Below are 57,671 nucleotides of genomic sequence, written 5' to 3'. Positions count from 1 at the left end.
AGGCGGGTCAGATCGGGATCATAGGGCGCGCAGATGACCTCAGACGCGCCAAGGGCGGCGCCGGTGTCCAGAAAGGCGCACAGCTGGGCGGGGTCGGTGTCCGGCTCCAGCTTGACGAATTCGATGTCGTGGACGCGCAGGCCGGTGGCGCGCAGCGCGTCCTGCGTGGCGCGCAGCAGGGCAGGGTCGTGCATCAGCGGATAGCCGGGGCTGGTGGGCGTGACGCGCAACAGCCGCAGGCCGACCGCGTCGAACCCGGCGGTTGCGGCGGCATGGATCAGCGCGGGCGGGGGCAGGTCGATGGCGGTCAGATGGGCCAGCGACAGCAGGCGATTTTCGGGAGTGCGGGTCATGGGTGCTCCTGTGCCGCGTGGCGGCCCGCGACATAGCCAAAGGTCAGCGCCGGACCTAGATTGATGCCGCCCGCCGGATACTGCCCGCCCATGACGCTGGCCATGTCGGTGCCAGCGGCATACAGCCCCCGGATCGGCGCGCCTGTGCCGTCCAGCACGCGGGCATGGCCGTCAGTTTGCAGCCCGGCAAAGGTGCCAAAGCTGCCCGGGACGACCCTCACCGCGTAATAGGGCGCACGGTCGATCGGGGCGAGGCAGGGGTTGGGGCTGATATCCGGGTCGCCTTGCAGCCGCATGTAGGCGGTTGTGCCGCGATGAAATTCCGGGTCCACGCCCTGACGGGCGTGATCGTTGAAACGGGTCAGGGTTGCGGTCAGCGCGTCCGGGTCGATGCCGCAGGCGCGGGCGAGGGCCGCGGGCGTTTTGCCGGTGCGCAGATAGCCCGCCCGGCTCCAGCCGCCAATGGGCAAGGGGGCCGGACGCACGATGCCCAGCCCGTAACGGCGCAGAAAGCGATGATCGCAAACCAGCCATGAGGCGGGCTCTGGCTGGTCGGCGGTGGCGGCCAGCATCTCACGGACGTAATCGTGATAGCCCAGCCCCTCATTGCAGAACCGGCGGCCATTGGTGAGCACGCCGATCACGCCGGGTTTGCCCCGGTCGATGATATGCGGGAACACCCCTGTATCACCCCCCGGCCAAACCACTTTTGAGACCGGGCACCACGCCCCCGCCGCCGCAAGGTCCAACGCCTGTTGGCCGCCTGCGGACTCGCCCAGCCGCAGCCCGTCGCCGGTGGCACTGTCCACGGCCAGCGGCAAGTGCGTATCAGGACGGGGAAAGCTGGCGGCGCGGCGGGCGAGATCATGCGGAAAGCCGCCACAGGCCAGCACCACGCCGCGCGCCGCGTGGATGCGGATGTCCCCCTGCGGGCCGCTCAGCACCGCGCCAATGACTGCACCGTCGCGCGTCACCAGCCGCGCCGCCGCATGGGATGGCCGGATATCGACCCCCAGATCGCGTGCCGAGCGCAGCAGACGCGCCACCAGCGCGTTGCCGTTGCGCAGTTGCATCCCCCGGCCATGGCGCGCCAGATCCCACAGGTGCCGCCCCAGCCGCTGCGCCACATGAACCGCCGACCGCAAGGACCGCGTCGCGGTCAGAAAGGCGCGCAGGTCCGGTCCGGCCTGTATGGTCATGCCCCAGAACGTCGTCTCGCGCAGCGGCGCGCGCAGCAGGGCGATGTCCGGCCCCAGCGCGCGGGCATCATAGGGTTGCGCGATGACCGACCGTCCGCCCTGACCCGCGCCGGGCAGATGGCCATAGGTGTCGGGTATCCGCGCGCCGCAGTCAAAGCAGAGCGCGGTCTGACGCTCCATGAACGCCACCATCTCTGGCGCAGCGGCCAGAAAGGCGTCGACCAGTCCGGCGTTGAAGCTGTTGCCCAGCACCCCGGCCAGATAGCGGCGCGGTTCTGCCGGGTCTTCCTCAATGCCGTGGCGGCGCGCCACATCCGAGCAGGGCGCCCAGATCCAGCCGCCCGACCACGCGGTGGTGCCGCCCAGAACGGCCGCCTTTTCCGCAAGGATCACCCGCAAACCGCCCTGCGCCGCCGTGACCGCCGCCGCCAGCCCCGCCGCGCCAGAGCCGACAACCAGCAGATCGCAGTTCTCTGCCTTTCTCACGTCGTTCATGACCCCCCCTGATCCAGACAGGGGACAGGGTTCGGCGAAACACGCCTAACGTCAAATGCTTGTTTTTGCCTCCTCGTAACGTCAGGTTAATCCGCGGGGAGGCCGCGCAATGGCAGAGATGACACTGAGACAGATCGAGGTGATCCGCGCCGTCATGATGACCGGCACGATCAGCGGGGCGGCCAAGATGCTGAACGTCTCGGCCCCCGGCATCAGCCGCCTTGTGAAACACACCGAGGACTCGCTGGGCATCCGGCTGTTCGAACGCAAGGCCGGGCTGTTTGTGCCGTCGATCGAGGCCAGCACCGTGTTCGATCAGGTGCGTGAGGTCTACAAGGGCGTCGAGAACCTGCAACAGGCGGTCGGCGCGCTGCAACAGGGCGAGGACGTGCGGCTGGCCTTTGCCTCTGCGCCCTCGGTGGCGCAGTTCATCGCCGCGCGGGTGTTGCAGCGGGTGCGGGCGCGGTACGGCGATCTGTTCATCGATCTCAACATCCTCAAGATCGAGGAGACGGTGGATTACCTGCTGCTGGAGCGCGGCGAATTTGTGATCATGAGCTCGCGGGTCGACAACGCCGCCGTGGAGAATGAGCAGATCGCCGAGGGGCAGCTGGTGGTGATCCTGCCCGACGGCCACAGGCTGGCGGCGCGGGACAGTGTGTCGGTGCACGATCTGGCAACCGAGCCGCTGGTGGGCATCGACCCCGCCGACCCCTATGGCAAGCTGCTGGCGCAACCGTTCATTGAGGCGGGCCTGCCGCCGCGCCACGCCCTGCGCGGGCGCTTTGCCCAGACGCTGGTCAGTCTGGTGCGGCACGGGTTGGGGGTGGCGGTGATCGACGCGTTTTCGGTGGCCGAGGTCTATATGCCCGGCGTTGTCCGCCGCCCGCTGACCGAAGAGGCCAAGATTCCCACCTATGTGGTGCGCAAGAAGGGCCGGGTGTTGTCGGGCTTTGCCGAATACACCATCCAGCAATTCCGCCGCGAACTGGCCAAGGCCGTCGAGGACGGGCCGTGGCTGCAGCGGTGAAATAACGTTATGTTAATGTCCGGTTAGATTGGGTATTTGACGTTACGAGCCGCCGCTGCGATTATTTCCCGGTTACGCGCCGGAGTACACCGGCGGCGACAAGAGATGACGTTTAGGGAGGATACCATGAAACGCATGTTTTACGGCGCCGTTGCGGCGCTGGCGCTGTCGGCCGGTTTTGCCGCTGCCGAGTACCCGGAAAAGGAAATCCAGGGCATCATTCAGTGGGGGGCCGGTGGCTCGACCGATACGGTGATGCGGGCTGTCACGCCCCACGCCGAAAAAGTGCTGGGCGGCAACGTGGTCATGCAGAACATGACCGGCGCGGTCGGTGCCATTGCGCTGAACCATGTGGCCGATGCGGATGCCGACGGCTACACCGTGCTGATGGGCGCGGAAAACCCGATGCTGTACAAGATCATGGGCCTTGGCGACAAGGATTACGGCGAATTCATCCCGGTCAACATCCTGGCCCGTGGCACGCCCATTCTGGTGGCCAACAACGATGCGCCCTTTGATACCTACGCCGAGATGATGGCCCATATCGCGGCCAATCCGGGTGAGGTCCGCTTTGGCTCGACCGGGCCGGGGGGGTTGCCGTCGGTGATCAACGCCATGATCGGTGCCGTCGAGGGCGGGCTGGACGTGATCGAGGTGCCCTATGATGGCGACGGTCCTGCGCTGACCGGCCTGCAGGGCGGCGCGATTGACGTGATGCCGGTTGTGCTGGGTCTGGCGGTTGATGGCATCCGCGCCGGCAACATGAAGCCGCTGGCCATCATGGACACCGCGCCCAGCGACCGGCTGCCCGATGTGCCCGCCGTGACAGAGGTCAATGACGGCTATAACACCTATCTGCCCTGGGGGCCGTTCTTTGGCGTTTTCGCCAAGAAAGGCACGCCCGATGACGTGGTGGCGAAACTATCCGCCGCCTATGCCGAAGGGGCGCAGAACGCCGAATTTGTCGAGCTGATGGAGGGCCGTGGATACACCCTGATGGGGATTTCCGGCGCCGAGGCCGAGGCGTTCCTGTCCAAGTGGCAGCAGGGCACCGCATGGCTGCTGCAGGATGCCGGTCTGGCCAAGAACTCTCCTGAGGAGTTCGGCATCGCCCGTCCGGGCGAATAACACCGATCGGCGGGCCCTGCGGGGCCTGCCGACATTCGGGGCGCCGCCTGTCCGTTGCGACCAGCGGCGCCCCTTTTCGATCATGAAGCTGCAAACGGGAGGAGGCGCCCATGCAACGCATAGATCCGGACCACCACGACGGCACATCCGACGCAACACCCGGAGGCACCCCCGACAAGCGCCGCCCCGGTGAGCTGGGCTTTGCCGTGATCTTGTTGGCGGCCAGCCTGTTCCTGCTGTGGGAGGCCTACGGCATCGCGGGATTTGACAAACTGTCCTCTGCCGGGGCCATCCCGATGGCGGCCAGTCTGGCCATGGTTGTCAGTGCGGCACTGGTGGCGCTGCGCACCGGCAGGCTGCCGCTGGACCGGGCAGAGACGCTGATGCGGGACATCCTGCCGGTGCGGGTGATCCTGTTTGCCGGGCTGCTGGTGGGCTATGGCCTGTTGCTGCGGCCGCTGGGCTTTTTGCCGACCTCGGCGCTGTTCCTGATTGTTGCGGTCAAGCTGTTGGCGCATCGCGGCTGGCTCTGGACGGTGGGGATTTCGCTGATCAGCCTGCTGGTGATCTGGCTGATCTTCCGCATCGTGTTTTCCGTGCTGATGCCTGCGGGCATCGTGCCAGAGGCCGAAGTGGTCCAGTTTTTCCGCGCATTGATGTCCGGAGGGGAAAAATGACCGCGCTGATGGATTTCCTGCTGGTGTTCAGCCAGCCGCAGCTGTTGCTGCTTGTGGGGGTGGGCACCTTTGCGGGCATTTATGTCGGCGCGATCCCCGGTCTGTCGGTGACGATGGCGGTGTCGATCCTGATCTCGTTCACCTTTTCATGGGATGTCTACCCGGCGATCTCATTGATGATCGGCATCTATATGGGCGGGGTTTACGGCGGCTCGCGCACGGCGATCCTGCTGAACATCCCCGGCGCGCCCTCGGCCATTGCCACGGCGCTGGACGGCTATCCGATGGCGCAGCGCGGTGAGGCGGGCACGGCGATTGGCGTGACCACGGTCATGAGTTTCATCGGCGGCTTTGTCGGCATCGGCGTGCTGGCCTTGGCCGCGCCTTTCGTGTCGGATTTCGCGCTGAAGTTTCAGCCGCGCGATTACATGCTGCTGGCGATCCTCGGCATCCTGCTGGTTGGCTCGCTCAGCCAGGGGTCGCTGGTCAAGGGCATCTTTGCGGGCGCGCTTGGCCTTGCCATTGGCGCGGTGGGGCGTGACCCGCTGACCTTTGCCGAGCGGTTCACCTTTGACCTGCGGCTGATGGAGGGGGGGATTTCCTTTATCGCGGTGATGATCGGCATGTTCGGCGTCTCTGAGGCGCTGCTGCAACTGCACCACGTCGACAAGACCGCCGTGCGGCAAAAGATCAGCCGCATCGTGCCCTCGCTGTCGACGGTGAAAAAGCACCTGCCGCTGTCGTTGCAGACCTCGACCATCGGGGTGGTGATCGGCGCGCTGCCCGGCACGGGCGGCGATATCGCGGCGCTGATGGCCTATGACCACGCCAAGCGCGTGACCAAAGAGCCCGAACGCCCCTTTGGGGAGGGCGCGATAGAGGGGCTGGTGGCCCCCGAGACCGCCAACAACGCCGCCGTGGGCGGCGCGTTCATCCCGATGATGACGCTGGGCATTCCCGGCGACGCGGTGACGGCGATCATGATCGGTGCGCTGTTCATCCACGGGCTGAATCCCGGCCCGATGCTGATGATCGACCAGCCCGACATGTTCTGGTTCATCGTCGGCTGCCTTGTGACGGCCAACTGCTTCATGCTGCTGTTCGGTCTGACCGGCATCCGCGTCTTTACCAAGATCGTCGAGATGCCGCGCAGCGTGATGATCCCGCTGATCATGCTGCTCAGCATCGTCGGGGCCTTTGCGGTGAACAATTCGATCACCGATGTCTACTGGATGCTGGGTTTTGGCGTGTTTGGCTACTTCATGCGCCACTACGGCTATCCGCTGGGGCCGGTCATTCTGGGGGTGATCCTGTCGCGGCTGCTGGATGACAACTGGCGCCGGGCCATCATTTCAGAGCGCGAGGATCTGGGCCGGTTCTTTGAGGGCATCGTGACCAGCCCGCTGTCGCTGGTGCTGTTTGTCGCGGTGATCCTGATCTTTGTGTCACAGACGCCGGTCTGGCGCTGGGGCAAGGCGCGCATCTTTGGCAAGGAGGCCTGAGACCATGACGGACACGCCCGACCTGAAACTGGGACTGATCGGCGACAATATCGGGCGGTCCCGCACCCCGTTGCTGCACCGGCTGGGGGGGCGGCAGAACGGTATGGTGGTGCGCTATGACCGGCTGATCCCCAAGGACATGGGCGCGGATTTTGACACCGTCTTTGCCCAGTGCGCAGCGTGCGGCTATCGCGGTATCAACGTGACCTATCCCTATAAGGAACGCGCCGCTGCCAAGGTCACTGTCGATGATCCGCTGGTGCGGGCCATCGGGGCGGTGAATACCGTGCTGTTCGAGGCGGATGGCCCCAAGGGCCAGAACACCGATTACACCGGCTTTATGGCGGCCTATCGCGGGGCGCGCGGGGACGCGGCGCCCGGTGTCTGCTGTCTGATCGGCACCGGCGGCGTGGGCCGCGCGCTGGCCTTTGCGCTGGTGGCGCTGAAGGCGCAGGAAATCCGGCTGGTGGACCGCGATATGGCCAAGGCAGAGACACTGGCGGCAGAATTGGGCGCGCTGGGGCAGGGGGTGCGCGTGGTTGCGATGGGCGACCCCGAACAGGCGGCCAAGGGTGCCGAGGGGCTGCTGAACGGCACCCCTGTGGGCATGGTGGGTCATGACGGCACGCCGCTGCCCAAGGCCGCGATGGCGGGGGCGGGCTGGGCCTTTGACGCGGTTTATACGCCGGTCGACACGCAATTCCTGACCGATGCCGCCGCCGCCGGGGCGACGATCCTGTCCGGCTATGAGTTGTTCTTTTATCAAGGCGTGCACGCATGGGCGCATTTTGCCGGTCTGCCGCTGGATGAGCCTGCGCTGCGCACCGCCCTGCTGACCCAGACGGAGGAAGTGGCATGAAAACCTCGATCGCGACTGTTTCGATTTCCGGCACCCTGCGGGAAAAGCTGACGGCGATTGCCAAGGCCGGGTTCGACGGCATCGAGATCTTTGAGCAGGATTTCATCGCCGATGCGGGCAGCCCGCGCCAGATCGGCGACATGATCCGCGATCAGGGGCTGGAGATCACGCTGTTCCAGCCGTTCCGCGACTTTGAGGGGCTGACCGGCGATCTGCGCCGCCGCGCCTTTGACCGCGCGCGGCACAAGTTCGACACCATGGCAGAACTGGGCACCGACCGTATCCTGATCTGTTCCTCGACCCACCCGCAGGCGTTGGGGGGCATTGACCGCGCCGCAGAGGATTTTGCCGAACTGGGGGCAATTGCCGCCGATTACGGCATCCAGGTCGGCTATGAGGCGCTGGCATGGGGGCGGCACGTCAATGACCACCGCGACGCGTGGGAGATCGTGCGCCGCGCCGATCACCCCAATATCGGGGTGATCCTGGACAGTTTTCACACGCTGGCGCGGCGGATCGATCCCAACACCATCCGCCGCATCCCGTCGGACAAGATCACCTTTGTCCAACTGGCCGACGCGCCGCAGATCGACATGGATCTGCTGTACTGGTCGCGCCACTTTCGCAACATGCCCGGTGAGGGCGACCTGCCGGTGACCGACTTCATGCGCGCGGTGGCGGCGACGGGCTATGACGGCTGGATCAGCCTTGAGATCTTCAACGACCAGTTTCGCAGCGGTCGTCCGCTGGAACTGGCGCGCGATGGCTATCGGTCTTTGGTGGCGACGATGGACGACGTGCGCCGGGCGGAACCCGACATCCGTGTCGACCTGCCCGAGATGCCCGCGCGGGTCACGGTCGAGGGGGTCGAATTCATCGAGTTTGCCACTCGCGGGGCCGAGGCGGAGGCGCTGCAGGCGCTGCTGCGCACCATGGGGTTCACCCATATCGGCAATCACATCTCCAAAAAGGTGTCGCTCTGGCAGCAGGGCGAGATCCGGGTGGTCCTGAACAAGGAAACCACCGGCTTTGCCAATTCGGTCTACACCACCACCGGCACCAGCCTGTGTGACGTGGGGCTGCGGGTGGCGAGTGCCGCGCAGACAACGCAACGTGCCAAGGCGCTGGGGGCGACGCTGTTTCATCAGCCGGTCGCGCCCGGTGAACTGGACATTCCCGCCATCCGCAGCGTTGGCGGCAGCGTGATGCATTTTCTGGATGCGCACAGCGGGCTGTCGGATGTCTGGTCGGTCGAGTTCCGCCCCGAGGAAGGCTCTGCCGTGCAGGCCGCGGGGCTGACCCGCATCGACCATCTGGCCGAAACCATGAGCTATGACGAAATGCTCAGCTGGGCGCTGTTCTACACCACGATCTTTGACATGCAGCGGTCGGTGATGACCGATGTGATCGACCCGGACGGGCTGGTGCGCAGTCAGGCGATCCATGGCCCCGACGGGGCCGTGCGGATCACCCTGAACGGGGCCGAAACCCACCGCACGCTGGCGGGCGGCTTTCTGGCGGGCAGTTTTGGCGGTGCGGTGCAGCATGTGGCCTTTGCCAGCGACGATATTCTGGCGACGGCGCGCGACATGGCGGCGCTGGGGTTTGAGCCGCTGCCGATGCCGACCAACTATTACAAGGATCTCAAGGCGCGGTTTGCGCTGGACGACGCGCGGCTGGCGGAATTGCAGGCGCATGACATCCTCTATGACGAGGACGCACAGGGCGGGTTTTTGCAGTTTTATTCCCGGCCCTTCGAAAACGGCTTCTTTTTCGAGGTGGTGCAGCGGGTGGACGGTTACGGCGGCTACGGCGCGCCCAACGCGCCGTTCCGGATTGCGGCGCAGAAACGGATGATGCTGCCCAAGGGGATTCCGGCGAATTGACTGTCCCGGGCGGCGGGGGATGCCCCGCCGCCCGTCTGTCGTCAGGCGTTGACGTCGACCACCACGCGGCCCTTGACCTGACCCTTGAGGATGTCGCGGCCCAGTTGCGGCAGGTCTGACAGGGTGGCGGGCTGAACCATGCTTTCCAGCTTGTCCATCGGCAGATCCTGCGCGATGCGCTGCCATGCGCGGACGCGGTTGTCATAGGGCTGCATCACGCTGTCGATGCCCAGCAGATTGACGCCGCGCAGGATAAACGGCGTGATCAGCGCGCCCTCGATCACCGCGCCCCCCGCCAGACCGATGGCGGCAACCGATGCGCCGTAGTGCATCTGTTTCAGCACCCGGCCCAGCATCGCGCCTGCCACGGCGTCAACGCATCCGCCCCAGACCTCTGCCTCCAGCGGTTTGCGGGTGACTTCGGTCAGCTCGTCGCGGGCGACGATCTGTGTCGCGCCAAGGCCGCGCAGATAGTCGCCCTGCTCCGGGCGTCCGGTGACGGCGGCAACCTCGTGCCCCAGCTTGGCCAGAATGGCGGTGGCCACCGATCCGACACCACCCGCAGCCCCGGTGACCAGCACCGGCCCGTCCTTGATCCCCTGATCCTCCAGCGCCATCACCGCCAGCATCGCGGTCAGACCGGCGGTGCCCACGGCCATCGCCTGCCGCGGTGTCAGCCCCTCGGGCAGCGGCACCAGCATGTCCGCCTTGACGCGGGCCTTTTGCGCGTAGCCGCCCCAGCGGTTCTCGCCCACGCGCCAGCCGGTCAGCACCACCTTGTCGCCGGGTTTGTAGCGGTCGTCGTCGGAGGTCTCGACCGTGCCGGCAAAATCGATGCCCGGCACATGCGGATAGGTCCGCACCAGACCGCCGCCCGGCCCGATGCACAGCCCGTCCTTGTAGTTCACCGTCGAATACTCGACGGCGACCGTTACATCGCCCTCGGGCAGTTGGTCCTCACGGATCTCCTGCACTGCGGCAGAGGTTTTTCCGTCTTCGTTCTTTTCAACAAGCAGAGCCTTGAACATCATGTTTTTCCTATACCCAGAATTTTTCGTGAACGGTGGCGGGGCGCGCGCCATCCGGGGTCTCGACCGTCAGGTCGGTGCCTTCGTCCCAATGGGTCATGCGCACCATACCAATGGCGACGTTGGTGTTGAAATCCGGCGACCACGCCGCCGAAGAGATCCGCCCCACCGTCTTGGACCCCGCCTTGATCGGCCAATAGCGGTCACAGCCCGGCACCCTGTCGCCACCGATAGAGATGGCGCGGATCTGTTTGACCGGCCCTTCGGTCGAGACGCGCAGCAGCGCGTCGCGCCCGATGCAACCGATTGCCGTCTGGGTGTTGCAGAACCGGCCCAGACCACATTCATGCGGCGTGTTGTCGTCGGTCATGTCGTTGCCGTAGGACAGCAATCCCGCCTCGATCCGCTCTGTCAGGTTGGGACAGCCCGCATGCACATCCAGATCGCGGCCCGCCTCCATCAGCGCGTGCCACAGCGGCATGCCGATGTCGCCTCCCTCGACATAGATTTCGAACCCACCCTGTTTGGAATAGCCAGAGCGCGCGACAACCATGTCGCGGCCCTGAAAATCCAGATGCATGAACCGGAAGAACCGGATGTCACGCACCACGTCGCCAAAGACCCGCGCCATCAGATCATCCGCCTTTGGCCCCTGAATGGCCAGCGGCGACATGTCCGGTTCATCGACCAGCACGTCAAGGCGATAGCCATAGGCCAGCCCCTTGATCCAGTACAGCAGATCGCTGTCGGCAATGGAAATCCACCAGCGGTCTTCAGCCAGTTTCACCGCCACCGGGTCGTTCAGCATCCCGCCGGTCTCATCGACGATGGGGATGTAATAGCACTGTCCCGGCAGCATCGGGCGCAGGTCGCGCGGGGTCAGCAGTTGCACCAGACGCCCGGCATCGGGGCCGCGCAATTCGACCTGCCGTTCGCAGGACACGTCCCAGATCTGCACCGCGCTTTTGAGATGGCGGTAATCCTCTTCGATGGAGCGGAACATCGTCGGCAGAAGCATGTGGTTGTAGACAGTATAGGCTTGTACTCCGGCGGCCTCGACCCCGTCCGAAAACGGGGTCCGCCGCAAGCGCCGGGAAGGGGAAAGAAGGGCCATCTGCCAATACTCCAAGGCGGTGATGCGGGGTGTGCAGGCGGTCAGCGCGGGCCGCGCCAGTCGATCTGGCAGATCTCGGCCGAGCGGCCGTCAAAGTCCCAGACCCGGCCATGGGCGCGCACGCGGCCCTTGGTGGCGGTGGCGACGGTGATGTCCGATCCCATCCAGTAGTCGGTGTTGCTGACCACGGTTTCCTTGCCGCTGGCGTTGGTCACCGGCACGATTTCGCCTTGGATCTTTTTGCCGACCATCAGGCGGCGGGCGCTGCCCTCTGTCTCAAAGCTGACCGGCGCGCGTTCGGCGCCAAGGAATTCGCTGACCAGCATGCCGAACAGGCCGGTGGTGCCGCGTGCCGCCCCGCTGAAGATCGCCACAAGCGCGTCATAGGCCGCGTCGCTGGCGCGGTCGTCGATATAGGCGGCGGCCTTCCAGTTGCCGCGCCCCATGTTGCCGGGGATGTCCATGATCAACCCGACGTTCAGGCCAGACAGATCGGTGTCGCCATAGGCCCCTTCGTCGATACGGATGCCGACCCAAGCCTGACAGTAGCCCTCGGTCGGGGGGTGTTTGCCAAGGCTGACCACGCAGGGGCAGAACACGGTGCAGTTGCAGTTCAGGATCAGCTCACCCTTGAGCGTCCAGTCGGGAATGGTGGCGGCGTCGAGGGCCATCGGCGGTCTCCTTGGGGTTCGGAAGGTGTCAGAAAAAGGGGAGCGCCAGCCCGGCGGCGATCAGCCCCCCGCCCAGCGGTCTTGTCAGGTAGCGCCCGATCTGGGGCAGCTTTTCCAGCGTCATCAGCAGCATCCCCACCCCCATGAAGGCAAGGTTCATGGTGCCGCCGACAAAGCCCAGTAGCATCAAGGCCCAGCAACAGCCGATGCAATCCAGACCAAGGCGCAGCCCGTTGCGGAACGGTCCTTCGTCCCAGTGCTGCATGAAAAACGTCAGTGGCGCGCGGCAGCGCGACAGGCAGCCCTGTTTCAGGGCGCTGAACTGGTATGCGCCTGCGCCGATCAGCAGCGCCATGGTCAGCGGCACCGACAGGCTTTGCCCCAGCGCGCCGACCAGTCCCAACTGGTACAGCGCCACCTGCGCGCAGGCGGCCAGTGCGGAAAACCCGAGCCACGCGGCCAGATAGCCGCCGAGCAGCTTACCAAAGCCGGTCTGTGCGACATTGGACAGGTCGTCATAGGTGGCCAGCGCGGGCAGGGCGGTGGGGGCCATCATCGCCGCCCCCATCAGCGCCCACATGGCAAAGGCCGCGACAAAACCAGACGCGCCAAACGCGCCGCCACACAGGATGTCGATGAGCGACGCGCCATAGGTCGCCTCTAGCGTGCGCAGATCACCGGGGATGGCCATCCAGAACAGCAGGCCCCAAGCCACCAGAAGACCCGCGAAAAAGGCCAGCCAGTGCGCGCCGCGAAGCGATCTGATACGCAGTGCAAGCAAGGTGCCTCTCCTCTTCCCGAACACCGAACCGGGGCTTGCGATTAAACTGCCTGACAATTAAATGTAAGACAAATGAAAAGAAGCAAAGAAAAGCAGCAGCCTGACCTGCCCGCGCAGATCGCCAAGGCGATCCGGGACGCCATTTTGTCCGGCGACCTGATTGCCGATGACCGGTTGCCCTCTGAATCTGATCTGGCCGAGACGTTTCAGGTGTCGCGGCCCACGGTGCGCGAGGCGCTCAAGCGGCTGGCGGCGCAATCGCTGATCCGCACCGAACGCGGCGCCTTTGGCGGGGCCTTTGTGCGGCGGCTGTCCTATCCCGAGGCGCAGGTGTCGCACGCCAGCACCTCGACCCTGCTGCTGACCATCAACGAGGTCGATTTCGATGTCGCCTGCGAGGCGCGCTTTGCGCTGGAGAAATCCTGCACCGCGCTGGCCGCCGCCCGCCGCAGTGCCGACGATCTGGCGACCATGCGGGCAGAGATCCACCGTCAGACCCAGCCCGCCCTCAGCGATGAGGCATTCTGTGCGTCCGATGTGACGCTGCACCGGGCTTTGGTGGATGCGGCGGCGAACCCGATCCTGTCCTACCAGCTGGCCGGGGCGGTCGAGGCGATGCAGCCGCTGATGAACATGATCACCTATGGATCGCGCTCACGGGCGCAGATCGTCGACCTGCACACCCAGCTGGCCGACGCGATAGAGGCCCGCGACGGGGCGGCGGCGGACAGCGTGCTGATCGCGCTGGAGCGGTATACGCTGGAGCTTGGCAAAGGGGTCATCGCCTCGCGGAGCAAGACGCGCAGGCGGTAGCACCGTTCATCCCAAACATCTTGTATCCGAGATGGGATACCAATAGCATGCCCCTATCCCGAGACGTAAGACACCGGACCGCACAGCCCGGACTGGTCTTTTACGGCGGGTGCGGGGGACAGTATTTCGGCCCCGAAGGAGCGCGTATGAGCAAGCAAGACACCCTGCCGAAAGACCGCCGCAGCAGCGTCGATGACATCGTCGATTACTTGTACCGCGAGATCACGGCGATGCGTCTGCTGCCGGGCACCCGGATTTCGGAGACCGATATTGCCGCGCAGTTCGGGGTGTCGCGGCAGCCGGTGCGCGATGCCTTTCGCCGGTTGGAAAGCGCGGATCTGATCCTGGTGCGGCCCAAAAAGGCGACCGAGGTCAAGAAGTTCTCTGCCAAGGCCATCGAGAAAAGCCGTTTTGTCCGCGCCGCGGTCGAGGCGGCGGCGCTGCGGGAGGCGGCCAAACACTGTGATGTGGCGGCGGGTTTTCAGTTGGATTCCTGTATTGCCTTGCAGCAAAAGGCGTACGCTGAACGGGATTTTGCCGAGTTTGGGCAGCTGGATTATGATTTCCACAAGGCGATCTGCGACATTGGCCGCGTGCCCTATGCCTTTGATATCATCAAGACAGAGAAGGAAAAGGTCGACCGGCTGTGCGTTCTGAGCCTTGCCAAGGAAAGACGCATGCCAGAGCTGATCCGCGATCATGAGGCCATGGTCGCCGCGCTCAAGGCGGGGGATGCCGAGAGCGCCGTCAAGGCCGGGATGCTGCACCTGTCGCGGCTGGATGAGACGATCGAGGCGATCCGCGTCAACAGTGCGGCCTATTTCGGCGATCAGGACTGATCGCCTCGGGCCGGGGCCTGCCCTGAACTTCTCTCAATCGTCGCCAGTCTTCTCTCAGCCGTCTTGCCCCGCCCTGCCTGTCCGTCGTCAAATCCTTAAAATTACTTCTTGTATGCAAGATGAAATACCAGCATGGTGCGACTCGGAGGGCCTGGGCAGAGGAGGCGCAGGCTCCATCACATGCCTTCTGGGAGGATTCGAATGACCATTCTGACCCGCATCACCCGCACAACTGCCGCTGCCGCACTGGCCTTTGGCTTTGCATCCGGCGCAAGCGCTCTGGAACTGCGCGGATGGAACATCCACGTCGAGGACTACCCCGTCTCCATCGCGATGGAGAGCTTTCTGGCCGAAGTGGCCGAAAAGACCGGCGGCGAGATCACCGGCAAGGTCTATCACAACGGCGTTCTGGGCTCGCAGCCCGATGCGATCGAACAGATGCGCCTTGGCGTCATGGATTTCGGTGAATTCAGCCTTGGACCGATGGGTCAGGCCGTGCCGGAAACCAACGTCGTGTCGCTGCCCTTCATCTTTTCGTCGATCCCCGACATGTACCGCCTGATGGACGGTGAGGTCGGCGATGCGATCGGCGAAGGCATGATCGACAAGGGCATCATGCCGCTGGCATGGTACGCGGCTGGCGCGCGCAGCTTTTACAACTCTGTCCGTCCAATCAACACGCCCGCGGATGTCGAGGGCCTGAAAGTCCGCGTCATGTCCAACGACCTGTTCGTGAAAATGATCGAGTCGATGGACGGAAACGCCACACCGATGGCCTTTGCCGAGGTGTATCAGTCGCTGAAAACTGGCGTCGTCGACGGGGCAGAGAACAACCCGCCGTCCTACGAGTCGACCAGCCACTTTGAGGTCGCCAAGTATTACTCGCTGACCGAGCACCTGATCATCCCCGAGTGCCTGTGCATGTCGCTGAAGACCTGGGAAAAGATGACCCCGGAACAGCAGGAGATCGTCAAGGCCGCAGGTCGCGCCAGCGCCGAGTACCAGCGTGAGCTGTGGGCTGATCGCGAAGCCGCCAGCATGGAAATCGTCCAAGCCGGTGGCACGGTGGTGAACTCCATCGCCGACAAGGCCCCGTTCCAGGCCGCCATGACCCCGGTCTATGACAAGTTCCTGGCCGACAACCCGGCGCTGACCGATCTGGTCAACCTGATCCGCAACGCCGAGTAATCCGGACCCGCACCGGGCCTGCCGCCGCGCGCGGTGGGCCCGGTCGCCTATGCCGGCCATGTTTGAAAGCCCCCCTCATGACACCCGAACCGCCCCTTTTTCTGGCGATCGAACGGGCGCTTGGCCGTGTTCGGTCGCTCTGCCTGTTTATCGCCTCCGTGGCGCTGGTTGTGCTGGTCGCCACCTTTGGCTGGCTGGTCTTTGGCCGCTACATGCTGAACGTCACGCCCACATGGGTCGAACAACTGGCCCTGCTGCTGGTCTGCTACATCGCCTTTCTGGGGGCGGCGGCGGGTCTCAAGGACGACACCCATATCGGCGTGACCCTGTTTCGCGACATGATGCCGATCCCGGCGCAAAAGGTGCTGATGATCGTGATCGACCTGATCCTTGCCGGTTTTGGCGCGGTGATGCTGATTGCCGGACTCACCCTGATGCGGTTTGGCTGGGACACCCTGTTGCCGATGCTGAACGTTCCCGAAAGCGTGCGCACCGGGGCGATCACCTCGTTGGGGGCGCTGACCCTGTTGTTTGCCGGATTGCGGGCACTGGTGCGCATCCTGCGGTTCAAGGCCTGGTCGCCTGAACGGCTGGAGGATTTCTGATGGGTCTGACAATTCTTCTGGGCGCCTTCTTTGTCGGCGTCGTGATCGGGATGCCGGTGGCCTTTGCCATGGGCATCGCCGCCGCCTGTGCCTTTTGGTACGAAGGCTTTCCGATGCTGATCACCTTTCAGCGGGCGACCGCCGGGGTATCGGTGTTCTCGCTGCTGGCGATTCCGTTCTTTATCTTTGCCGGTGAGATCATGCTGCATGGCGGGATCGCCAAACGGCTGGTCAAGATGGCCTCGGCCCTTGTCGGGCATCTCAAGGGCGGGTTGGCCATGGTCAACATCTTCTCGTCCATGCTGTTCGGCGGGATTTCCGGTTCTGCCGTCGCGGATATTTCTGCCCTCGGGTCGCTGCTGGTGCCGGTGATGAAGGAACGCGGCTATCGCCCGGATTTCGCCGTCAACGTGACGGTGACCTCGTCGATTGCGGGCATCGTGATCCCGCCCAGCCACAACATGATCATCTTTGCGGTGGCGGCGGGCGGCGGGATTTCCGTGTCCAAGCTGTTCCTTGCGGGGGTTCTGCCCGGCGTGCTGATGTGCGTCAGCCTGGCCGTGGCCGCCTATATCCTGTCGGTGAAACACAACTACCCGTCAGAGCCGTTCCCCGGCTGGAAAGTGGTCGGAGAGACGGCGCGCGATGCGATCCCCGGCTTTTTCACCGCTGTGATCATCGTGGGCGGCACCCTGTCGGGTGTGTTCACGGTGACCGAATCCGGCGCATTCGGCGCGATCTATGCGCTGTTGCTGACCACCTTCTATTACCGCAGCCTGACGTGGGAGGGGTTCCGCACCTCTGTTGTGGGCGCTGTGCGCACCACCGCCATGGTCATGGTGCTGATCGCCTTTGCCAGCTCATTCGCCTATCTGCTGGCGCTGTATCAGGTGCCCGCGAAACTGTCGGATCTGCTGGTCACGATCTCGGACAATCCGATCATCATCCTGCTGATGATCAACGTGATCCTGCTGATCCTTGGCATGATCATGGACATGGCGGCGCTGATCCTGATCTGTACGCCGATCTTCCTGCCGATCGCCAAGGGGCTGGGCATGGACCCGACGCAATTCGGGATCATGCTGCTGATCAACCTTGGTATCGGCCTGTGTACGCCGCCGGTCGGAACCTGTCTGTTCGTTGGCTGCGCCGTAGGCAAGATCAAGATCGAGCAGGCGCTGAAGACGATCTGGCCGTTCTATCTGGCGATCTTTGTGGCGCTGATGCTGGTCACCTATGTGCCGGCCGTCTCGCTCTGGTTGCCGTCGGTGCTGCTGGACTGAAACACGCACCCTGCCCGCTCAGGGCAGGGTGATGCCGATCTTGCCGATGTGCGCCTTGGTCAGGAACGCCTCTTGCGCGGCGCGCAGATCGTGCAGGGGATAGGTTTCGGCCAGCGTCGGCCGGATCTCTGCCCGTTCGATATATCCAACCAGATCGGTGAACACGCGGGCGGGCTGGCGGGTGCTGCCCAGCAGGGTCAGGTCGCGCAGGTACAGCGTGCGCAGATCCAGCGGCACAATCGGCCCGGCGATGGCACCGGAGGTCACATAACGGCCATATGGGCGCAGCCCGTGCAGCACGCCCGACCATGCCTCACCGCCGACCAGATCCAGCACCACGTCAAACCCTTGATCGGGGATCTCTGCGTCGCGGTTCAGGGTCTCATCCGCCCCCAAAGCGCGCAGCGCCTCGGCCTTGGACGCGCTGGTCACGGCGGTCACATGTGCGCCGCGCCGTTTCGCCAGCTGGATCGCTGCCGATCCGACACCACCGGATGCACCGGTGATCAGCACACGTTCGGCCGCTAGATTGACGCGCTGGATCATCCCCTCGGCGGTGGAAAAGGCGCAGGGAAAGCTGGCCAACTCCACGTCCGATAGCGGGCTGTTGACCGGGACCGCCTCTTTTGCGGCGGTGGTGGTGTATTCGGCAAACCCCCCGTCGCGTTCCGAGCCAAAGGTCTCCAGCGCATCCGCCGCACCGCCTGCCGGTTGGTACATCGGGCGCAGCAGGACGCGCTGACCGATGCGCGCGGCATCGACGCCGTCGCCCACAGCCACGATCCGCCCGCAGCAATCGGCCCCCTGAATGCGCGGGAACGACAGCGCCCCGGACCAGCCGCCATCCTCTGGCGCGTCGTCATAGCCTGCGGCGGCGGCAGAGTTCGTGTCGCCGGTCACCGTCTTGGAATACCAGCCGGTGCGCGTGTTCACGTCGGTGTTGTTGACCGCCGCCGCGCCAACCTTGATCAGCACCTCGCCGGGGGCGAGTTTGGGCAGGGGCATATCCTCACGCCACTCTAGCTTGTCCAGCCCGCCGTGGCCGGTCAGTACCATGGCCTTCATCGTTTCGGGCAGTGTTTGCGGCAATGTCATCGGCGTCTCCCTGACTTGAGTTGCGGGTAGAGCAACCGGTCCTGCGGGGCAAGAATGCAAACCTGTGGTCAGCGGTGCGGCAGGCCTGCGCGTCGCGGGTGCGGGCTGACGGAATCCACTTCGAAAAGTCCGCCGGATTTCTAGAAATATTACATAATCAAGATTATTGGCTTTTGCTTGTGCGCAGAGGCACATTCTAAAATGGGTTGCGACAATTCCCCTATCTTGCTGAAAAGCAAGGAGAACGGACATGGCCCACACAGAACTGGATTTGCGTGAGAGACGCGCAATCGAAGACATGCTGAATGCGAAAATGCCGGTGAGCAAGATCGCAGCTGAGATTGGCAGGCATCGCTCGACCGTCTACCGCGAGATCAAGCGGAACCATTTCACCGATGATGAGCTGCCGTATCTGAACGGCTACTATGGAATGGTCGCTCAAAGAAACGCGTCTGAACGGCGGGCACGGCGCCGGAAATTGATCCGTTTGGATGCGTTGCGCGGTCACGTGATCGACAGACTGAAAGAAGGCTGGACGCCAGAGCAGATCGCCGGACGCCTCGGATACGATGGTCAGCCAATCCGGATCAGTCACGAAACGATTTACGCGTACGTTTACAGCGCTGAAGGCCAATCCGAAGAACTGGCGCGCCATCTTCCCAGTCGGCGCAAGAAACGGCAGCCACGCTATGCCAGACGGCCCAGAGGCCAGGTGTTTCCGCCGGATCGGTCGATCCATGAACGCCCATACTACGTGAAGACGCGCGAGACATTTGGCGAATGGGAAGGCGATCTGATGATCTTTGAGCGGTCTCAGGGCACAATGAATGTAGCTTCACTGGTCGAACGCAAAACCCGGTTTGCCGGTATCTCGGACCTGGAGGCAGGCAATGCCTTCCTGCTCAACTTTGTCGAGCGCTACAACGCGAAGTTCGCCAAGGCGCCGCGCCGCCCGGACAACCTGCACCGTGCGCTCAATATCGAGCCGGATCGCCTGCGGGACATCCTGTGTTTGCGCGACGAACGCTATGTCAGCCAGCAGCTGGCGTTCTTCTACGAACGACGGCGCATCCTCCTCGAGGAGAACGACGTCACGCGCGGCCTGCCCGGCAAATACATGGACAGTTACGAGTTTCCCGAAGGTCGGCTGGAGTTTCGATGGAAGGGAGTCTCTCTCTCCCCTACTCCGCCTTCGACAAGGATCAGCGCGTGACCCACGCCGCGATCACCGAGAACAAGAATCTGAGCGCGGTGCTCGAGTTCATCAAGGAAGAGCAGGACAAGGCGCCGCCCAAGAAACCGCGTGCCGGAAAGTAGCGGACGCGCTACGAACCCACCGGCCGCAAATCACCAGAATGACCATCGAAACTCGACGCCTACTACGCCCAAAAACACGCCGAGCGAGAGGCCCGCGCAGCCGGCCAGGCTACGATATGTGAGCTCTCCGCCCTGCCAAGCGGCGCTCCCGTCAGCGCCCCTGTGGGACACTTCTACTGTGCGCATCCGGTGACACTTCAAAGTGGTTGAAACAAACGCTGTACGCGAGTGCACGCTACCCTCAAAACTGCGCCCCTGCCGAACAGGGGCGCTATGGGCGTTAAAGCGCGATTTTGACCGTCTTGATCTGGGTAAATGCAAGCAGTTCTTCGATGGATTCCTCTCGCCCCACACCTGATAGCTTGTAGCCGCCAAAAGGCGCACCGAGATAGTGCGAAGAGGTGTCGTTAATCCACACAAAGCCGGATTGTACTTTGCGCGCCACCCGGTGCGCACGCGAGACATCCTGCGTGTATATGGCCGCTGTAAGGCCATAGTCGACAGAATTCACATGCGCCAACATCTCTTCTTCATCGCTCCAGCGAATAATCGAAAGCACCGGACCGAAGATCTCTTCATGTGCGATCGCCATATCAGGAGTGACATCAGTAAAAACCGTGGGTTCGATAAAATATCCATTGGCAAGCTCGGCCCCGCTAGCACGTTGCCCACCAAGGCGGAGTGTGGCGCCTTGTTTCTTGCCCAGTTCGTTATAGCCCATGATCTTGTCGAACTGAGGCTTTGAAATGATCGCACCCATATTGGTTGCCTTGTCGGTTGCGATTCCGGGTTTGAACCGTTTGGACGCCTCGATCACGCCTTCGGCGATTTGATCATGTATGGAATCGTGAACGAAAAGGCGTGAAGTCGAGCCACAAGACTGCCCACACCATGTGAAGTTCATTCCCCGTACCGCCCCCGTGATGGTGCGAGCAATATCCGCATCGGGATAGGCGATCAGCGCATTCTTTCCCGAGAGCTCACAGATCATTGGCTTCAGCCTGTCCGCACAGGCCTTCGCGACCGCGCGCCCGGTGTTAATGCTCCCGACAATGGAGACCATATCAACCTTGGGATCTGCAACGAAAGATTGAGTGGCCTCCAGCCCACAGGTGACGAAATTGATCACCCCCGGTGGTGCGATCCCCTCGATAAGTTCGGCAATGCGCAGCGCCGAGAGCGGCGCCTGCGGAGATGGTTTGAGAATGACGGAATTGCCCGTGGCAAGGGGTGCGCCGATCCTGCCTCCGGCGAAGGAGATGGGGTGATTGAAGGCGCCAATACGCAGGCACACCCCCCAAGGCTCTCGGACAGTCATGCACATCATGTCCTCGCCCGCAGGGATCGTGCTCCCCTTCGCCTCGAGCGCGACACCGGCGAAATAATCGAGCTTGGAGGCCGAGTTTTCCGCATCGCGCAATAGCGCGGTAACTGGATTGCCGCAATTGGCCGCATCAAGCAGGGCGAGCTCCTCTGCATTGGCGCGAATGATTCTGGCGATCTCTCGCAAGACTCCAGAACGCTCCTTTGGCAAAGTCCCTTGCCACTGCTCAAATCCCGCGCGCGCGGCGGCAATGATCTTGGCAACATCTTCTTGGTCGGCCTGCGCAACCGGGCCAAGACTTTCGCCTGTCGATGGGTTGACGACATCGACATAGCCGCCCGACGGCTTGTGCCATGCGCCGCCGTAGTAAAGATCACGTTTGGCTGGAAGAACCGATTGAATGTCCATTAGTTTCATCCTATCCTCAATGCCCGCGGGTCACGATTTTCTTGGTGTATCCAAGCGCGACATGGGCATCGATCAGATACAGTTTTCCGGCGTCCACGGCCGCGAGGCCGCGCTCGATTGCCGCCATGAGATCGGGCACATTCTTGACCGGTCCCTCTGCGTCGACTCCTTGCGCACGCGCAAGCGCCGCAAGATCCGGTGCGGGCTTGTCAATCTGCTGGCCGACCCACCTGTTCTGCGGCGGTCTTCCGCGTTCCTTCGCCATCGCGGCTTGGTGGATCTCGTCGTTATAATTTGAACGATTATTGGAAATGATGAAAAGCGCTGGGATCTGGTAGTGGGCCGCCGTCCACAGAGCAGTGACGCCTTGCAGAAATTCTCCGTCACCCATCACGCCCATCACTGTGCGATCACTGTGGAGCAGCGCCAGAGCCGCTCCGATCGTGAGGCCGGGGCCCGCCCCTGTACCGTTCGCATGTACGTGGGACTGATGCTGTAACCGCCCTGGCGCCCTGCCGCCACCTCTGCGGGCTCTGTCACGGTATGGGTCTTGACCGGCGGCGCGCGGAGCGGCTGTCAGCCCTCGCACCGCTCCAGCAGCATGTAATCCAGCGCAAAGTAATCGCGGATGAAATCCTCGATGTCGGGGGTCAGCATGACTTCGTTGGGCAGGTTGGCGTATTTGTCCAACTGCTTGGGCGGCGTGTCGGCCAGCTTTGCGTCCACTGTCTTTTTGTTGCGCGGGGCCACGTTGCGCATCCCCAGCCGCACATTCTGCAGATTCTCGGGGCAGCGATCCAGCACAAAGCGTTCAAAGGCGTCGATGTTGTCGATGCGGAACAGGTGGTCCCAGCGCAAGGTTTCCAGATAGCGCGACTGCGGTGCCCAATGCGGGTCCATCGCGTCGCGCGGGGCGAGGTTGATGTAGTGGCAGAATTGCCGAAAGGTGATGCCCTGTTCGATCTGCTCTTCTGTGATCTCTTCCTCGCTTAGCAGGAAACGGTAGACCGGGGTGGTGTGATGCAGCACCGAAGGCGTGCGGCGGTTGCGCACGAACTTGTCCCAGTAGCAGCTGATCAGCCGGTCGATCGGATCGCGCAGGATCGCCACCCGCGCCCAGTCCGGGTCGCGCAGGATCTCGTTGAACTGCCGTTCGGAATGGTGGCGCGCCTGCAGCCGGATCTTGCCGCCATCCAGCAGCGTGTGCACCGGCTGGTCGGCCTTGTGGCCACACAGCCGCAGCGCCCAGTCCTTGACCGAGGTATTGGCCACCTTGGCGATCGGGCAAAACAGCATCCGCGCCGGTTTCACCACCAGAATGGACCCGTCCCACTGGCCGCGCCGGTGGGTCGCCAGCACCGGGCCTTTTTGCCAGTACTCGCGGGAGTTCACCATGTTGTTTTCCAGCCGCCCCAGCGGCAGCTTGCGGTCGATCAGCGCGTTGATGGTGTTCAGATGCGCGCCCCGGCCAAGGTAGAACTGATAGGTCTCACGGATGGTCGTTCTGTCGACGGGTGCCTTGGGATCCAGGTCGGTGCGGTCCATGTAAGGTCTCCTAGAATCGGGCGGCGCGGATCAGGCGGGCGTAGGCCGGGGCCAGATCGGCCAGCGTTGCGTCCCATGTGTACCGGGCGACGTCCTCTGCCACGCGGGTGCCGGTGAGATGTCCTGCAAAAAGAGCGCGCACATGGGCGCGGAATTCGGTTTCGGTCTCGGCCACATGAACACCGCCCAGCGACATCGCCTCTTCAAAGCCGCGAAAGGCCGGGCGCATGGCGATCACCGGTTTGAGGCTCAACAGCGCCTCGGCGGTTTTCAGGTTGGTGCCACCGCCGGATTTGATCGGCAGGCAGATGCCCTTGGCATGGGTCAACAGCGCCTGCAGCACATCCTCTTCGACGCGGCCGGTGATCTGCACCAGATGGTCGTTGAGCTTGCGAAAATGGCGAAAGCGCGGATCGGCGCGCAGCAGGTCGCCAACGCCGCCGACCACCGCCAGCCGCCCGTCGGGCGGGATGCAGCCGGGAATGCGGCCGATCACGTCCCAGTACCCCTCGGCATTGGGACCATGGCCGCTGCCCGCCAGCATCAGGTAGTCCTCGGCGATGGGGCGCGGCGCGCCGGTGTCCAGCGCCGGGGGCCAGCAGCCGTTGGGGGCCACAACCACAGGCGCGCCCTGCCCCGGCGTGCGCCAGCGTTCCAGCACCTGCGCATCCGCCGCGCTGACCGCAACCACCATATCGGCGCGCCGGGTGGCCGCCTGTTCCAGCGCGTCGGTCTCATCGCGAAAGCGCGCGGGGATCAGCACGCTTTCGATGTTCTGCGAGCCGTAAACCACTGCGGGACGCTCGGCCTCGGGGATGTCCTCCAGCAGCGCCTCCAGCAGCGGTAGCAGCCAAGGCTGTTCGAAATGCAGCGCGTCGGGGCGGATCTGGTCCAACCGCTGGCGCGCGGCATCAAAGGCGGGCACGCCCGGGTGCAGCAGCCGGTGCATGTGCAGGTCTTCGCGCAGCCCGGCACGGGCAATGTCGCCGTGCATCTCACCCGGCAGCGCGGTCAGCGCCTCATCGGCGGTATGCTGCGGGTAATGCGGACCAAAGAAAAACGGCATCGCCGTGACCTCATGGTCCGCGCCGCGCAACACGCGGGTGATGGCGTCAAGCCGTCGCTGCCCGCCGTGGAACGGGTGGCTGACGGGATAGGTCGAAAGCGTGACGATCTTCACTGTAGGCAGTACTCTTTGCGCAACTCGACGGTGTATCGCCCTGAACGGCGGCGGAATGCAATGTGCAAACTGTCCGGTCCGCAGACCGCCGCCCATGCCCGCCCCCCCGGATGAGGATGGGGCGGGCATGGCGCGCGTTTATCAGGCGCTTTGCGCCAGATCGCCCCCGGAGCATTTATCGGTGCTGTCCTCGGCAATCCCCAGCCGTGCCCGGATGGCCGCCGGCAGCAACCGCCGGGATGAAATCCTCGGGCGGGTCATTTCAGGGATAATTCGCTCGCAGCCATACAGGTCGAGATAGTCCTGATGGTTGTCGAAACAGGCCCGCCCCACCGCATCCATGAAGGTTTCAGCCGCCGCCCCATTGGCAAGGATAACGTCATGCGCGGCGGTTTCAATGTGATAGACGGTGAACCCGGCGGGGATATCCGCATCCGCCACCCAGTCGATGGTCCCGCCGTTCACCAGCGCAGAGGCGTTGATCACCAGCCCGTCGACAATCATGCCGTGGTCCGCCGTGACAATCAGATCCGTATGATTGCCCAAGGCACCCGCAGCAATGCGCACCGGGGCGCGGCGGGCGGCGATCCCGTGCCGCGCGTCGATGGTCTGCTGCGCCAGCCACAGCACCCGCGTCTCCTGCCCGTCCGCCGTCAGGATCCGGTCACCGTTGCGCAGTGTTTCGATGGCGCGCTCTCCGGTCGGGGTTGCAATCAGGGTGCCGGCCGCAAAGCAGTTTATGTTGGCGTCCTGGGTCGTATAGGTCGTCGTGCCGATGGTCGGGGACGTGTGGTCCACGGCGTCATCCGTTGTCACCCAGAACGCCGGATTGCTGCCCTGCGTCGTGATATCCGTGCCGCTGAACATCGCGTTGTCCGTCAGGCCGCCCACATGTTCGGCAATCGGGCTGAGCGTCGGATTTGCGATCAGGAAACTGTCCAGCTGTGTCGTCGACAGGCCGGTGACATCAAGGTTGTTGTTCCATGCCGACCCGCTGCTGCTGGAATTGACGATCGCGGCCAGAACCTGCCCGCCCTGCGCGGCGATGATGTTGTCGTTGTCGGTAATGCTCCACCCGTTTCCGGACACTGCGCTGGTGGACCCGCCGGAGGGGTCACTGGCCAGGATAATAGTGTTCGGAACTAAGCTGCTTTCGACGATCGTGACACGATCAAACGCGCTTAACCCGGCCGCCCCGACGGTAAAGGTAAAAGACGAATTGCCAACGGTGAAGGCGCTTTCGGGGCCGTGAAATGTGATGACCTCCCCGGCGGCAATCGCGGTTGTGGCCACAAAGGAAAAGCTTTCGGCGCCATCCCCGCTCAGATCCGTCAGGTTTGCGGTAAAGTAGATATCGCCGACTGAAATGGCCATGGGTCGTCCTTTGTCAAAATCTAATTGAAACTGCTTGCGCGCTCGGGGGCGAGGCTGTCAGATTATCGTGAAAAATCAAGCCGATTTCAGGAAAACTGCACCAAAAAAAGACCGCCATGGCAGGGTTTATCCGGCCTCAGCCGACACGCTGCACGGGCAGCTCATCCTGAAACGCCTCAAAATCCGCGATCAGGTTCTGGCGGAAATCCTGCCAGCTGTAGCCGCCAAACGCCTCTGCCCGGTCCAGCGCCTCGGCATAGGTGGCCTCGTCGCCCATCAGCGCCAAAGCCCGCGCCGCCCATGCCTCGCCGTCCAGCAGCGGCAGGCAGTCCGCAGCCCCTTGGGCCGCCTCGACGATCGAGGGGGCGTCGGAACACAGGCAGGGTTTGCCGTGGTTCAGGCTTTCGACCACCGGCAGGCCCCAACCCTCATAGTGGGAGGGGTACAGGGTAAAGCGGCAGTTGTCGTAGAGCACGCCAAGCGCCTCGTCGTCGACATCGGTCAGGATGCGGATGGCCTCGTGCGGCAGGCCCACATCCTCGGCCAGCATTTCGACAAAGGGACCCATGCTCCACCCCGGCTGGCCGACAAAGATCAGCGGCAGCACCTTGTCCGGATGCCGCTGGTGCAGCTCACGCCACAGACGATAGGCGAAATCGTGGTTCTTGCGCGGCTCCAGCGTGCCGACCATCAGCACATAGCCGCCCGGGTCCAGATCATGCCGCGCCAGTGTGGCGCGGGTGGTGTCCGCATCCGCGGGCGCGGTGCTGTCGGCCCCCAGCAAGACCGGCGTCACCCAGCGGTCGTTCAGCGGCGGATAGCCGTGGTCGGCCACATGGGCCAGCAGATCCCGCCGGGTGGTGTCGGAGATGGTCCAGACCTGATCGACCCCCCAGAGCATCCAGTGCAGCGCCAGTGGAAAGGTTTCCTTGGTGGTGGGTTCGGTCAGGTGCCGCCACAGCACCGGGATCAGGTCGTAGATCAGGTAATGCACGGTCCAGCCGTGGTCCTTGCGGGCGTGGTAGGCGTATTCATAGCGGCTGTCCGACCAGAAGCCGCCGACCGACAGGTATTGCGTGACCTGCCCCGGATCGATGGCGTTTTCGGGGGCAAAGCGGTCGGGGGCCTGTGCATCCAGCTGGCCGTGGTGCAACTGGTGGTTGACCAGATCGGTGCGCGACAGCACCGGGGCCAATTTCGGGGTGAGCCGCTGCGCCATGCCCAGCCAGCGGCGCAGGCTGGAATATTCCTCAAGGCTGACGCGTGACAGCGCCTGTGCCAGCGCCGCGTCGCGGCGCAATTCGGTGATGGGGTCCGCGCCGGGAAACCGGCGCACCGCCTGCCGGATATCGCGGGCCAGCCGAAAGCGGCGCATGTGCCGCCGCAGACGTGAGGGTGACATCGCGGCCCGGTCACGGGATGGCACCACCCAGCGGCGCTCTGCCAAAATCGCGTCGATCTCTTCGGGAGGCACACGGTAATACCCCTCCAGCACCGGGTTGTAGATGCCAAAGGTCACTGCCTCGCCGTACTGCGCGCGGAAGGCGCGGATCACCTCTTGCTCGACCCGCAGAAGGCCCATCGCCTTCCAGTGGCGGAAAGTGTAGCTGGTGGTGATATCGAGAAGGATCATGTCACGGTCCGGGTTGCAGTCTGAGAATTGGCGGAGTTCCGGCAAAATCCGGGGCACCTATCGGGCGCGCTCAGCGCCAGAGGGCCTCAATCTGGGCGGCGCGTTCGACCGGCACCAGAAACCAGTCCCAGATCCCGCGATCGCATTCCGTCAGCCAGGCCTCGGGCGTGGTCAGAGGATAGCCGAACAGGTCAAAAACAGCATAGCCCGCGCTGTCGGCAAACTGCCAAAGATCCATCGCCTGATGGCCGTAGGGCGCATAGCCGGGCGCGCCGTATTCCACCGACAGGATCGGCCGGGCGCGGGCCAGCGTGTCGCGCGCGCCGTCCAGCACGTCCAGTTCGGCGCCCTCGACATCGATCTTGATGTAATGGGGGTCGGGCAAGCCCTGTGCGGTCACCATGTCATCCAGCCGGTTCACCATCACCGTGATCTGGCGCACCTTCGCCAGTTCGGGATGGTTGAACTGCCGTTCGATCAGGCCGCTTTCCTCCGGCGTGCCGGTGGCGAAGGCAAAGCTTGTCTTGCCGCTCTGGTTGGACAGCGCGGTCTCATGGATCGTGAAATTGCGATGCTGCGCGGCCAGCGAGCGCAGGCGTTGCGCCATCTGGGGGATCGGCTCAAACCCGACGACCTGCCCGCCGGGGCCGACAAGTTCCAGAAAGGGCGTCGTGTGCCGACCGGCGTGACAGCCGATGTCGTAGACGCATTGACCGGGCGCGATGACGCGGCGGTACATAGCTTCGAGAATGGCCTCGTAGTGCGGTATCAACGGGGCGAGCCGGTTGATCCGCGCCAGAAATTCAATGCGGGAGGCCTGCTCGGCCGGACTTGACTGACTGCTCATGGACCGAGCTTTAGAGCAAGCCCCCAGCCGTGCCAAGAGATCACCTCCCGTGGGGCCAGAGTAGGCGGCCAGAGTAGGCGGCCAGAGGGGTGAGCCAGTGTGGTCAGGGCGCGCGTTCTGTGCCATGACACCGTGATGCGCGCCGCTCGATTGGATGAAGACAAGACAGCATGACAGAGCACAGCCAAGGCGCCCCGGTGCGGGCCATCCTGCATGTGGGGGCGCCGAAATGCGGCAGTTCCGCCCTGCAACGGGCGCTGAGCGCACAGCCAGAGCTGTCCGGCGCGGACGGGCGGCGGCATGTCTATATGGCGGGTCGCGTGACCGAGGACGGTCTGGTGCCGGTGACGGGCCGACGGCTGGCGGCGATGATGCGGCATTCGGTGCATGGCTATCTGTCGTGGCCCAATGTCACCCGGCAGGACAATCAGCCCGCCTATTGGGCGCAGGTCGGTGCGGGCATCGCGGCGCAGACGCGCGCGGGCCGGGTGCCGATCCTGTCCAGCGAAGGCTGGGTGGCCCATGCGGATCAGGCCCCGGCGCTGGCGGCGGCGGCCGGGCTGGAGACGCTGGACGCGGTGGCCTATGTGCGCCCGCCGCTGGACTGGATCAACGCCGCCTATTGGCAGTGGGGCATCTGGCACACCGGGTTTTTTCACAACCGTCAGGTCGAACGCTGGCTGGAACGGGCGCGCTATGACGTCGGCCCCTATGTGGCGGCCTGGGCCGCCGCGCCCAACGTGCGGCTGGCGGTGGACAGCGCGCGGGCCGACGTGGTGGCGGGCTTTGCCGCGCGTTACGGCCTGCCGTTGCAGGCGGGCGATCAGGTCAACAGCGCCCCGCCCCCGGCGCTGACCGGGTTTTTCCTGCGCAACCGCCGCTTTCGCCCGACCCCGCATGACAGCGCGGCGGAATTTGTGGTGCAGCGGTGGTGCCAGTTTGCGCCCTCGGACAAGCTCTGGGCCTTTTTGCCGCGCTTAGCGCAAGAAGTCTGGCCGCGCCTGCAAGAGGACGTGGCCCGGATGATGGACGCCCTGCCGCCCGAGACCGCAGAGCGGTTGCTGGCGGAACCGGGCTGGACCTCGCTGGATCCCTACTGGGCGCGGATGAAGGCGGGGCCGACGCGGCTGGACGCCCCCGAGGCGCTGGCGGGCCTGTATGACGGCATCGCCGAGGGCGCGCGCGCAGCGGGTGCGGGCGATGTTTCGCGCGCGAAACCCGCCGCCTCTGCGTCGGTCGAGGACTGGGATGCGGCAATCGCCGTGGTACTGGACCGGTTGCTGGAGGCCGATCTGCGCTGGCGCAGGCGCGGCGCGATGCGGCGGATGATCGGGGTATAAGCGCCCGCTAGAACAGGACATCGTCGCTGGTCAGGGTGATGGCGCTGTCGCCGGGGTTGTCGATCACCAATGTGTTGGGGCCTGCCCCCAGCACCAGCCATCCGCCCGCCGCCACGCTGATCGAATGGCCCGGCACCATCAGCGCCGCGCGCAGCGCAAACGCCGCGCCGGTGAGGTCGATCAGATCCACCCCGTCCTCAAAATCGGCGATGCGGTCCTGACCCCGGGTGAAGACAAAGACGTCCGCCCCCGCGCCACCAATCAGCAGATCGTCGCCCACCCCGCCTTGCAGGGTGTCATGGCCGCTGAGGCCGGACAGCGTGTCGTCCCCCGCCCCGCCACGCAGCAGGTCGTGTCCGGCCCCGCCCGAGGCGGCATCGTTGCCGTCTTCGCCCAGCAGCGTGTCATTGCCCGCCTCGCCGGCCATCCAGTCGTTGTCTGCGCCGCCCACCATCCAGTCATTGCCCGCGCCGCCGACCAGCGTGTCGGTGCCCGCCTCGCCGCGCAGCCAGTCGTCGCCGTCACCACCCGCCAGCGTGTCATTGCCGTCCCCGGCAAACAGCGTGTCGCTGTCCTGCGCGCCGCGCAGCCAATCATCGCCCGCGCCGCCGGTCAGCAGATCATCCCCGGTGCCGCCGTCCAGCATGTCGTCGCCATCCTCACCAGCCATGGTATCGTCGCCGGTGGCACCGATCAGGGTGTCGCCGCCCGGCCCGCCACGCAGGTCGTCATCGTCAGAGCCCCCCACCAACAGATCGCGCCCCGGCCCGCCCAGCAGCGCGTCCTCCCCGTCGTCGCCGCGCAGGGTGTCATCGCCGTCACCGCCCAGCAGCCAGTCCTTGCCGGGGCCTCCGATCAGCCGGTCATCGCCCCCGTCGCCTGCCAGCGTGTCATTGCCGGCCTCGCCGCGCAGCGTGTCGTTGCCCGCCCGCCCCGAGGCCCGGTCATGCCCGGCCATGAGCGCAATCAGCCGGGCCAGCGGGCCATCGGTCAGATCGTCGTCAAACGGTGTCGGTCGTGCCATCGGTTCACCCCGTCCTTGCGTGTCTGTCCCCGCCCCGCCGGGGCCGAATCGGCCCCGCGCCCCGTCCGTGGCGCGGCCGACAGCCCCTCTGTGGATTTACCCCGAAGCGGGCGGTGGGACGCAGAGGAATTGGAAACATTGGTTAAAACCGTTCGAACCCCGCAAAATCACGGCCTTTCGGGGGGCTGCCTGTCTGCCAGACCCTCTGATCCGGCAAATGTTCACGGTTTGTTAAGCGGGACACGCGAGGTTGTTAACCAAGATGAAAGGGGCGGCCCCCTGTGGCCCGGTCCCGGGGGACACCGCCTATGACCACCACCTATCAATCCAGCGCCTCGACCACGGTCTATGCCCCCAATGGCGCCACTGTCGTGCTGCGCGACTACAACGACATCTACACCGCCAATGGCGACGGGTTTGAGCTGATGGCCGGGGCACTGGTCACCAGCCTGTTTGCCTATGGCTTTGTCTGGGCCGACGACAATGGCGTCGAGGTGCGGGCCGACAATGCGCGGATCGCCAATTTTGGCACGCTGACCAGCTTTACCGGCGATGCCATCAACCTTGCCGGCGGGGCGGGGCTGATCGAGATCCTCAACTACGGCACCATGATGGCCAATGACGGGGAGCTGATCGACATCGATAGCCCCGGCGACAAGGACATCGACCTGTTCAATGCGGGCACCATGGTGGCGCGCGGAGCTGATCTGGTCTTTGACGGGGCGATCGGCAATTTCACCCTGACCAACTCGGGGCTGATGGATGGCCAGGATCTGGCCATGAGCGGCAGCGGCTTCAGCCGTCTGGTCAACACCGGAGAGATCTTTGCCACCCGGATCGACATGCGCTCCACCGGGCCGGCGGTTGTGATCAATCGCGGCACGCTGACCGACCGCGACGGCACCGGCGATCTGGTGCTGACCGGCGACGCGGCGGCGGGCGACACGGTGGTCAATGCGGGCACCCTTCTGGGCAGCGTCGCCCTGGGGGGCGGTGCGGATTTCTTCGAGAACGCAGGCCCGGGCGTGACCAGCGGCGCGGTGCGGGGCGAGGCGGGCAATGACACGCTGGTGGGCGGCGAAAGCGCCGACCTGCTGGAGGGCGGCACCGACAATGACAAGCTGGTCGGGCGCGGCGGCGACGATGTCCTGCATGGCGGGGCGGGCGACGACCTGATCATCGCCGGGCTGGGCAGCGACGTGGTCACGGGCGGCGACGGCACCGATACGATCTCTGGCGGCGGCGGCGACGACGATCTGTCGGGGGACGGCGCGGCGGACGTGCTGGCGGGGCAGGACGGGTCGGACCTGCTGGAGGGCGGCGCGGGCAACGATACGCTGGACGGCGGCGACGGCAATGACACGCTGGAAGGCGGCGATGACAATGACGTGCTGCGCGGCCGCGCCGGAGAGGATGAACTGGCGGGTGGTCTGGGGCTGGATTTTCTGACCGGCGGCGCGGATGCGGATGTCTTTGTGTTCCGCACCACCGCCCATGCGGGAACAGGCGCTGTCCGCGACCAGATCCTTGACTTTGAGCCGGGGGTGGACCTGATCAACGTGGTCAGCATGTCGCCGGGGGTGTTTGCCTTTGTCGGCACGGCGGCGTTTTCGGCCCCCAACCAGATCCGGGTGATCGAGACCGCGACCGGGTCCAGCATCGTGCAGTTTGACGTGGATGGCGACGGCACGGCGGATGCCGAGATCCGGGTGGGCGGAGTCACCGGGCTGACCGCGGATGATTTCGCGCTGTAGCGCCCGCCCGCCCGTCCCGGCGGCGGGGAGGAAATGATCATTGGGAGAGATCCCCGAAGATCACTCTGCCATAAGAAGAAGGCCCTTTGTATTCGCCCCTGCCCCGGTGCTTTTGCGGGGATTTCTTTGACCTGACGACAATTTTGGCAAACCATGGTGGCCTGTCCCTCATCAGACCGGCCTTTTGTCGTCCTTGTCCCTTGGGATCGCCGGGCCGTCGTTTTGCATATGCATTGACCCACAGGAGATTTCCGCCATGGCCTCGTTCAACATCAACGCCCTTGTCACCGCCCAGCAGACCCTCAACAACGGAGAGGCTGGCATCATCGGGCCGCAAGGATCGTTGCAGGTGTTCGCCTTCCCCGTGATCATGAACGGCGGAGCGAGCCTGCTGGTCGACGGATCCATTCTGGGCTTTGGCAATGGGGTGGATGCCCAGAACGCCACCGCGGTCACGATGTATGTGGGACCAAACGGATCGATCCAGACCAATGGTCATGGCCTCATCGCCAATGTGACCGACAGCACGCAGATCATAAACCACGGCAGCATCATCGGCAGCCTCAGCGCGCTGGAACTGACGACCGATGCCGCCGCCGTGCTGCCCATCAACCATGATGTGATCAACACCGGTCTGCTGTCGTCGATCTCAGAGGCTGCTGTTATTCTGGAAATCACCAACACCGGCTTTATCGAATTCACCAACAGCGGTGTGATCAGCTCTAGCAGCCGGGGCATCGACAATTCCCTGACCGGCGCGTCGGGCGGCCTTAGCATCTTTCGCAACACCGGCGAAATTCTGGCCGGGCAGGACATCGGCGGCACGCCGGACCATGCCTTTCTGGGCGGCGCCTCGACCGATTACCTGATCAATTCGGGGGTTATCAGCGGCGAGATCGACATGGGCGCGGGCGCGGATTTCTACAACGCCAACGGCGGCACCACCTCTGGCCGGGTGCTGGGGGGCCTAGGCAATGACACGTTGCAGGGCGGGTCAGAGACCGACCAGATGCTGGGTGGTGACGATGCCGACCTGCTGATCGGGCGCGGCGGCGATGACATCCTGAGCGGCGAGGCGGGCAATGACTACATCCTGGGCGGCGCGGGCAACGACAGCATGACCGGCGGCAACAACTTCGACACGATCAACGGCAATGCCGGCGACGACACACTGTACGGCGAGGCGGGCAACGATGTGCTGGTGGGTCAGGACGGATCGGATTTTCTGGACGGCGGCATGCTGGACGACACGTTGGACGGCGGCAATGGCGATGACATCCTTGAGGGCGGCAGCGGCAATGACATCCTGCGTGGCCGCGCCGGTGAGGACGATCTGGCGGGCGGCACCGGGAGGGACCTGTTGACCGGCGGTGAGGGCGCGGACAACTTTGTCTTTCGTGGCATTGCCGAAGCGGGCATCGGGGCGACCCGCGATCAGATCCTGGATTTCGAACAGGGCGTCGATCTGATTGTCGTGGCGGGCCTGTCGCCCGGCGTGTTCGAATTCCGCGGCACCGCCGGGTTTGCCCCCTCGGGCAATCCCGAACTGCGCCTGTTCGAGACGCCCACCGGGTCGACCATCGTGCAGATCGACAACAATGGTGACGGCACCATCGACGCAGAGATCCGGGTGGGTGGTGTCACCGGCCTGACGGCGGATGATTTCGTGCTGTAAAGCGCCATCCCCGAGGCGCAAAGCACCGGCAACAAAAAAGCACCGGCAACAAAAATGAAACGCCCCCGTCGCGGGGCGTTCCTTTTTCCTGTGCGGCAGGGCCCGACCGCGAGGTGACGTCCTCCTTGGGAACAGGCCCGACCGATTTATCTGGCCCCGGGCCGCAAGACGGTTAATCTGCCCCGTATTTCTGGATTAGGAGAGAAAAAGTCATGGCAACCTTTGTGATTGATACACTGACCAACGCGCAAACGACCCTCGCAGCGAACGATGAATATTTTATTCTGGAAGGCGTTACGCAGTACTTCACAAGCGCAGTCATCGACGTGAACGGCAACAACACCGACATATTTATTCTCGGAGCCATAGTCACGACCACATTCAATACCATCGAATTGGGCGTAAACACAGACACAAATATCTATGTCGGGCCGACGGGGTCCATCCTGACGAGTTCGGCCTTTCGACCGATCAAAGGCACAGGCAGTGGGACGACCGTGACCAACTATGGCACAATATCCGGTGGCCAGATCGAGCTTGATGGCGACACCACGATATTCGTGAACGGCGGCACGGTGGATGGAACGTATCCCTCTGGGGGGTTGATTGCCGCCCTGCGGATGAATGGCCAGGATTCAAGGCTCGTCAACAGCGGTGTGATGAACGCGGCTTCGGACTTCATCGTAAGGGTGGAAGGAACCGCCACCGTGGTCAATTCAGGGACAATGACCGGTGCCAATGACGGCATCCGGGCCGTCCTGTCTTTGGGTGAGGTCTTCAGACTGTCGAACTCCGGGACCATCGCGGCAGATGGCCTTGCGGTCCTTGCCGGCGCCGACAGCGACGTGATTAGCAACACCGGCACGATCACCGGCGACATCCAGATGGGGGGCGGCGCCGACGCCTACATGGGCTTGGGCGCTGGTGTCACGGCGGGCACGGTGCTGGGCGAGAACGGAAACGACACGCTGACCGGCGGCGATTTCGCCGACGACTTTGATGGCGGGGCCGATGACGACCAGCTGGTCGGGCGAGGCGGTGACGATGTGCTGGATGGCGGCAGCGGCGACGACTTCATCCTGGGCGGTGAGGGCAATGACGAGATCAACGGCGGCGCTGACAATGACACGCTAAACGCCAACGCCGGTGATGACAGTGTTTATGGCGAGGCGGGCAACGACGTGCTGGTCGGCCAGGACGGCAGCGACCTGCTTGATGGCGGGGACAACGACGACACCATGGACGGTGGCAATGGCGACGACACGCTTGAGGGCGGTTCGGGCAATGACATCCTGCGTGGGCGTGCCGGGGAGGATGATCTGGCGGGCGGCGACGGCAGGGACCTGCTGACTGGCGGCGAAGGGGCGGACAATTTTGTCTTCCGCGCGCTTGCCGGAACCGAGGCAGGGGCCAACCGCGACCAGATCATGGATTTCGAACAGGGCGTTGACCTGATCGTGGTGGCGGGCATGTCGCCGGGGGTCTTTGAATTCCGCGGCACCGCGGCCTTTGCGCCGTCAGGCAACCCCGAGTTGCGGCTGAATGAAACCGCCACCGGATCGACCATCGTGCAGTTTGATGCCAACGGTGACGGCACCATCGACGCAGAGATCCGGGTGGGCGGTGTCACCGGGCTGACAGCGGATGATTTCGTGTTGTGAGGCGCGACGCAGTCCGCCCAAGATCATCTCCGGTTCTGTGCCCGGTTCTATGAGTGCGTGATCGTGACGACCCCGCCGTCATTCGCGGATCCGCGCGCCATGGTACCGGGCGCGGCCTGCCCTTTGAAGTCGGGTGCGATCAGACGCGCAGAAAAATCGGGGCACTTCCCATGCCAGTCTGGATCGCGCTAAAGAAAACGCGCGGCAACCAGACTGACCAAAGGGTGCCCACCTGAAAACCGGAGACGAAGGTCCCGAAAAACATGTAAAATAGATGCGCCACGCGGGTTTCGCACCCCGAGGCTGCATTGCCTCAGATAAAACAATTCTTGAAGGAGATTTTCCCATGGTTCAGATTCTCAACACGCAGGATGGCACGATCAATCTGGTAACGAACGAGGAATACATCGTTCCCCAAGGCCAGCTGATCACCTCCAGCGGCAACACATTCGCGTTCGCAGCACAAACCAGCATCATACTTGTGATCGAGGGCTCGGTCTTTGCCGGCGGCGGAGACGGCACCGCTGACAGCAACACCACGGACGATGTCGAGGTTCACATCGGCCGAACCGGCAGCGTCTGGGCCTGGAGCGACGGTCTCGAGTTCCACGGAACGGGGACCACGGTCCGGAACCAGGGGTCGATCGTCGGCGCGGGCGATTCCGGGGTCGAGATGCTGGGGGTCGATAGCCTTCTCAGCAACAGCGGCACGATCGAGGGCTCGGGCCACGGGGTACAGACCGACGACGCCACCTCTATCGTCAATTCCGGGCTGATCACCGGCGAACGCGGTGTCGACATGCGCGGCGGCGGCACGCAGCTGATCAACAGCGGCACGATCCAAAGCCCCGGACGGGTCGAAGGCCTCGTTGTTGAATCGGCGGGGGTTTATTTCTACGGCGGCGACGGTTTCGTGATCCGCAATACAGGGCTGATTTCCGGCCCCGAGTTTTCCATCAAGACGCCGGATGTCTCGTCCTACGACGCCACCATCATCAACGACGGCACGCTGGACGGTGAGGTCAATCTGGACGGCGGCGTGCATGTCCTGACCAACAGCGGCACGATCATGGGTGACGTGCTTCTGGGCGGCGGGGCAGACACCTATCGCGGGGTCGCGTCGGGTGTCACCACCGGTCAGGTGCTGGGGGAGGAAGGTGCCGATACGCTGATCGGCGGGTCCGAGGGCGATGACCTGCGCGGTGGAACCGACGCCGATCTGCTGGTCGGCCATGGCGGCGACGACAGCCTGAACGGCGACGCCGGGAACGACACGATCTTTGGCGGCGACGGTGACGACTCGATCGACGGCGGCACCGAAAACGACGTGCTGAACGCTGGCGCGGGCAACGACACGATCCTTGGTGGCGACGGCAACGACGTCCTGGTGGGGCAGGACGGCAGCGACGTGCTGGAGGGGGGCAACAACGACGACACCATGGACGGCGGCAACGGCGATGACAGCCTTGAAGGCGGCGACGGCAACGACATCCTGCGCGGTCGGGCCGGCGAGGACGATCTGGCCGGGGGGCTGGGCCGTGATTACCTGACCGGCGGCGAAGGGGCGGACAATTTTGTCTTCCGCGCGCTGGCCGGAACCGTGGCAGGGGCCAACCGCGACCAGATCCTTGATTTTGAACAGGGCGTTGACCTGATCGTGGTGGCGGGCCTGTCGCCGGGGGTCTTTGAGTTCCGCGGCACTGCGGCGTTTGCGCCGTCGGGCAACCCCGAACTGCGCCTGAATGAGACCGCCACCGGATCGACCATCGTGCAGTTTGATGCCGACGGTGACGGCACCATCGACGCAGAGATCCGGGTGGGTGGTGTCACCGGGCTGACGGCGGATGATTTCGTGTTGTAACCCACCCCTGCGGTCTTGCGCATGTGGGTCTTTGGCAGAGGGTGCAGCAAGACCGATGCCGATCTGGCGACCAAACCCGAAATGCGCGCTGGGGGTGTATCCGCACGGACAGCGGACGGCCTGACCTTGCAAACGGACGGTCATGCATCGGAACAGTCTAAAAATCTATTTATTTCCCCCCAGCGGCCTTTAGGCTCTGGGGGGGCATGCCGTCCTCTTTCAGGAAAAACCATTCAGGAGCAGCATTCTATGGCCGTCAATTTCATCACCAGCGTCGCAGGACTCGTCAACATCGCAAACGGGGACGAGACCTTTTTGCTGCCCGGCGAAGTGATCACCGGCACCGCTGACGGGGTGAACCTTTTGTCCGGGGCCACCCGGACGGAGTTTCACAACTTTGGCACGGTTCTGGCCGGATTTGAAGCGGTCGAAATCTTTGCGACCAACGCCTATGTGGTCAACAACGGGGTGATCCAAGGCACCGCCGACGGGATCGACCTGAACCACACCATCGCGGGGGCCAGCTTCGGGATCGTCAACAACGGCGATATCATCGCGGGTCAGGAACCGATCGATGTGGACACCGCCAACGGCTTCTCCCTGAACCTGATAAACAACGGCAAGATAATCTCGACCAGCGGGTCCCCCATCATCTACGGGTCGGGCGGCATGACCTCCGGGACGGTCTGGAACACCGGCCTGATGCAGGGGGGAACCCTGAACATCGACGCCAGCGGCACGGCCCGGCTGACCAATTCGGGCATCATCCAGACCAGCCTGATCCTGATGAACAACTCGGCCCAGACCCGGATCGTCAACTCTGGCGAGATCCACGGGACCAACGGACCGGGCAGCAATGTGATCAACGCCGGGATCAATGCCGACAGCGTCGTGAACTCGGGTCTGATTGTCGGCGATGTGCAGATGGGGCTGGGCGACGACCTGTACCAGAGCACCGCCAGCGGACAGGTGCTGGGCACGGTGCTGGGCAGCGGCGGCAACGACACGCTGGTCGGCGGGGCCAGCGCGGATACGATCCTGGGCGGGGATCAGAATGACAAGATCGTCGGCAATGGCGGCGATGACAGCCTTGATGGCGGAAATGACAATGATTTCATCCTCGGCGGCACCGGCAACGATGAGGTGCTGGGCGGGGCCGGCAATGACACGCTGAACGCGGGCGGCGACAACGACACGGTGTACGGCGAGGCGGGCAATGACATTCTCGTCGGGCAGGACGGCAGCGACCTGCTTGATGGTGGTGACAACGACGACACCATGGACGGTGGCAATGGCGACGACACGCTCGAAGGCGGCGACGGCAATGACATCCTGCGCGGTCGTGCCGGCGAGGACGATCTGGCCGGGGGGCTGGGTCGTGATTATATGACCGGCGGCGAAGGGGCGGACAATTTTGTCTTCCGCGCGCTTGCCGGAACCGTTGCCGGGGCCAACCGCGACCAGATCCTTGATTTCGAACAGGGCGTTGACCTGATCGTGGTGGCGGGCCTGTCGCCGGGGGTCTTTGAATTCCGCGGCACCAGCGCCTTTGCCCCCTCGGGCAACCCCGAGTTGCGGCTGAATGAGACCGCTACGGGGTCGACCATCGTGCAGTTTGATGCCGACGGTGACGGCACCATCGACGCAGAGATCCGGGTGGGCGGCGTGACCGGGCTGACGGCGGATGATTTCGTGCTTTAGAAAGTGGCGCGCCCGATCGGAGCACAACGCGTTCGGTCTGGTTTGTGAATTCGATTTGGCGCAACACGCTCTGGCCCGCCGAAACCCGCGCCCAAGTGGACAAAGGCGCAGCGGGCAGGGCATGATCGGGCGGTCCGGGGCGACTTTTCTGACCCGGAAATCCCATGCGCGGCGCCCGTTCCACACGGGCGCCGGTTTGCCATGACACGCGGATTGGACCGCCAGAGAATCCCGTCTGCCCGCAAGCGGTTGCGCTAGGGCATTTCACTTTCAACGTATTGAACAAGGACTACGCATCATGGCCAGCTTCATTCTCACCGGTTTCAGCAGCATCGCTCAAACCCTCGGCAGCGGCGAAACAGGGGTTCTGACCAACGCCGATGCCGAACTCGTTGTGTCGGGGGACGCGATCACCACCTCCGGCCTGAGCCCAAACTACATTTACGTCGGTGGGCTCGTGTTGGCGAATTCCACCTCTGCCGCGCACAACGCGATCGATGCCACAGGCTACAGGACCGAGATCAGCGTGGGCCCGACCGGGGTCTTGCAGGCGCTGAACGGCGATACGGTCAGCATGCAATTGACCAGCAATGCCTATCTCATGAACGCGGGAACGATCCTGTCGGGCGAGGATGCGGTCGACATCCGGACAGCGGACGAGGCCACGACAACCCACATTTCCAACAGCGGTCTGATCCAGGGACAATCGGACGGTGTGGCAGCGGATGCCGGAACCTCCAATTTCTACTTGATCAACACCGGCACCATCATCGGCAAAGCCGGGTTCGGGGTCTTCGCCAACTGGCAAAGCAACAGCACAGGGACCTCCACTCTGGACAACAGCGGCACGATCATCGGGAATGCCGGCAGCTACACCGCCTTCAGTGGGACCGGCGTGGACATCATCAACAATGCCGGGTTGATGGTCGGGGATATTTACCTCGACAACAACGACGACGTCTACCGGGGCACCTCGGGCGAGGTGCAGGGTACGGTGCATGGCGACGAGGACGACGATCTGCTGATCGGCGGCGAGGCGGTGGACCTGTTCGACGGCGGTGCTGACAACGACACGCTGATCGGCCACGGCGGCGATGACAGCCTTGAGGGCGGCAGCGGCGACGATTTCATCCTGGGCGGCGCCGACAACGACGAGATCAACGGCGGCGCTGACAATGACACGATGAACGCCAACGCCGGCGATGACACCGTCTATGGCGAGGGCGGCAATGACGTGCTGGTCGGCCAGGACGGCAGCGACCTGCTTGATGGCGGTGACAACGACGACACCATGGACGGTGGCAATGGCGACGACACGCTTGAGGGCGGTTCGGGCAATGACATCCTGCGCGGCCGTGCCGGCGAGGATGATCTGGCGGGGGGACTGGGCCTTGACTACCTGACAGGCGGCGAGGGCGCAGACAATTTCGTGTTCCGCAGCATTGGCGATGCGGGCATCGGGGCGACCCGCGATCAGATCCTCGATTTCGAACAGGGCGTGGACACGATCATCATTGCCGGTCTCAGCCCGGGCGTGTTCGAATTCCGTGGCACGGCCGCCTTTGCGCCCTCGGCCAACCCGGAAATTCGCCTGAATGAGACCGCCACGGGATCGACCATCGTACAGATCGACAACAATGGTGACGGCACCATCGACGCGGAAATTCGCGTGGGCGGTGTCACCGGGCTGACGGCGGATGATTTCGTGCTTTGATGTTCCTGCTCTGACCTTCCAGCCCTGACTTTCTTGGCCTGAACGGGGCTGTCCTGACAGGGGCAGCCCCGCAAACTTGACTTATCCGCCGGTTCGCGGGTTCTTGGGCGCGCCTGCCGGGTCCGTGGCCTGCGTAGGCAGGCTTGCCGCCGGAACCCGGCATTCCCGAGGGCGCGATCCGGGGCTAACACGCGCGACATTCATCCCCCGCCAACCCGCGGGACATCATTATAAAAGGAAAATTTCCATGGCTGTCATCTTTCAAACCACCGACGATACCGATGGCATCATCGTCAACAATAGCGACGAGCTGGTGATCATGCCCGGTGTCAATGTCACCGACCCGAGCGGAACCGGGGTGCTACTTTCCAGCGGTGCTTCAATCACCCGGGTCTACAATTATGGCCACATCATTTCTTCCTCTGCTGCGGTCGATGCCAATTCATCCAGCATTATCGAGAACCACGGCACCATCACCTCGATCAACAGCGAGGCTATCGACCTCGCCGGCGAGGACACGACCCACGTGATCCGCAATTTCGGCACCATCACCACCAATGCCTACATGATCGACACGCTCTCCCTTGGCGGAGAGAGCGACATCACGCTGTTCAACTCTGGCGACATGATCCAGAATCAGGGCACTACATCGACCTTCAACTACAATGATAGCTCGCTCGGTGATGTGACGATCGTCAACAGCGGCACGATCTTCAGCAACACGATCAACATGGGTCGTCTGGGGGAGGGTTATCTCTACAATACCGGTGAGATCACCAGCACCTACATCGCTGGATCGAGCAGCGCTTTGGGGCTGACCGTGGTCAATCACGGCACGATCACCGACCGGGATGCGAACAGTATAATCCAGGGCAGCAGCGTAAATGATCTGGTGGTCAATTCCGGCATCATCACCGGCGCAATAAACCTTTGGATTGGGGATGATTTCTATTCCACGATCGGTGACGGGGTGACCGCCGGCACGATCTACGGCGAAGCTGGCAACGACACTCTGGTCGGCGGCGAATTTGCGGATGAGCTTGATGGCGGGGCCGATGACGACCAGCTGGTCGGGCGAGGCGGTGACGATGTGCTGGATGGCGGCAGCGGCGACGATTTCATTCTGGGCGGTGAGGGCAATGACGGCATCAATGGCGGGTCCAACAATGACACGCTAAACGCCAACGCCGGTGATGACAGTGTTTATGGCGAGGGCGGCAACGACGTGCTGGTCGGCCAGGACGGCAGCGACCTGCTTGATGGCGGTGACAACGACGACATCATGGACGGTGGCAATGGCGACGACACGCTTGAGGGCGGTTCGGGCAATGACATCCTGCGTGGGCGTGCCGGGGAGGATGATCTGGCCGGGGGACTGGGCCGTGATTACCTGACCGGCGGCGAAGGGGCGGACAATTTTGTCTTCCGCGCGCTTGCCGGAACCGTTGCGGGGGCCAATCGCGACCAGATCATGGATTTCGAACAGGGCGTTGACCTGATCGTGGTGGCGGGCATGTCGCCGGGGGTGTTTGAATTCCGCGGCACCGCGGCCTTTGCGCCCTCGGGCAACCCGGAAATTCGCCTGAATGAGACCGCCACGGGGTCGACCATCGTGCAGTTTGATGCGGACGGCAACGGCACCATCGACGCGGAAATTCGCGTGGGCGGTGTCACCGGGCTGACGGCGGATGATTTCGTGTTGTAGGGCAGGTTCGGGGGCTTTGCCCCTGCATCCGACCACGATACCTGACCGGAGAGCCCAGACCATGGCCTTGATCGAGATCTCAGTCCAACAGGCGCTGGCGAACCGGTTGGGAGAAACCGCTGGCTGGAGTGACGGCACGGCGGACAACCGTGTGTCACCCGTGGCCCTGCCCGGCTTTCAGGCGCCTTTCCAGCTTGAGCCGGGAGAGAAGGTTTTTACCATCGGGTCCTGTTTTGCCCGCAATATCGAACGGGTTCTGGCCAGCCGGGGGTTTCGGCTGCCGATGCTGGATCTGCTGCGTCAGCCGCAATTCAGGACGGTGAACCCGGCGATCATCAACAACTATGGCGTGCCGTCCATCTACAATGATTTTTCATGGGCGCTGGACCCTGAGGCGCGGTTTGATCAACGCGCCAATTTCATCGAGGTAAGCCCCGGAAAATGCGCCGATCTGCATGTGGTGGCCACCGAACGGCCCCGGCCTTTTGAGGAGTTGGCCCTGCGCCGCAACGCTATCATCGAAGCCACCGGCACCGTGGTCGACTGCCGGGTGGTGATCGTGACGCTGGGTCTGACGGAATTGTGGTATGATCACCTGCAGGGGATCTACCTGAATTCCACCCCGATGCTGCGCGTCCTCAAGGCGGATCCGGACCGCTTCAGCCTGCGTGTGCTGGATTTCGCAGAGACCCTTGGGTTCATGCGCCGGTCCATCGATCTGTTGCAAAGCCGATGTCGCCGCGATCAACAAATCATCCTGACCGTGTCGCCCGTCCCGCTGATCAACACCTTTCGGCAGGATATGGATGTGATGGTGGCCAACAGCTATTCCAAATCCTGCCTGCGCACCGTGGCCGAACACATCTGCACGGACTACGCGCATGTGCATTATTTCCCCAGCTACGAATCCGTCACGCTCAGCGACCGCAAGGTGGCCTGGCTGGATGACAACGTACATGTCACCGATGACATCGTGCGCATCAATGTGGATCGGATGGTTCGGGCCTATTGCCCGCCCGACGACAGCATGGCCGCGCTTGACGAGGCTGCACGGACCGGCGGCGCGCTGGCGCTGCTGGAAGAGGCCAAGAAGCATGCTGTGGGGGACAAGACCCCCGGTCTGGCTTTTTTTGAACGCTTCTCTGCCCTCAGCGCCGAAAGCCCAGATTTCGCCGAAGAGGCGGTTAAATTCTACATTCGCCGACAAATGCCACAGGAGGCACGCTGCCATCTGGATCACATTCCGGCGGACTGGCATCCGAATTTGCGCGCCCTGCGGATGGCACAGATCCATGTTCTGTCTCAGAACTACGCGCCGGTACCGGGGTTGCTGGAACCCTATATCGTGCATGGCGCAAAACTGGCGCTGCAGCGCAGGATGCTGATCCTGGCCTATGTGCGGTTGGATGAGGTTGGCAAAGCCCGGCGCGCGGTGCTGGATTGGCTGCGCTCGCTTCCCGGCGACGAATATGACGCGCTTTGTGCGCTGGGGGACGCGTTTTGCGATGCGTTTCCCGCAGAGGCGGTTGCCGCCTATGACAAGGCTGATGCGCTCAAGGAACTGGATGTGCAGCGGCGGCTGGCGTGGATCGAATGCCTGATTCAATCCGGAGCCCGGGACCGGGCGCGCGCGGCGCTGGAGGTCTTTGACCCCCAAGACCCATATCAGGTCGCGGCGCACAATCGTCTGGCAGCAATTCTTTAGGGGTCAGCCCCCGGCCATGTCAGGGGCAAAATCCCGGGTCCAGCCGTCGGGCGTGCTGCATCAGTCGTCCAAGGTAGACGTGATCGGGGATCAGATCGCCCAGATCCCGCCCCTGTGGCAGGGCAAAATAGCTGTAGGGCAGATCGCCCTTTGCCGTGAAATCCGCAGGCGTGAAGGGCTGCCAGAACATGTCGACCAGATGATAGCCTGCGGTCTCGAACAACCCGAACCAGTCCGCGGCAGAATACCCACCCCGCGCGGCCGCCTCACGCGGCAGGTTTTCCAGCGCGATCAGCGGTTGGTGGCGCGCCATCAGGTCGCCCGCGCCGCGCAGCACAAGGTATTCTGCATCCTCGACGTCGATCTTGAGGAAATCCACTTTTGGCAGCGGATGCGCCATCAGGGCCGCATCCAGCGTGGTGCAGGGCACCGGATAGGTTGTCTTGGGGCCGGGATCCTCGGTGCGCAGCGCCTCGGCGTAGATCGAGCTCATGCCGTCCTGCCCCTGCGGGCGGGTGTGAAAGCGCACCTCACCGACATGGTCATGCGCGGCGGCATGCAGCACCTGCGTCACCCCCTGCGGCACACCGGGGGCTGCCAGCGCGGCCTTTAGCCGGGGCAGCGTGTCGGGGTTGGCCTCGATCGCCAGTCCGGTGCCTGTGGCCCCGACGATCCGCGTCATCGGCACCGTATGGGCGCCGATCCGCGCGCCCACGTCGACAAACCCCCCGCCCGGTTTCAGCACGCTTTGATAGCAGGCCGCGATCATGCATTCGGCCAACCCGGCATGGGTCAGGTGCAGGCCCAGCAGCCGGTTGCGCATCCCCTCCGAGAGCAGCGGCACCATGTCCGCGCTCAGGCAGTCTTGTCCATGAAGGATTGTGCCACCGCCTCGGCGCTGGCGACAAACTCGGCGCTCAATGCGCCCTGTTCGGCGGGGCAGGCAAGGTAATAGCTGGGCAGGTAGGTGTCATTGGCCAGCCGCTGACGCGTCACCTTGTTGAGGAAGATGTCATAGAGGTCATAGTCGAGATCCTCGAAAAAGCTGGCGAACTCGGCCATGGTGTAGCCGTTCAGCTCTGCCGCCTTGCGCGGGGCGTTCTCGAAGCAGATCATCGGGCGCATGGATTTCAGCATCTTTTTCGCGCCGCGCAGCGCCGGGAACTCGGCGTGTTCGATGTCCAGCTTGATAAAGGCGCATTTGGTCCAGCCCGCCTGTTCGACGATGTCGTCGATCTGCACAAAGCTGACGTCGACGGCCTTTTGCTCACCTTCCTCGCTTGGGTGGACATGTTCGGCATAAAGCGACGACCAGCCGGAAAAGCTTTCGCGGATGTAAAAGGTGGCATGGCCTTCGCGGTCGGCGGCGGCCCCGTGCACGATGGTGACCTGCGGCATCTCCTTGGTCACCCGTTCGGTCAGGGCGGCGGCGACGGCGGGGCTGGCCTCGATGCCGATGCCTTGACCCGAGGGGCCGACCTTGCGCGCCATCGGAAACAGATGATGCCCGACCCGCGCGCCCACGTCGATGAAACTGTCGCCCGGTTGCAGCACCTGATCATAGTAATGGCCCAGCAGCTTTTCGCAAAAGCTGGCGTTCTTTTTCTGGCAGGCGATCAGGTCTTCAACGCGGGAAAGGTCATTGAGCATTGGGGTCTCCGGATGTCAGGGTAAGGGGCCAGGAGCGGATATCGAAGTCCGATTTCCGCAGAGCGAATTCAAGCCCGAGGCAGGACAGTTCCTCGGCATTCAGCTCAGGATTTTCGGCTGCAATCTCGACGGCACGCGGATTGAGCCGCCCACGCGCCCGGCCATCGAGATACAGAACTTCGAGCGGTCCGGATTGGATCTTGGCCACGAAATCGCCCGTCGGCACGCGGTTGATCTCTGGTGAGTTGTGGATGAAATCGGTGATCGAGGCGGCGGTTTCGGGACTGCCGCCCGCTGTGGTGATTTGTGTCCCCAGATCTTCGGGTGAGTAAATCAGATGGCCCCAGGCCGGCACCAGATGCCCGGGCGCACGCGGGGAAAACACATGGTGACCCACCTGCGACATCCAGTTCTGGAAGATCCCGTAATGTATCCCGCTGGGCCGCAGCCACCGCGCCACCGCATCGAAAACCGGTAGCGGATTGGGGATATGTTCCCAGACCGCGATGCTGAACACCACGTCGAAGTGATTGCGCGGGAAGTCCACCTTGTGGATGTCCTCGCTGATCATCTTCATGCCGGGGGCACTGGAATATTCGAAAGGTTCAATATTCACACCGACGTAGTCACAGCCGTATTTGTCGATCAGCAACCGCGCCAGAACCGGGTTGAGGGGCGAGGCGCCGATTTCCAGCACCCGCTTGCCCCCGAGGTCGGTAAAGAATGCCAGCCGTTCGACCTGTTCGACCATAAAGCTGTGGTTGAGCACGGCAAAGGTGCTGGGAAAGCTGCGCGGGTCGAGGGTGTCCTGTCCGGTTCCGGTCGTGACCATGTGCCCGACTGCGGCGCGCCCCTCTTCCTCTGTGGTGGCGAGATAGAAAGAATGCGCCCGGTCAAGGGCCGCGTTTGAGACGTAGTAGTCCGGACGCCGGGCAGCAAGCGCCGCAAACATCGCGATTGGCTTGCGATGGCGCAGGTATCTCTGGCCAAGGTCGATGTCGCGGGTCAGCAGCGGGCAGTATCCCCACTGGAACTTGTTGAGATAGGCAGAACTGCCCCGCTGTGCCGCGTCCTCCATCATCAGTCCGATGGTGTCGTCGACCCATTCATGGCCCGGCGCGAAAAACGCACAGAGCTGGTCCGATTGGGTCAACTCGCCTGCCGGGCGCAGCTCTGTCCCGGTCTCTGCCAGCGCCGCCCGAAAGCCCTCGTCGATACAGTAGATCGCGTCGAACCGCTTCTGAAGGGCCTCTACGAAGTGCTGCGCGATCAGAGTGGCGTCTTGGCAGGCAATGACGGCGATGGGCATTATCGGGAACTTCCTTTCGGGACCACGGCTCAGATGTAGTTGTAGCGCAGCAGTGTGGAGGCGTAGGTCTTGTTGATCTCGGCAATCGTTTCCGGGCTGAGCTTGGTCATGTAGTTCTGCGGGTGCACCTGGCGGATGTGCTTGGAGGCGTCCTCGGCCTTGGGCACCACGTTGAACCGGTTGGCAAGGTTCATCGGCTGGCCCGGCTTCATCTTCCATTCGAGGAAGTTCAGCATCGACATGAGCCATTTCTTTTTCATGTAGATGATCTCTTCGTACTGAAAGAGGCGGGCCTTGGGGTGGGTCTTGAGGATCTCGGAATAGGTTTCCAGCTTTTTGACAAAGCTACCGACCTCGCGCAGGGCGAATTCGTTGATGTCCGATCCCAGCGTCGCCTTGCGCTGTTCTTCCATGTGCTTGAACAGCTTGTCGTCGGCATCCTTGCCCGGCATCGGGTGGCTTTGCGACAGCGAGAAATACTGCGACACGACCGCGTCGCGCGGGTCACGCACCAGCACGATCAGCGGGCAGTCGTTCAGGCAGGGGATGTCGTACTGGTTGGGGAAATAGCGGAACCCCGAATAGACATAGCCCTTGGGTTTGAAGATCTCGCTGGTTTCCGCCGGGATGTCGCTGTCGGACACGCCGGTGTTGAAGAAATGCGACTGGATGTCGACAAATTCATAGTCCAGCATCTGGCAGGCGGCGCGGATCATGTTGTTCATCAGCGTCGAGCCGGATTTGTGCACCGACATGAAAAAGGCCGAAGGGATATCGGGGCTGCGCGAGGCGGGCAGTTCGTAGATGGTCTTGCCCTTGTAGGCGATGCTGGCGGTCATTGCTGTGTCCTTGTCATTGCCGTCCCCGGATGAGTCCCCGGTCATCGGCGCGGTGTGTTCGGTCCGGCGGCGCACCCCCATGCGACCGGGCCAAAGCGTCCTGTTTCGTGCCATAGGTGTCAATGCTCCCTCTAGACGTCCCGCAAGACGGACAAGAGCCTTTCTTTGGGTGTGGCGGCCAGAATACGTTCCAGCCCGTCCAGATCGACGCTGTGCCAGGGATACAGCCGTTTGAAGCGGCTCAGCGCCTCACCCGCGTCTTTCCCGTCCCAGTCATAGGTCGGGCGGGTCTGATCGCGACCGGTGATGATGTAATGCACAAAGGGGTTCATGCCCGCATCCGCCACGTCGGTGTTGCGCAACAGATAGTGTTGCCCGTCAAAGAACGGGTTGGGCCGGGCGCCCCGGGCATGGCCCACTTCGAGGTAGTGCAGGACCGGATCCTGAAACGGGCTGTCGGCCCCCATGAAATTGACGCGATACCAGTCCTCGTAGAACAGACCGGAGCGGCGCAGCAATTCGGCCTCGCTCTCGCGTTTTTCGGGATCCGACAGGATCGCGCGTTCGCCGAACAGTTGCAGGTACAGTTTTTCCACCGCCTTGAAGGCCCCGGTGTTGGTGCGGGCCACGCGAAAGCTTTCGCGCATGCATTGCAGGGTGCGCTTGGCCGACATGCCGCCGCCGACATAGGTGGCAATCACCGTGTGGCAATGCACAAAGCTGGCGCCACGCGCCTTCATGGTGAACATGAAATTATGGTCGGCGGTGATGTCAAAGCTGAGGTCATAACCCACAGTGGCCAGCAGGTCGCGCCGGGTCAGTGTGGCCTGATGGCACGGGATGCCGCCCCACCAGCCGGGTTTGAACTCACCACTTTGCAACTGCGCCCAGGTATCGGTGAAATCCGCCGCCTTGTGCAGCGCCGAGACGCCGCTTTCGTGACGGTAGATGTGATCGCCAATCACAAAATCCGGCAGTTTGCGCCGCCCCAGCCAGGCGCCGGGGCCGCCAAAGACATTGTGCATCGCCACCTCCAGCGAGGTGGGCAGGTGGAAATAGTCCCCGGCATTGATGAAGATGATGTAATCGCCCGAGCCCAGCTTTGCAGCCTTGTTCATCGCGTCGTAGACGCCCTTGTCGGGCTCTGACACATAGACGTCAAAGCGGGTTTTGTGGCGCTCCAGAATCTCGACCGTGCCATCCTTGGATGCGCCATCGACCACAACAATTTCCATGTTGCGATAGGTCTGGGCAAAAATGGAGGTCAGCGTCTCTTCGATCTCGGTTTCCGAGTTGTAGCAGACCACCGCCACGGTGACCTTGGGCAGCGGCTCACGGGTGACACGTTTCGCAGGAAAGCCCCGGCCCAGACTTTGTCCCAGACCGGCGCGCACATAGGCGCCCAGTTCGCGGTAGGGTTCGGGATCGCCCAGATCGTCCTTGAACATCAGATCCGACAGGCGGGTCTTCATGTCCCACTGCCATTCGCGGTGGCCGTGCTGGACGCTGCGCCAGGCGCGCTTGCCGATATTGAGATACTGGGTCAGGTCCAGCGGTTTGGGCGTGTCGACATCATAGAGCAGCCCGTTGATCCCGTGGGTGATGTATTCGTTCATCGTGGGATTGTCGGGGGCGATCACACATTTACCCGCCGCCATCGCCTCGAGAAAGGACATGCCGATGCCCTCGAACTCCCGCGGGGCGACGTAGATATCGCAGCCCTCGACGATCTGGCGATAGTCCGACGCCTTGTCAAACCAGGTCGACACGGTGAGCGGGCGCTCTGCCTGTTCGGTCTCGACGTCGACGGCGGCGCGCAACGACGGATCGCCGGCCAGATGCAGGTGGAACGGCAGGTCCGGCATGCCTTCGACCAACGTCTTGACCGTGGCCCAGCTGGGCCGGTCGGTGCGCTGCCAGAAAAACGCCTTGGGGGGGCGTGGTTTTTTCAGCCGGTCCCAGGTCGGATGCGTCACCGGCTGGGGATAGAAGCGAAAGAAGAAGGAATTGACCCCAAGGCTGGCGACCTGGTGATGCAGCGTGGACGAGAAATTGATCACCCGCACGTCGTCGCGCGCCGCCATGGTCTGCCAATAATCGTCACTCAGCATCCGCGCGCCGTCGAACATCGGCACAAAGACCAGCCGTTTGGTCAGTCGCCGTTCGGCGATCGCCTTGGCCAGCATCTCGATCTGGAAGACGCAGATCAGGTCATAGTTTTCATCCGCCAGCGCATCGAGATCAAAGGCCGCCAGCGTCGCCGGATCGGGCAGCGTGTCGCGGCGATGAAACTCTGTGGCCCCGGCCTCCAGCAGGTCGGCCATGAAATTGGTCGAGGCCGTCTTGCGATGGTATTCGTGGCCGATGTAGCAAATCTTCATGGGCCGTCTCCCGGCTTAGCCGTCGCGTTTGGACAGTTGGTTGAGCAGGGCAAAGATCACCGCCTCGTAGCGCGCCTCGCGGGCGCGGGAGTCATGCAGGCGCATCAGCGCCTCTGTCATGTCCAGCGGGTCGGGCTGCGCGGGCCGGATCGCCACCCGGCGCTGGGTCACGATCATGGTCAGCGGCCGGTGGCCCATCTCGGCGCCCCAGAACCGCGTTTCCTTGACCAAGTCGATGTCGAGGATCAGCTCGGCGGGGGCCTCGGGGCTGATGTAGATTTCCATGTTGCGGGTATAGTGCAGACCCTTCTGCGCACTGAAGGCATCGCTGTCGGCGCGGTACTCGCCGATCAGCGCGCCACGCACCGGCTCTTCGGGGGTGCCTTCGTTGACATGGAGCAGTGCGCCGATCCTGACCGGCTCCGGCTCATCGCCATACAGGGCCAGCGGCGCACCCTTGCCCACCGAAAGCGTGATCGGGATCGCACTGTTTCCCGGCCCGCTGAAACAGCAAAATGGCTGTTCGGCACGCAGATCGTAGTGCAGGTTTTCGGGATCGAACTGAATTTCGGTGAGGGCTGGTTGGTCCATGTGGTTGGCAGATCCGTCCATGGTTGTCTGATGTGTCCGCGACGGCGATGGCCGCGGTAGGGCAACAGCCCCTCTCAACAGGCCCCTCTCAAGGGTCATCGGGGCGACGTATTGCATGGTGTCCGACACCGTTACAAGGTGCAAAAATATACCTTTGGCGCGTCCCGGCAGCCCGGTGCCGATCTGCCCTGCCCCGCGTCTTGCCCTGCATCTCATCGGGCAGGCGGACCGCCCGCAGCCCCCGGCGGGACCATGCCAAGGGCAGTCAGGATCCCGTCAGGGTCTGTCGCCCAAGACCATTGCATTTCATGGCCCTGCCAAGTACGCAGCCTGCAATCTGCGCCGCAAGGATCCCAAAACATGAAAAAAGCATTCATCACAGGCGTCACGGGACAGGATGGCAGCTATCTGGCCCAGCTTTTGCTGGAAAAGGGCTATGAGGTGCACGGCGGCGTGCGGCGCATTTCCCAGGTTGAAACCACCCGTCTGGACGCGCTCGGCGTCACCGCGGATGTGCACCTGCATGAGTTCGATCTGGGCGAGCCCAACAAGATCTTTCGCACCATCAGGGACGTGGAACCGGATGAGTTCTACAACCTTGCCGCCCAAAGTTTTGTCGGTGCCTCATGGGAATTGCCTGTTTATACGGCAGAAGTGGACGGCGTTTCGGTGGTCCGCATTCTGGACAGCCTGCGCACGCTGACGCCGGAGTGCCATTTCTATCAGGCCTCGACCTCGGAGATGTTCGGCTTGGTCCAAGAGGTGCCGCAGCGCGAGACCACCCGGCTGCATCCGCGCTCGCCCTACGGCGTGGCCAAGGTCTACGGCCATTACATCACCATGAACTACCGCGAGAGTTTTGGCATGCATGCCTCCTCGGGGATCCTGTTCAACCACGAAAGCCCGCTGCGCGGCAAGGAATTCGTCACCCGCAAGATCACGCTGGGCCTGGCGCGGATCGCCCATGGCGGCAGTGATCCGGTGGAACTGGGCAATATGGACGCGCAGCGCGACTGGGGTTTTGCCGGTGATTACGTCGAGGGCATGTGGCGGATGACGCAGCAGGACGTGGCCGACGATTATGTGTTGGCCACCGGCGTGACGACGACGATCCGCGATTTCTTTACCTATGCGGCGACCGCGCTTGGCATGGATCTGGAATGGTCCGGCACCGGTGAGGGCGAGACCGCCACCTGTCGCAAGTCCGGCAAGCTGGTGATGCGGGTGAACCCCAAGTTCTACCGCCCCGCCGAGGTCGAATTGCTGATCGGCGACGCCACCAAGGCGCGCGAAAAGCTGGGCTGGGTGCCCAAAGTCAGCGTCGAACAGCTGGCCGAAATGATGGCAAAATCCGACTACGATGCGCTTGCCTGACGCCTTGCGCAGCCGACTGCGCGGGCCAAAAGCAGCAGGCGCTGTGGGAACTCTCGCCATGACGAACCGCCCGGCGATTCAGCATTCTTTTTGAGTAACCTGATCATGAGCAATCGTGGACTTATCACTGATCCGCCAAGGCTCTATGATGCGATCAACATGCTGATGAATGCTGTCCGGTTCTATGCGAAAGGGACTGAGGGAGAGCCATTTTTCTGGTACAGACGCGATTGATTACCTGTCGCCGGATTTGGGCAAGATGATTGGGCAGGCAAGATTATGACATGGTCCGTGATGGGGTCAGACTAAAATGAACATGAAGGCGCAGGCAATTTCGATGAGCAATACCGGGACTTTTCCTGACGGGGCGCAGGAAGACGACACCATCGACCTTATCGGTCTTGCGAAAAGTGTATGGCGCGGAAAGTTTCTGCTGGGGTTCTGTGTGCTGGTGGGGCTGATCATCGGCGGGTATCAGGCCTATTTCGTGGCCGTTCCGAAATATGCGGCAACCACCTCTCTGGCGCTGCAGGTCCGCAACCAGCAGGTGGTGGACCTGTCAAGCGTGATCTCTGGCGTGTCGACGGACTATACCGCGATGAACACCGAACTGGTGGTGATCACGTCGCGTGGCATCTTGGAGGCGGTCGTCCGCGAGTTGGAGCTGAACCGGGATCCCGAATTCAACACCGCCCTGCGCGAGGTGCCCCGCTATTCGATGGCGGGGATCAAGGCGCGCCTGCGGCAGGTGGTGCGGGGGATAGAGCCGCGCGGAGAAATAGACCCCGACAACCAGGAATCGGTCAACCGGGCGATTGGCACGCTGCGGCGCTCTGCAACCGCCTCGATCCAGAACGGCACCTATATCTTCAACCTGCGCGTGGTCACCGAAGATCCAAGAAAATCGGCGCAGATCGTGAACGCCCTGGCGCGGGCCTATATCGCAGATCAGATCGACGTGAAGTTTCAGGCCACCGAGAACGCCACCTCATGGCTGTCGGCACGTGTGGTCGAGCTGGAGGCCGAGGTGGTCGAACGTCAGGACCAGATCAAGCAGATGCGGGCCGACATGGACCTGATCAGCCCGGAGGGCATCGAACTGCTCAACCAGCGTGTCCGGGACCTGCGGGATCGTGTCGACAGAAGTCGGGTCGATCTGGAGGCAACCGAAGCCCAACTGGCACGTCTGCGTGAGATCCGTGCAGGCGGCGACCTGCGTCAGATTGCCGACAGTTTTGAAGACCCGTTGCTCATCCGCCTGTTGAACCAGTCTGGCGGGGCTTTGTCGGGCGAGGCACGCGAGACCTTTCTGACCAGGGCCGATACGCGTCTGGCAGCGGTCGAAAACGATGTGACGCGCAGTCGTGCGCAGATCCAGTCTCTCGAAACCTCGCTTCTTGCGACGGAACGCGACGCCAGCACGGAGTTTGACAAGCTTGTGCAGGTCCAGCGCGCCGAGCGCGAAGTCGAATCCGTCCGCACCCTCTACGAGACCTTTCTGACACGCCTCAAGGAAACCTCCCTACAGCAGGGGCTTCAGCAGGCGGACAGCCGTGTCCTGTCCGAGGCCAGCGGCGGCTCTTATGTGTCTCCCCAGAAATCCCGCATTCTGGCGATGTCGGGCATCCTGGGCTTTATGGTGGGGCTGGTGATCATCCTTGGCCGTCAGTATCTGCATGCCGGGTTCCGCACCTCCACCGACCTCGAGCGCAAATCGGGCTTGCCGGTGATCGGTCAGATTCCGCGCCTGAAAATTCGCAGCCGCAAGCAGCTGATCCCCTTCCTGATCGAGAATCCGACCTCGGCGGCGGTCGAGGCCTATCGCAACCTGCGGACCTCGATCCTGATGTCCTCGCTCGACAATCCGCCACAGATCATCCTGTCCACCTCCGCGGTGCCGGGCGAAGGCAAGACCACCAACGCCCTGTCATTGGCGCAGAACTTTGCCGGGCTGGGCAAGCGCGTTCTGCTGGTCGAGGGAGATATCCGGCGCCAGACCTTGTTCGAGTATTTCGAGCTGAGCCGGAACATCGGCGGCCTTCTGACCGTCCTGGAGGGGCGCAAGACGCTGCCAGAGGTCGTGGTGCATGATGAACGGATGGGCATCGACGTCCTGTTCGGGGAAAAATCGACCGCCAATGCGGCGGATGTGTTTTCCTCCGCAACCTTTGGGGACTTCGTGCAGTCGCTGCGCGAGAGTTACGATTATATCATCATCGACACACCGCCCGTCCTGGTCGTGCCCGACGCCCGGGTGCTGGGTCAGCACGCCGACGCCCTGCTCTTTACCGTGGCCTGGAACCGCACTGGCGCCGAACAAATCAGGGAATCGATCCGCCAGCTGGCCTCGGTCAACGTGCCGGTCACCGGCCTTGTCCTGAGCCAGATCGATGCGGCGGGCATGAAGCGTTATGGCTACGGCGACCGATACGGCGCCTATGCAGGCTACGGGAAGGCCTATTACGACGTTAAGTGATTGGGGGGGCGGCAGCGCGTTTCATGAAAAGGCGCGCCGTCCCCACACCGGCAAAGAGAACCATCCAGTGTAGTGTCAGAATGGTCAGGCTTTGTATCGTGACGAAAAGCAGCGCCAAGCAAAGAAACCGCTCTCCTGCCTGTCGCAGCTTCCAAATCAGAACGATCATCATCAGGTAAAACAGAACGGCCACGCCCCCGCCAAAGTCGAAGAGGAGCTCCAAGAAGTTGGAGTTCAGGGGTTGTAGGCCCCCCACTTCATTGTAGCCCACACCAACCCCGTATTCACGGTTCAGAGTGATGAAATACTGGCCCAGCCCCACTCCGGTGACATTCGTTCCGATGTGGTTTGCCAAGTAATCCCAAGCATAGAATTCCTGCCGGTACACAAATGCACCGTCCAGCCCGATTTCCACCTCTGCCGCGCGACGCTCATAGCCGTACTGGACCGCTTCGAGGATGCCGGTATCGGGAAAGACCGTGATGATGAAACCGAAGAGCACGAGCAATCCGAAAACATAGCGCGTGGCCTTTGATGGATAGAGCAGCAGAGCCGCCAAACCAAAAAGCGCGATGGTCGCGAAATAGGATCCTGCAAAGGTGAAGACAGAGATGAGCAGGATGAACCAGCCGGCAGTGCGCAGGCGTCTTGCACGTTCGGATTCCAGTTTGGCCAAGGCAAAGCAGGCGAGAGCTGCGCAAAACAGGACATAGCCCAGACGCTTGGGCTCGTTGGCGAGGCTGTTCACCCGGACGAACCCATATTCATAGGCGATATCCGCGCCACGCGTCCCTCGCACAATGCCGCGGACCGGCAGCCCCAATGGCGTCGCCAATATTTGGTACACCCCGTAGAGTGCAAAGATGATGCCCATGACGACCAGACCCTTCAGCAACAATTGAAGGCCTTCAGGCTTGCGCCCCATTTCATAGCAAAAGGAGAACAGCGCAAAGATCCCCAAGTAGTAGACCACCCGGATCACTGCGCGCGTGCTGTCATCTCCGGCGAGGACGGCAAAGGTTGCAGAAATGGCAAAGGCCATGCCGATCACCGCAACTATGGGTTTTACGACGCTCGGGGCCTTCATCTTGCCCAACAACAAGGCGCGTCCTGTCAGCAGCATCGGGACCGTCTGCCAGAGCGTCAGCAGGGTGACCGTCGGAATGAAGAAATACAGGCTCAGCGCCGTCGGCAAGTAGGCCATAAGGCGCACCGGGTTCTTGCTCAGGAACCATGCGGCCATGGCTGTTCCGATCAGCACGACAAGGGGGTCCAGCGGCGTGTATCCAAACACCATGGGATGATCCGATCCGGGCTAGATGCCGCAAAATGGGCAGGGTGAAAGAGCAGGTGGATGGTAGACGGGAGCGCCGATCCTATCCACCGGGTTTCGGGGTGGCGTCGGCATCTTGCTTCAGGCGGGGCCGGGTCGAGCCATCCGCGCGATGGATGGTCCGGGCGGCCAACCGGCCAGATCCTGCCGCGCCCATGGCCAGGACTGCGCCCTCCTCCAGCACCGTGCCGGGGGCAAGGGTCGCCTGCGCCCCGACCCAGGCCCCCTGCCCCACGGTGATGGGTTTGGTGATCAGGGTAAAGCGCGGGTCGGTCCAGTCGTGACTGCCGGTACACAGATAGGCGCCCTGCGATAGGCAGGCGTGATCCTCCAGCGTCACCTGCGCGAGGTTGTCGATCCAGACCCGCTCGCCGATCCAGACGTGATCGCCCACCGTCAGCCGCCAGGGGAATTTCACCGTCACATGCGGCTTGATCACCACGCCCCGGCCGATGCTGGCTCCGAAGGCGCGCAGCAATTTCACCCGCCAGCCGGACCCCGGCAGCCAGGAACCGAACAGCCAAGCCTGCACCATCATCCAGACCAGTTCAGTCAGCTTTGACGCGCCGCGGTCAAAATCCGGGTTCTCGAACAGGTCGAGCCGCTGGGCCGGGTCAGTCATGTACGCACTCCGGTTTCGGGCCCCGCCCCGAGGCCCAGAGATAGACCTCGCGCATCTTGTCGGCGACCTGGGTCATGGCAAAGTCGCGCTGCACCCAGGCGCGGCCGCGCCGGCCCATCGCGGCCAGATCAGCGGCCGGGCGGGACAGGGCCGCGCGCAAGGTGTCCGTCAGCCGGTCCTGTTCGTGGGCGATCCACCAGCCACAGCCCTCAGCCTCCAGACCCTGCCAAGGGGCGTTGCGGGTGGTGATCACCGGGGTTTCCTGCGCCAGCGCCTCGGCCACCACAAGGCCGAAGTTCTCGGCATAGGTAGGCAGAACAAAGAGATCGGCGTCGCGGTACAGCGCCTCCTTGGCCGCGCCATGTGCCTCACCGACAAAACGAACGCGGGGCAGGCACAGCTTTTGGGTCAGTGCCTTCAACTCGGCCTCGTGACCGTTCTCATCAATGCCCGCGATGACGATTTCCCAGCCGGGAAACTCAGCCTGCAGTGCAGCCCAGGATCGCAGCAGAAAATCGACGCCCTTTTTGGGGTGGATGCGGCTGAGGAACAGGATGCTGCGCAAGGCGCCATCGGTGCGCGGAGCCAGATCGGGCAGGTTAAGCCCGTTGGGCACCACCGCGATCGGATTTGTCAGCCCCATGTCGCGGAAATGCTGCGCCTCCATCTTGGCGGTGGCGCGCAGGGCCAGCGCGCCTTTCAGGTGCGCCTGTTCGAACAGCGCCCCGGCGATCTTCTTTTTCCAGGCAGAGTTTTTCCGCGCCCAAGGGTCAAGCATCCCC

The 57,671-nt window shown here is 63.3% G+C and carries 46 protein-coding genes and 1 pseudogene (2 of these 47 cut by a window edge); 23 read left to right on the top strand and 24 right to left on the bottom strand.

The window, feature by feature from the left end; translation table 11 throughout:
* Both ANTHELSMS3_RS24860 and ANTHELSMS3_RS24855 read right to left on the bottom strand, forming a co-directional pair.
* Positions 1-353, bottom strand: partial view of a sugar phosphate isomerase/epimerase family protein gene (locus ANTHELSMS3_RS24860; RefSeq protein WP_094037701.1) — the beginning only. It extends 496 nt beyond the left edge of the window; the window shows 353 of its 849 coding nt (coding positions 1-353); the start codon lies at positions 351-353; its stop codon lies beyond the left edge, outside the window.
* Entirely contained in the window at positions 350-2,047 is a 1,698-nt protein-coding gene (locus ANTHELSMS3_RS24855) for an FAD-dependent oxidoreductase (RefSeq protein ID WP_094037700.1), read from the bottom strand. Before ANTHELSMS3_RS24855 ends, ANTHELSMS3_RS24860 begins: the two co-directional genes overlap by 4 nt.
* Positions 2,048-2,156: 109 nt before the next feature.
* On the opposite strand from ANTHELSMS3_RS24855, the gene ANTHELSMS3_RS24850 reads away from it, so the two are divergent.
* The 6 genes from ANTHELSMS3_RS24850 (at position 2,157) to ANTHELSMS3_RS24825 (ending at position 9,129) form a co-directional block, all read left to right on the top strand.
* On the top strand, positions 2,157-3,077 hold the full coding sequence (locus ANTHELSMS3_RS24850; protein ID WP_094037699.1) for a LysR family transcriptional regulator: 921 nt from the start codon (positions 2,157-2,159) through the stop codon (positions 3,075-3,077).
* A gap of 126 nt (positions 3,078-3,203) precedes the next feature.
* Positions 3,204-4,205 carry a tripartite tricarboxylate transporter substrate binding protein gene (locus ANTHELSMS3_RS24845; RefSeq protein WP_094037698.1) on the top strand — a complete coding sequence of 334 codons (1,002 nt, stop codon included), beginning with the start codon at positions 3,204-3,206 and terminating at the stop codon, positions 4,203-4,205.
* A gap of 110 nt (positions 4,206-4,315) precedes the next feature.
* Positions 4,316-4,882, top strand: coding sequence for a tripartite tricarboxylate transporter TctB family protein (locus ANTHELSMS3_RS24840; protein WP_094037697.1), 567 nt, complete (start codon positions 4,316-4,318; stop codon positions 4,880-4,882).
* Positions 4,879-6,384, top strand: coding sequence for a tripartite tricarboxylate transporter permease (locus ANTHELSMS3_RS24835; RefSeq protein WP_094037696.1), 1,506 nt, complete (start codon positions 4,879-4,881; stop codon positions 6,382-6,384). The genes ANTHELSMS3_RS24840 and ANTHELSMS3_RS24835 overlap by 4 nt, the downstream gene beginning before the upstream one ends.
* A gap of 4 nt (positions 6,385-6,388) precedes the next feature.
* A complete protein-coding gene (locus ANTHELSMS3_RS24830) occupies positions 6,389-7,243 on the top strand; it encodes a shikimate dehydrogenase family protein (RefSeq protein WP_094037695.1) in 855 nt (284 codons plus the stop codon).
* Positions 7,240-9,129, top strand: a complete 1,890-nt coding sequence (locus tag ANTHELSMS3_RS24825) for a bifunctional sugar phosphate isomerase/epimerase/4-hydroxyphenylpyruvate dioxygenase family protein (RefSeq protein ID WP_094037694.1) — start codon at positions 7,240-7,242, stop codon at positions 9,127-9,129. The genes ANTHELSMS3_RS24830 and ANTHELSMS3_RS24825 overlap by 4 nt, the downstream gene beginning before the upstream one ends.
* Positions 9,130-9,170: 41 nt before the next feature.
* Here ANTHELSMS3_RS24825 and ANTHELSMS3_RS24820 read toward each other — a convergent pair whose 3' ends face one another.
* The 4 genes from ANTHELSMS3_RS24820 to ANTHELSMS3_RS24805 are packed head-to-tail and all read right to left on the bottom strand — an operon-like array spanning position 9,171 to position 12,723.
* The gene (locus ANTHELSMS3_RS24820) at positions 9,171-10,157 is read right to left on the bottom strand and encodes an MDR family oxidoreductase (protein ID WP_094037734.1); all 987 of its coding nucleotides are present in this window, start codon (positions 10,155-10,157) and stop codon (positions 9,171-9,173) included.
* A gap of 10 nt (positions 10,158-10,167) precedes the next feature.
* Positions 10,168-11,271: a dimethylsulfoniopropionate demethylase gene (locus ANTHELSMS3_RS24815; protein WP_094037693.1), complete on the bottom strand. Its 1,104-nt coding sequence runs from the start codon at positions 11,269-11,271 to the stop codon at positions 10,168-10,170.
* 41 nt (positions 11,272-11,312) lie between these two features.
* Positions 11,313-11,942, bottom strand: a complete 630-nt coding sequence (locus tag ANTHELSMS3_RS24810) for a DUF1326 domain-containing protein (protein WP_094037692.1) — start codon at positions 11,940-11,942, stop codon at positions 11,313-11,315.
* 28 nt (positions 11,943-11,970) lie between these two features.
* A complete protein-coding gene (locus ANTHELSMS3_RS24805) occupies positions 11,971-12,723 on the bottom strand; it encodes a DUF2182 domain-containing protein (protein WP_254694991.1) in 753 nt (250 codons plus the stop codon).
* 72 nt (positions 12,724-12,795) lie between these two features.
* Here ANTHELSMS3_RS24805 and ANTHELSMS3_RS24800 point away from each other — a divergent pair, with 72 nt between their 5' ends.
* From ANTHELSMS3_RS24800 to ANTHELSMS3_RS24780, 5 genes are all read left to right on the top strand, one after another.
* A complete protein-coding gene (locus ANTHELSMS3_RS24800) occupies positions 12,796-13,536 on the top strand; it encodes a FadR/GntR family transcriptional regulator (protein ID WP_094037691.1) in 741 nt (246 codons plus the stop codon).
* A gap of 146 nt (positions 13,537-13,682) precedes the next feature.
* A complete protein-coding gene (locus ANTHELSMS3_RS24795) occupies positions 13,683-14,375 on the top strand; it encodes a GntR family transcriptional regulator (protein WP_094037690.1) in 693 nt (230 codons plus the stop codon).
* A gap of 201 nt (positions 14,376-14,576) precedes the next feature.
* Positions 14,577-15,563, top strand: a complete 987-nt coding sequence (locus ANTHELSMS3_RS24790; RefSeq protein WP_094037689.1) for a TRAP transporter substrate-binding protein — start codon at positions 14,577-14,579, stop codon at positions 15,561-15,563.
* Between the two features lie 77 nt (positions 15,564-15,640).
* Positions 15,641-16,168, top strand: a complete 528-nt coding sequence (locus ANTHELSMS3_RS24785; protein ID WP_094037688.1) for a TRAP transporter small permease — start codon at positions 15,641-15,643, stop codon at positions 16,166-16,168.
* The gene (locus tag ANTHELSMS3_RS24780; protein WP_094037687.1) at positions 16,168-17,451 is read left to right on the top strand and encodes a TRAP transporter large permease; all 1,284 of its coding nucleotides are present in this window, start codon (positions 16,168-16,170) and stop codon (positions 17,449-17,451) included. The genes ANTHELSMS3_RS24785 and ANTHELSMS3_RS24780 overlap by 1 nt, the downstream gene beginning before the upstream one ends.
* Before the next feature lie 18 nt (positions 17,452-17,469).
* Here ANTHELSMS3_RS24780 and ANTHELSMS3_RS24775 read toward each other — a convergent pair whose 3' ends face one another.
* A complete protein-coding gene (locus ANTHELSMS3_RS24775; protein ID WP_254694990.1) occupies positions 17,470-18,546 on the bottom strand; it encodes an alcohol dehydrogenase family protein in 1,077 nt (358 codons plus the stop codon).
* A 250-nt stretch (positions 18,547-18,796) separates the two neighbouring features.
* Between ANTHELSMS3_RS24775 and ANTHELSMS3_RS26655 the strand changes: the two are divergent.
* A pseudogene (locus ANTHELSMS3_RS26655) lies at positions 18,797-19,411 on the top strand (IS30 family transposase); the annotation flags it as partial.
* A 732-nt stretch (positions 19,412-20,143) separates the two neighbouring features.
* On the opposite strand, the gene ANTHELSMS3_RS24765 reads toward ANTHELSMS3_RS26655, so the two are convergent.
* The 7 genes from ANTHELSMS3_RS24765 to ANTHELSMS3_RS24735 form a co-directional block, all read right to left on the bottom strand.
* A complete protein-coding gene (locus ANTHELSMS3_RS24765; protein ID WP_254694988.1) occupies positions 20,144-21,595 on the bottom strand; it encodes an aldehyde dehydrogenase family protein in 1,452 nt (483 codons plus the stop codon).
* Between the two features lie 16 nt (positions 21,596-21,611).
* Positions 21,612-22,184 (bottom strand): thiamine pyrophosphate-dependent enzyme, encoded by a 573-nt coding sequence (locus tag ANTHELSMS3_RS24760; RefSeq protein ID WP_157733664.1) that lies wholly within the window; start codon positions 22,182-22,184, stop codon positions 21,612-21,614.
* Positions 22,172-23,140, bottom strand: a complete 969-nt coding sequence (locus ANTHELSMS3_RS24755) for a sulfotransferase family 2 domain-containing protein (RefSeq protein ID WP_094037684.1) — start codon at positions 23,138-23,140, stop codon at positions 22,172-22,174. The genes ANTHELSMS3_RS24760 and ANTHELSMS3_RS24755 overlap by 13 nt, the downstream gene beginning before the upstream one ends.
* Positions 23,141-23,150: 10 nt before the next feature.
* Positions 23,151-24,320 (bottom strand): glycosyltransferase, encoded by a 1,170-nt coding sequence (locus ANTHELSMS3_RS24750; RefSeq protein WP_198319974.1) that lies wholly within the window; start codon positions 24,318-24,320, stop codon positions 23,151-23,153.
* Between the two features lie 141 nt (positions 24,321-24,461).
* Entirely contained in the window at positions 24,462-25,694 is a 1,233-nt protein-coding gene (locus tag ANTHELSMS3_RS26265) for a Hint domain-containing protein (RefSeq protein WP_254694987.1), read from the bottom strand.
* 136 nt (positions 25,695-25,830) lie between these two features.
* Positions 25,831-27,327: a glycosyltransferase family 4 protein gene (locus tag ANTHELSMS3_RS24740; RefSeq protein WP_094037682.1), complete on the bottom strand. Its 1,497-nt coding sequence runs from the start codon at positions 27,325-27,327 to the stop codon at positions 25,831-25,833.
* Between the two features lie 70 nt (positions 27,328-27,397).
* Positions 27,398-28,174: an FkbM family methyltransferase gene (locus ANTHELSMS3_RS24735; RefSeq protein ID WP_157733663.1), complete on the bottom strand. Its 777-nt coding sequence runs from the start codon at positions 28,172-28,174 to the stop codon at positions 27,398-27,400.
* A 170-nt stretch (positions 28,175-28,344) separates the two neighbouring features.
* Between ANTHELSMS3_RS24735 and ANTHELSMS3_RS24730 the strand changes: the two genes are divergently transcribed.
* Positions 28,345-29,514, top strand: a complete 1,170-nt coding sequence (locus ANTHELSMS3_RS24730; RefSeq protein WP_094037680.1) for a hypothetical protein — start codon at positions 28,345-28,347, stop codon at positions 29,512-29,514.
* A gap of 7 nt (positions 29,515-29,521) precedes the next feature.
* Here ANTHELSMS3_RS24730 and ANTHELSMS3_RS24725 read toward each other — a convergent pair whose 3' ends face one another.
* Positions 29,522-30,538, bottom strand: a complete 1,017-nt coding sequence (locus tag ANTHELSMS3_RS24725) for a calcium-binding protein (protein ID WP_094037679.1) — start codon at positions 30,536-30,538, stop codon at positions 29,522-29,524.
* A 308-nt stretch (positions 30,539-30,846) separates the two neighbouring features.
* On the opposite strand from ANTHELSMS3_RS24725, the gene ANTHELSMS3_RS26430 reads away from it, so the two are divergent.
* The 8 genes from ANTHELSMS3_RS26430 to ANTHELSMS3_RS24685 all read left to right on the top strand — a co-directional run bounded on the left by ANTHELSMS3_RS26430 (position 30,847) and on the right by ANTHELSMS3_RS24685 (position 44,314).
* Positions 30,847-32,292 carry a calcium-binding protein gene (locus ANTHELSMS3_RS26430; protein ID WP_094037678.1) on the top strand — a complete coding sequence of 482 codons (1,446 nt, stop codon included), beginning with the start codon at positions 30,847-30,849 and terminating at the stop codon, positions 32,290-32,292.
* Positions 32,293-32,548: 256 nt separating this feature from the next.
* Entirely contained in the window at positions 32,549-33,967 is a 1,419-nt protein-coding gene (locus ANTHELSMS3_RS26425) for a calcium-binding protein (protein ID WP_094037677.1), read from the top strand.
* Positions 33,968-34,179: 212 nt separating this feature from the next.
* Positions 34,180-35,628, top strand: a complete 1,449-nt coding sequence (locus ANTHELSMS3_RS26420) for a calcium-binding protein (RefSeq protein ID WP_094037676.1) — start codon at positions 34,180-34,182, stop codon at positions 35,626-35,628.
* 346 nt (positions 35,629-35,974) lie between these two features.
* Complete coding sequence (locus ANTHELSMS3_RS24705) at positions 35,975-37,489, top strand: calcium-binding protein (protein WP_094037675.1); 1,515 nt, start codon at positions 35,975-35,977, stop codon at positions 37,487-37,489.
* Between the two features lie 249 nt (positions 37,490-37,738).
* Positions 37,739-39,190, top strand: a complete 1,452-nt coding sequence (locus ANTHELSMS3_RS25750; RefSeq protein ID WP_198319981.1) for a calcium-binding protein — start codon at positions 37,739-37,741, stop codon at positions 39,188-39,190.
* Between the two features lie 298 nt (positions 39,191-39,488).
* Complete coding sequence (locus ANTHELSMS3_RS24695) at positions 39,489-40,904, top strand: calcium-binding protein (RefSeq protein ID WP_094037674.1); 1,416 nt, start codon at positions 39,489-39,491, stop codon at positions 40,902-40,904.
* A gap of 247 nt (positions 40,905-41,151) precedes the next feature.
* Positions 41,152-42,609 (top strand): calcium-binding protein, encoded by a 1,458-nt coding sequence (locus tag ANTHELSMS3_RS24690; protein ID WP_094037673.1) that lies wholly within the window; start codon positions 41,152-41,154, stop codon positions 42,607-42,609.
* Positions 42,610-42,670: 61 nt separating this feature from the next.
* Positions 42,671-44,314: a GSCFA domain-containing protein gene (locus tag ANTHELSMS3_RS24685; RefSeq protein WP_157733660.1), complete on the top strand. Its 1,644-nt coding sequence runs from the start codon at positions 42,671-42,673 to the stop codon at positions 44,312-44,314.
* Between the two features lie 19 nt (positions 44,315-44,333).
* Here the strand turns inward: ANTHELSMS3_RS24685 and ANTHELSMS3_RS24680 are convergent, their stop codons facing one another.
* Genes ANTHELSMS3_RS24680 through ANTHELSMS3_RS24655 form a run of 6 tightly spaced genes read right to left on the bottom strand, consistent with a single transcriptional unit; the run spans position 44,334 to position 51,105 of the window.
* The gene (locus tag ANTHELSMS3_RS24680; protein WP_094037671.1) at positions 44,334-45,161 is read right to left on the bottom strand and encodes an FkbM family methyltransferase; all 828 of its coding nucleotides are present in this window, start codon (positions 45,159-45,161) and stop codon (positions 44,334-44,336) included.
* 8 nt (positions 45,162-45,169) lie between these two features.
* Complete coding sequence (locus ANTHELSMS3_RS24675) at positions 45,170-45,964, bottom strand: FkbM family methyltransferase (protein ID WP_094037670.1); 795 nt, start codon at positions 45,962-45,964, stop codon at positions 45,170-45,172.
* Positions 45,954-47,273, bottom strand: a complete 1,320-nt coding sequence (locus ANTHELSMS3_RS24670) for a class I SAM-dependent methyltransferase (RefSeq protein ID WP_157733659.1) — start codon at positions 47,271-47,273, stop codon at positions 45,954-45,956. Before ANTHELSMS3_RS24670 ends, ANTHELSMS3_RS24675 begins: the two co-directional genes overlap by 11 nt.
* A gap of 29 nt (positions 47,274-47,302) precedes the next feature.
* Positions 47,303-48,226, bottom strand: coding sequence for a sulfotransferase domain-containing protein (locus tag ANTHELSMS3_RS24665; RefSeq protein ID WP_094037668.1), 924 nt, complete (start codon positions 48,224-48,226; stop codon positions 47,303-47,305).
* 17 nt (positions 48,227-48,243) lie between these two features.
* Positions 48,244-50,493, bottom strand: a complete 2,250-nt coding sequence (locus ANTHELSMS3_RS24660) for a glycosyltransferase (RefSeq protein WP_094037667.1) — start codon at positions 50,491-50,493, stop codon at positions 48,244-48,246.
* Positions 50,494-50,508: 15 nt separating this feature from the next.
* Positions 50,509-51,105: a hypothetical protein gene (locus ANTHELSMS3_RS24655; protein ID WP_094037666.1), complete on the bottom strand. Its 597-nt coding sequence runs from the start codon at positions 51,103-51,105 to the stop codon at positions 50,509-50,511.
* Positions 51,106-51,444: 339 nt separating this feature from the next.
* Here ANTHELSMS3_RS24655 and gmd point away from each other — a divergent pair, with 339 nt between their 5' ends.
* Together gmd and ANTHELSMS3_RS24645 are read left to right on the top strand one after the other, a co-directional pair.
* Positions 51,445-52,458: a GDP-mannose 4,6-dehydratase gene (gmd, locus tag ANTHELSMS3_RS24650; protein ID WP_094037665.1), complete on the top strand. Its 1,014-nt coding sequence runs from the start codon at positions 51,445-51,447 to the stop codon at positions 52,456-52,458.
* A gap of 337 nt (positions 52,459-52,795) precedes the next feature.
* Entirely contained in the window at positions 52,796-54,934 is a 2,139-nt protein-coding gene (locus tag ANTHELSMS3_RS24645; RefSeq protein ID WP_198319980.1) for a polysaccharide biosynthesis tyrosine autokinase, read from the top strand.
* Here ANTHELSMS3_RS24645 and ANTHELSMS3_RS24640 read toward each other — a convergent pair.
* The 3 genes from ANTHELSMS3_RS24640 to ANTHELSMS3_RS24630 form a co-directional block, all read right to left on the bottom strand.
* The gene (locus ANTHELSMS3_RS24640; RefSeq protein WP_094037663.1) at positions 54,927-56,231 is read right to left on the bottom strand and encodes a hypothetical protein; all 1,305 of its coding nucleotides are present in this window, start codon (positions 56,229-56,231) and stop codon (positions 54,927-54,929) included. The genes ANTHELSMS3_RS24645 and ANTHELSMS3_RS24640 overlap by 8 nt on opposite strands.
* A 79-nt stretch (positions 56,232-56,310) precedes the next feature.
* Positions 56,311-56,889 (bottom strand): WcaF family extracellular polysaccharide biosynthesis acetyltransferase, encoded by a 579-nt coding sequence (locus ANTHELSMS3_RS24635; protein WP_094037662.1) that lies wholly within the window; start codon positions 56,887-56,889, stop codon positions 56,311-56,313.
* A protein-coding gene (locus ANTHELSMS3_RS24630; RefSeq protein ID WP_198319979.1) for a glycosyltransferase crosses the window boundary here: on the bottom strand, positions 56,882-57,671 show its 3' portion. Its footprint extends 356 nt past the window's final position; the window shows 790 of its 1,146 coding nt (coding positions 357-1,146); its start codon lies beyond the right edge, outside the window; its stop codon occupies positions 56,882-56,884. The genes ANTHELSMS3_RS24635 and ANTHELSMS3_RS24630 overlap by 8 nt, the downstream gene beginning before the upstream one ends.

It is taken from the genome of Antarctobacter heliothermus (assembly GCF_002237555.1).
GTDB lineage: Bacteria > Pseudomonadota > Alphaproteobacteria > Rhodobacterales > Rhodobacteraceae > Antarctobacter > Antarctobacter heliothermus_B.
The sequence above is the reverse complement of the archived record's forward strand: the minus strand, read 5'-3'. Positions and strand labels throughout refer to the sequence as shown.

Coding starts and splice junctions, on each gene's coding strand:
- ANTHELSMS3_RS24790 (WP_094037689.1), top strand. CDS start 14,577: ATGACCATTCTGACCCGCATCACCCGCACAACTGCCGCTGCCGCACTG.
- ANTHELSMS3_RS25750 (WP_198319981.1), top strand. CDS start 37,739: ATGGCCGTCAATTTCATCACCAGCGTCGCAGGACTCGTCAACATCGCA.
- ANTHELSMS3_RS24815 (WP_094037693.1), bottom strand. CDS start 11,271: ATGGCCCTTCTTTCCCCTTCCCGGCGCTTGCGGCGGACCCCGTTTTCG.
- ANTHELSMS3_RS24640 (WP_094037663.1), bottom strand. CDS start 56,231: ATGGTGTTTGGATACACGCCGCTGGACCCCCTTGTCGTGCTGATCGGA.
- ANTHELSMS3_RS24835 (WP_094037696.1), top strand. CDS start 4,879: ATGACCGCGCTGATGGATTTCCTGCTGGTGTTCAGCCAGCCGCAGCTG.
- ANTHELSMS3_RS24675 (WP_094037670.1), bottom strand. CDS start 45,964: ATGCTCAATGACCTTTCCCGCGTTGAAGACCTGATCGCCTGCCAGAAA.
- ANTHELSMS3_RS24800 (WP_094037691.1), top strand. CDS start 12,796: ATGAAAAGAAGCAAAGAAAAGCAGCAGCCTGACCTGCCCGCGCAGATC.
- ANTHELSMS3_RS24840 (WP_094037697.1), top strand. CDS start 4,316: ATGCAACGCATAGATCCGGACCACCACGACGGCACATCCGACGCAACA.
- ANTHELSMS3_RS24690 (WP_094037673.1), top strand. CDS start 41,152: ATGGCTGTCATCTTTCAAACCACCGACGATACCGATGGCATCATCGTC.
- ANTHELSMS3_RS26265 (WP_254694987.1), bottom strand. CDS start 25,694: ATGGCCATTTCAGTCGGCGATATCTACTTTACCGCAAACCTGACGGAT.
- ANTHELSMS3_RS24830 (WP_094037695.1), top strand. CDS start 6,389: ATGACGGACACGCCCGACCTGAAACTGGGACTGATCGGCGACAATATC.
- ANTHELSMS3_RS24780 (WP_094037687.1), top strand. CDS start 16,168: ATGGGTCTGACAATTCTTCTGGGCGCCTTCTTTGTCGGCGTCGTGATC.
- ANTHELSMS3_RS24755 (WP_094037684.1), bottom strand. CDS start 23,140: ATGGACCGCACCGACCTGGATCCCAAGGCACCCGTCGACAGAACGACC.
- ANTHELSMS3_RS24695 (WP_094037674.1), top strand. CDS start 39,489: ATGGCCAGCTTCATTCTCACCGGTTTCAGCAGCATCGCTCAAACCCTC.
- ANTHELSMS3_RS24820 (WP_094037734.1), bottom strand. CDS start 10,157: ATGTTCAAGGCTCTGCTTGTTGAAAAGAACGAAGACGGAAAAACCTCT.
- ANTHELSMS3_RS24635 (WP_094037662.1), bottom strand. CDS start 56,889: ATGACTGACCCGGCCCAGCGGCTCGACCTGTTCGAGAACCCGGATTTT.
- ANTHELSMS3_RS24705 (WP_094037675.1), top strand. CDS start 35,975: ATGGTTCAGATTCTCAACACGCAGGATGGCACGATCAATCTGGTAACG.
- ANTHELSMS3_RS24735 (WP_157733663.1), bottom strand. CDS start 28,174: ATGAGCAGTCAGTCAAGTCCGGCCGAGCAGGCCTCCCGCATTGAATTT.
- ANTHELSMS3_RS24765 (WP_254694988.1), bottom strand. CDS start 21,595: ATGGACATTCAATCGGTTCTTCCAGCCAAACGTGATCTTTACTACGGC.
- ANTHELSMS3_RS24855 (WP_094037700.1), bottom strand. CDS start 2,047: ATGAACGACGTGAGAAAGGCAGAGAACTGCGATCTGCTGGTTGTCGGC.
- ANTHELSMS3_RS24730 (WP_094037680.1), top strand. CDS start 28,345: ATGACAGAGCACAGCCAAGGCGCCCCGGTGCGGGCCATCCTGCATGTG.
- ANTHELSMS3_RS24670 (WP_157733659.1), bottom strand. CDS start 47,273: ATGCCCATCGCCGTCATTGCCTGCCAAGACGCCACTCTGATCGCGCAG.
- ANTHELSMS3_RS24680 (WP_094037671.1), bottom strand. CDS start 45,161: ATGGTGCCGCTGCTCTCGGAGGGGATGCGCAACCGGCTGCTGGGCCTG.
- ANTHELSMS3_RS24665 (WP_094037668.1), bottom strand. CDS start 48,226: ATGGCACGAAACAGGACGCTTTGGCCCGGTCGCATGGGGGTGCGCCGC.
- gmd (WP_094037665.1), top strand. CDS start 51,445: ATGAAAAAAGCATTCATCACAGGCGTCACGGGACAGGATGGCAGCTAT.
- ANTHELSMS3_RS26420 (WP_094037676.1), top strand. CDS start 34,180: ATGGCAACCTTTGTGATTGATACACTGACCAACGCGCAAACGACCCTC.
- ANTHELSMS3_RS24660 (WP_094037667.1), bottom strand. CDS start 50,493: ATGAAGATTTGCTACATCGGCCACGAATACCATCGCAAGACGGCCTCG.
- ANTHELSMS3_RS24775 (WP_254694990.1), bottom strand. CDS start 18,546: ATGACATTGCCGCAAACACTGCCCGAAACGATGAAGGCCATGGTACTG.
- ANTHELSMS3_RS24725 (WP_094037679.1), bottom strand. CDS start 30,538: ATGGCACGACCGACACCGTTTGACGACGATCTGACCGATGGCCCGCTG.
- ANTHELSMS3_RS26430 (WP_094037678.1), top strand. CDS start 30,847: ATGACCACCACCTATCAATCCAGCGCCTCGACCACGGTCTATGCCCCC.
- ANTHELSMS3_RS24655 (WP_094037666.1), bottom strand. CDS start 51,105: ATGGACGGATCTGCCAACCACATGGACCAACCAGCCCTCACCGAAATT.
- ANTHELSMS3_RS26425 (WP_094037677.1), top strand. CDS start 32,549: ATGGCCTCGTTCAACATCAACGCCCTTGTCACCGCCCAGCAGACCCTC.
- ANTHELSMS3_RS24740 (WP_094037682.1), bottom strand. CDS start 27,327: ATGATCCTTCTCGATATCACCACCAGCTACACTTTCCGCCACTGGAAG.
- ANTHELSMS3_RS24825 (WP_094037694.1), top strand. CDS start 7,240: ATGAAAACCTCGATCGCGACTGTTTCGATTTCCGGCACCCTGCGGGAA.
- ANTHELSMS3_RS24850 (WP_094037699.1), top strand. CDS start 2,157: ATGGCAGAGATGACACTGAGACAGATCGAGGTGATCCGCGCCGTCATG.
- ANTHELSMS3_RS24785 (WP_094037688.1), top strand. CDS start 15,641: ATGACACCCGAACCGCCCCTTTTTCTGGCGATCGAACGGGCGCTTGGC.
- ANTHELSMS3_RS24685 (WP_157733660.1), top strand. CDS start 42,671: ATGGCCTTGATCGAGATCTCAGTCCAACAGGCGCTGGCGAACCGGTTG.
- ANTHELSMS3_RS24795 (WP_094037690.1), top strand. CDS start 13,683: ATGAGCAAGCAAGACACCCTGCCGAAAGACCGCCGCAGCAGCGTCGAT.
- ANTHELSMS3_RS24845 (WP_094037698.1), top strand. CDS start 3,204: ATGAAACGCATGTTTTACGGCGCCGTTGCGGCGCTGGCGCTGTCGGCC.
- ANTHELSMS3_RS24810 (WP_094037692.1), bottom strand. CDS start 11,942: ATGGCCCTCGACGCCGCCACCATTCCCGACTGGACGCTCAAGGGTGAG.
- ANTHELSMS3_RS24645 (WP_198319980.1), top strand. CDS start 52,796: ATGAGCAATACCGGGACTTTTCCTGACGGGGCGCAGGAAGACGACACC.